General features: G+C 54.3%; 57 protein-coding genes and 1 tRNA gene (1 of these 58 running past the window's edge). 34 read left to right on the top strand and 24 right to left on the bottom strand.

All coding sequences use genetic code 11. The annotated features are described in order from the left end of the window. A protein-coding gene (locus tag GOV80_RS19205; protein ID WP_170787155.1) for an AEC family transporter crosses the window boundary here: on the bottom strand, window positions 1-294 show its start. The gene continues 594 nt to the left of window position 1, outside the view; 294 of the gene's 888 nt are visible here — the first part of the coding sequence; the start codon lies at window positions 292-294; its stop codon lies beyond the left edge, outside the window. A 200-nt stretch (window positions 295-494) separates the two neighbouring features. Here GOV80_RS19205 and GOV80_RS19200 point away from each other — a divergent pair, with 200 nt between their 5' ends. Further along, complete coding sequence (locus GOV80_RS19200; RefSeq protein ID WP_170775140.1) at window positions 495-1,304, top strand: division plane positioning ATPase MipZ; 810 nt, start codon at window positions 495-497, stop codon at window positions 1,302-1,304. A gap of 100 nt (window positions 1,305-1,404) precedes the next feature. On the opposite strand, the gene GOV80_RS19195 is transcribed toward GOV80_RS19200, so the two are convergent. From GOV80_RS19195 to GOV80_RS19185, 3 genes are all read right to left on the bottom strand, one after another. Then, window positions 1,405-1,848 (bottom strand): GNAT family N-acetyltransferase, encoded by a 444-nt coding sequence (locus GOV80_RS19195; protein WP_237215930.1) that lies wholly within the window; start codon window positions 1,846-1,848, stop codon window positions 1,405-1,407. Window positions 1,849-2,172: 324 nt separating this feature from the next. Further along, window positions 2,173-3,408, bottom strand: a complete 1,236-nt coding sequence (locus GOV80_RS19190) for an adenylate/guanylate cyclase domain-containing protein (protein ID WP_170787151.1) — start codon at window positions 3,406-3,408, stop codon at window positions 2,173-2,175. A 62-nt stretch (window positions 3,409-3,470) separates the two neighbouring features. Then, a complete protein-coding gene (locus GOV80_RS19185; protein ID WP_170787149.1) occupies window positions 3,471-3,923 on the bottom strand; it encodes a MarR family winged helix-turn-helix transcriptional regulator in 453 nt (150 codons plus the stop codon). Between the two features lie 59 nt (window positions 3,924-3,982). On the opposite strand from GOV80_RS19185, the gene hmgA reads away from it, so the two are divergent. From hmgA to GOV80_RS19150, 7 genes are all read left to right on the top strand, one after another. Then, complete coding sequence (gene hmgA / locus GOV80_RS19180; protein WP_170787147.1) at window positions 3,983-5,338, top strand: homogentisate 1,2-dioxygenase; 1,356 nt, start codon at window positions 3,983-3,985, stop codon at window positions 5,336-5,338. A gap of 65 nt (window positions 5,339-5,403) precedes the next feature. Further along, the gene (gene fahA / locus GOV80_RS19175; RefSeq protein ID WP_170787145.1) at window positions 5,404-6,660 is read left to right on the top strand and encodes a fumarylacetoacetase; all 1,257 of its coding nucleotides are present in this window, start codon (window positions 5,404-5,406) and stop codon (window positions 6,658-6,660) included. 87 nt (window positions 6,661-6,747) lie between these two features. Then, window positions 6,748-7,698 carry an MBL fold metallo-hydrolase gene (locus GOV80_RS19170; RefSeq protein WP_170787143.1) on the top strand — a complete coding sequence of 317 codons (951 nt, stop codon included), beginning with the start codon at window positions 6,748-6,750 and terminating at the stop codon, window positions 7,696-7,698. Window positions 7,699-7,827: 129 nt separating this feature from the next. Further along, window positions 7,828-9,438, top strand: a complete 1,611-nt coding sequence (locus GOV80_RS19165) for an FAD-dependent oxidoreductase (RefSeq protein ID WP_170787141.1) — start codon at window positions 7,828-7,830, stop codon at window positions 9,436-9,438. A gap of 5 nt (window positions 9,439-9,443) precedes the next feature. Further along, a complete protein-coding gene (locus tag GOV80_RS19160; protein WP_170775163.1) occupies window positions 9,444-9,641 on the top strand; it encodes a DUF2783 domain-containing protein in 198 nt (65 codons plus the stop codon). Window positions 9,642-9,659: 18 nt separating this feature from the next. Further along, window positions 9,660-10,295 (top strand): maleylacetoacetate isomerase, encoded by a 636-nt coding sequence (maiA, locus tag GOV80_RS19155; protein ID WP_170787139.1) that lies wholly within the window; start codon window positions 9,660-9,662, stop codon window positions 10,293-10,295. An 85-nt stretch (window positions 10,296-10,380) separates the two neighbouring features. Beyond that, the gene (locus GOV80_RS19150; protein WP_170787137.1) at window positions 10,381-10,722 is read left to right on the top strand and encodes a DOPA 4,5-dioxygenase family protein; all 342 of its coding nucleotides are present in this window, start codon (window positions 10,381-10,383) and stop codon (window positions 10,720-10,722) included. Here the strand turns inward: GOV80_RS19150 and GOV80_RS19145 are convergent. Continuing rightward, window positions 10,719-12,347 (bottom strand): acyl-CoA synthetase, encoded by a 1,629-nt coding sequence (locus tag GOV80_RS19145; RefSeq protein ID WP_170787135.1) that lies wholly within the window; start codon window positions 12,345-12,347, stop codon window positions 10,719-10,721. The genes GOV80_RS19150 and GOV80_RS19145 overlap by 4 nt on opposite strands. 215 nt (window positions 12,348-12,562) lie before the next feature. Between GOV80_RS19145 and GOV80_RS19140 the strand changes: the two genes are divergently transcribed. From GOV80_RS19140 to GOV80_RS19130, 3 genes are all read left to right on the top strand, one after another. Further along, on the top strand, window positions 12,563-13,954 hold the full coding sequence (locus GOV80_RS19140; protein WP_170787133.1) for an aminotransferase family protein: 1,392 nt from the start codon (window positions 12,563-12,565) through the stop codon (window positions 13,952-13,954). A 118-nt stretch (window positions 13,955-14,072) separates the two neighbouring features. Further along, the gene (locus GOV80_RS19135; protein WP_170787131.1) at window positions 14,073-14,519 is read left to right on the top strand and encodes a hypothetical protein; all 447 of its coding nucleotides are present in this window, start codon (window positions 14,073-14,075) and stop codon (window positions 14,517-14,519) included. A 106-nt stretch (window positions 14,520-14,625) separates the two neighbouring features. Beyond that, entirely contained in the window at window positions 14,626-14,952 is a 327-nt protein-coding gene (locus tag GOV80_RS19130; RefSeq protein WP_170787129.1) for a hypothetical protein, read from the top strand. 120 nt (window positions 14,953-15,072) lie between these two features. On the opposite strand, the gene rplT is transcribed toward GOV80_RS19130, so the two are convergent. The 5 genes from rplT to pyk form a co-directional block, all read right to left on the bottom strand. Further along, complete coding sequence (gene rplT, locus GOV80_RS19125; protein ID WP_008756009.1) at window positions 15,073-15,438, bottom strand: 50S ribosomal protein L20; 366 nt, start codon at window positions 15,436-15,438, stop codon at window positions 15,073-15,075. A gap of 14 nt (window positions 15,439-15,452) precedes the next feature. After that, on the bottom strand, window positions 15,453-15,653 hold the full coding sequence (gene rpmI, locus GOV80_RS19120) for a 50S ribosomal protein L35 (protein WP_010443552.1): 201 nt from the start codon (window positions 15,651-15,653) through the stop codon (window positions 15,453-15,455). Window positions 15,654-15,836: 183 nt separating this feature from the next. Further along, on the bottom strand, window positions 15,837-17,387 hold the full coding sequence (locus GOV80_RS19115) for an alanine/glycine:cation symporter family protein (RefSeq protein WP_170787128.1): 1,551 nt from the start codon (window positions 17,385-17,387) through the stop codon (window positions 15,837-15,839). Window positions 17,388-17,401: 14 nt separating this feature from the next. After that, window positions 17,402-17,839: a universal stress protein gene (locus GOV80_RS19110; RefSeq protein WP_170775177.1), complete on the bottom strand. Its 438-nt coding sequence runs from the start codon at window positions 17,837-17,839 to the stop codon at window positions 17,402-17,404. 210 nt (window positions 17,840-18,049) lie between these two features. After that, complete coding sequence (gene pyk, locus GOV80_RS19105; RefSeq protein WP_170787126.1) at window positions 18,050-19,495, bottom strand: pyruvate kinase; 1,446 nt, start codon at window positions 19,493-19,495, stop codon at window positions 18,050-18,052. A 133-nt stretch (window positions 19,496-19,628) separates the two neighbouring features. On the opposite strand from pyk, the gene GOV80_RS19100 reads away from it, so the two are divergent. The 3 genes from GOV80_RS19100 to GOV80_RS19090 all read left to right on the top strand — a co-directional run bounded on the left by GOV80_RS19100 (window position 19,629) and on the right by GOV80_RS19090 (window position 21,053). Continuing rightward, a complete protein-coding gene (locus GOV80_RS19100) occupies window positions 19,629-20,366 on the top strand; it encodes an N-formylglutamate amidohydrolase (protein ID WP_170787124.1) in 738 nt (245 codons plus the stop codon). A 59-nt stretch (window positions 20,367-20,425) separates the two neighbouring features. Beyond that, the gene (locus tag GOV80_RS19095; RefSeq protein WP_170787122.1) at window positions 20,426-20,665 is read left to right on the top strand and encodes a DUF6868 family protein; all 240 of its coding nucleotides are present in this window, start codon (window positions 20,426-20,428) and stop codon (window positions 20,663-20,665) included. Window positions 20,666-20,738: 73 nt separating this feature from the next. Further along, complete coding sequence (locus GOV80_RS19090; RefSeq protein ID WP_170754950.1) at window positions 20,739-21,053, top strand: DUF1244 domain-containing protein; 315 nt, start codon at window positions 20,739-20,741, stop codon at window positions 21,051-21,053. Window positions 21,054-21,096: 43 nt separating this feature from the next. Here the strand turns inward: GOV80_RS19090 and GOV80_RS19085 are convergent, their stop codons facing one another. From GOV80_RS19085 to dgcN, 3 genes are all read right to left on the bottom strand, one after another. Beyond that, window positions 21,097-21,957: a D-amino-acid transaminase gene (locus GOV80_RS19085; RefSeq protein ID WP_170787120.1), complete on the bottom strand. Its 861-nt coding sequence runs from the start codon at window positions 21,955-21,957 to the stop codon at window positions 21,097-21,099. A gap of 10 nt (window positions 21,958-21,967) precedes the next feature. Further along, window positions 21,968-22,933, bottom strand: a complete 966-nt coding sequence (gene dgcA, locus GOV80_RS19080) for an N-acetyl-D-Glu racemase DgcA (protein ID WP_170787118.1) — start codon at window positions 22,931-22,933, stop codon at window positions 21,968-21,970. A gap of 62 nt (window positions 22,934-22,995) precedes the next feature. Beyond that, a complete protein-coding gene (dgcN, locus tag GOV80_RS19075; protein ID WP_170787116.1) occupies window positions 22,996-23,997 on the bottom strand; it encodes an N-acetyltransferase DgcN in 1,002 nt (333 codons plus the stop codon). Window positions 23,998-24,292: 295 nt separating this feature from the next. Between dgcN and GOV80_RS19070 the strand changes: the two genes are divergently transcribed. Continuing rightward, window positions 24,293-25,255, top strand: coding sequence for an L-malyl-CoA/beta-methylmalyl-CoA lyase (locus GOV80_RS19070; protein WP_170787114.1), 963 nt, complete (start codon window positions 24,293-24,295; stop codon window positions 25,253-25,255). Between the two features lie 29 nt (window positions 25,256-25,284). On the opposite strand, the gene GOV80_RS19065 is transcribed toward GOV80_RS19070, so the two are convergent. Next, a complete protein-coding gene (locus GOV80_RS19065; RefSeq protein ID WP_170775195.1) occupies window positions 25,285-25,863 on the bottom strand; it encodes a PA14 domain-containing protein in 579 nt (192 codons plus the stop codon). Window positions 25,864-25,996: 133 nt separating this feature from the next. Continuing rightward, window positions 25,997-26,449, bottom strand: a complete 453-nt coding sequence (locus GOV80_RS19060; protein ID WP_170775197.1) for an Lrp/AsnC family transcriptional regulator — start codon at window positions 26,447-26,449, stop codon at window positions 25,997-25,999. Window positions 26,450-26,521: 72 nt separating this feature from the next. Here GOV80_RS19060 and GOV80_RS19055 point away from each other — a divergent pair, with 72 nt between their 5' ends. Both GOV80_RS19055 and GOV80_RS19050 read left to right on the top strand, forming a co-directional pair. Further along, window positions 26,522-27,118, top strand: coding sequence for a LysE family translocator (locus GOV80_RS19055; RefSeq protein WP_170787112.1), 597 nt, complete (start codon window positions 26,522-26,524; stop codon window positions 27,116-27,118). Between the two features lie 89 nt (window positions 27,119-27,207). Continuing rightward, window positions 27,208-28,170: an acetyl-CoA carboxylase carboxyltransferase subunit alpha gene (locus tag GOV80_RS19050; protein WP_170787110.1), complete on the top strand. Its 963-nt coding sequence runs from the start codon at window positions 27,208-27,210 to the stop codon at window positions 28,168-28,170. Between the two features lie 2 nt (window positions 28,171-28,172). Here GOV80_RS19050 and GOV80_RS19045 read toward each other — a convergent pair whose 3' ends face one another. The 3 genes from GOV80_RS19045 to GOV80_RS19035 form a co-directional block, all read right to left on the bottom strand. Next, window positions 28,173-29,300, bottom strand: a complete 1,128-nt coding sequence (locus GOV80_RS19045) for a lytic murein transglycosylase (protein ID WP_170787108.1) — start codon at window positions 29,298-29,300, stop codon at window positions 28,173-28,175. Window positions 29,301-29,411: 111 nt separating this feature from the next. After that, the gene (locus GOV80_RS19040; protein ID WP_170775205.1) at window positions 29,412-30,059 is read right to left on the bottom strand and encodes a GntR family transcriptional regulator; all 648 of its coding nucleotides are present in this window, start codon (window positions 30,057-30,059) and stop codon (window positions 29,412-29,414) included. A 30-nt stretch (window positions 30,060-30,089) separates the two neighbouring features. Continuing rightward, entirely contained in the window at window positions 30,090-30,785 is a 696-nt protein-coding gene (locus tag GOV80_RS19035; protein ID WP_170775207.1) for a M48 family metallopeptidase, read from the bottom strand. A gap of 100 nt (window positions 30,786-30,885) precedes the next feature. Between GOV80_RS19035 and GOV80_RS19030 the strand changes: the two genes are divergently transcribed. The 14 genes from GOV80_RS19030 to GOV80_RS18965 all read left to right on the top strand — a co-directional run bounded on the left by GOV80_RS19030 (window position 30,886) and on the right by GOV80_RS18965 (window position 43,670). Next, window positions 30,886-31,212 (top strand): TIGR02300 family protein, encoded by a 327-nt coding sequence (locus GOV80_RS19030; protein WP_170775209.1) that lies wholly within the window; start codon window positions 30,886-30,888, stop codon window positions 31,210-31,212. 141 nt (window positions 31,213-31,353) lie between these two features. Then, a tRNA-Ala gene (locus GOV80_RS19025) sits at window positions 31,354-31,429 on the top strand. Between the two features lie 282 nt (window positions 31,430-31,711). After that, window positions 31,712-32,194 carry a hypothetical protein gene (locus GOV80_RS19020; RefSeq protein WP_170787106.1) on the top strand — a complete coding sequence of 161 codons (483 nt, stop codon included), beginning with the start codon at window positions 31,712-31,714 and terminating at the stop codon, window positions 32,192-32,194. After that, window positions 32,130-33,335: a site-specific integrase gene (locus tag GOV80_RS19015; RefSeq protein WP_170787104.1), complete on the top strand. Its 1,206-nt coding sequence runs from the start codon at window positions 32,130-32,132 to the stop codon at window positions 33,333-33,335. Before GOV80_RS19020 ends, GOV80_RS19015 begins: the two co-directional genes overlap by 65 nt. Before the next feature lie 77 nt (window positions 33,336-33,412). Continuing rightward, window positions 33,413-34,204, top strand: coding sequence for a HipA family kinase (locus tag GOV80_RS19010; protein ID WP_170787102.1), 792 nt, complete (start codon window positions 33,413-33,415; stop codon window positions 34,202-34,204). Next, window positions 34,201-35,055: a DUF3037 domain-containing protein gene (locus GOV80_RS19005; RefSeq protein ID WP_170787100.1), complete on the top strand. Its 855-nt coding sequence runs from the start codon at window positions 34,201-34,203 to the stop codon at window positions 35,053-35,055. The genes GOV80_RS19010 and GOV80_RS19005 overlap by 4 nt, the downstream gene beginning before the upstream one ends. Window positions 35,056-35,381: 326 nt before the next feature. Next, window positions 35,382-35,939, top strand: coding sequence for a recombinase family protein (locus GOV80_RS19000; RefSeq protein WP_170787098.1), 558 nt, complete (start codon window positions 35,382-35,384; stop codon window positions 35,937-35,939). A 234-nt stretch (window positions 35,940-36,173) separates the two neighbouring features. Then, window positions 36,174-36,950 (top strand): nuclease-related domain-containing protein, encoded by a 777-nt coding sequence (locus GOV80_RS18995; RefSeq protein ID WP_170787095.1) that lies wholly within the window; start codon window positions 36,174-36,176, stop codon window positions 36,948-36,950. Between the two features lie 2,175 nt (window positions 36,951-39,125). Next, window positions 39,126-39,557 (top strand): c-type cytochrome, encoded by a 432-nt coding sequence (locus GOV80_RS18990; protein WP_170787093.1) that lies wholly within the window; start codon window positions 39,126-39,128, stop codon window positions 39,555-39,557. 10 nt (window positions 39,558-39,567) lie between these two features. Beyond that, a complete protein-coding gene (locus GOV80_RS18985) occupies window positions 39,568-39,909 on the top strand; it encodes a copper resistance CopC family protein (protein ID WP_170787091.1) in 342 nt (113 codons plus the stop codon). Between the two features lie 2 nt (window positions 39,910-39,911). Further along, complete coding sequence (locus GOV80_RS18980) at window positions 39,912-40,778, top strand: copper resistance D family protein (protein WP_170787089.1); 867 nt, start codon at window positions 39,912-39,914, stop codon at window positions 40,776-40,778. Between the two features lie 11 nt (window positions 40,779-40,789). Further along, a complete protein-coding gene (locus GOV80_RS18975; RefSeq protein ID WP_170787086.1) occupies window positions 40,790-41,224 on the top strand; it encodes a c-type cytochrome in 435 nt (144 codons plus the stop codon). 626 nt (window positions 41,225-41,850) lie between these two features. Continuing rightward, complete coding sequence (locus GOV80_RS18970; protein ID WP_336510178.1) at window positions 41,851-42,339, top strand: very short patch repair endonuclease; 489 nt, start codon at window positions 41,851-41,853, stop codon at window positions 42,337-42,339. A 218-nt stretch (window positions 42,340-42,557) separates the two neighbouring features. Next, entirely contained in the window at window positions 42,558-43,670 is a 1,113-nt protein-coding gene (locus GOV80_RS18965) for a DNA cytosine methyltransferase (RefSeq protein ID WP_170787082.1), read from the top strand. On the opposite strand, the gene GOV80_RS18960 is transcribed toward GOV80_RS18965, so the two are convergent. Next, a complete protein-coding gene (locus GOV80_RS18960; RefSeq protein ID WP_214648076.1) occupies window positions 43,649-44,308 on the bottom strand; it encodes a hypothetical protein in 660 nt (219 codons plus the stop codon). The two genes, GOV80_RS18965 and GOV80_RS18960, sit on opposite strands and share 22 nt — an antisense overlap. Window positions 44,309-44,662: 354 nt before the next feature. Here GOV80_RS18960 and GOV80_RS18955 point away from each other — a divergent pair, with 354 nt between their 5' ends. Both GOV80_RS18955 and GOV80_RS18950 read left to right on the top strand, forming a co-directional pair. Continuing rightward, complete coding sequence (locus GOV80_RS18955; protein WP_170787080.1) at window positions 44,663-47,218, top strand: tetratricopeptide repeat protein; 2,556 nt, start codon at window positions 44,663-44,665, stop codon at window positions 47,216-47,218. A gap of 142 nt (window positions 47,219-47,360) precedes the next feature. Further along, on the top strand, window positions 47,361-48,008 hold the full coding sequence (locus tag GOV80_RS18950; protein ID WP_170787078.1) for a recombinase family protein: 648 nt from the start codon (window positions 47,361-47,363) through the stop codon (window positions 48,006-48,008). Window positions 48,009-48,070: 62 nt separating this feature from the next. Here the strand turns inward: GOV80_RS18950 and GOV80_RS18945 are convergent, their stop codons facing one another. After that, window positions 48,071-48,850 (bottom strand): trypsin-like peptidase domain-containing protein, encoded by a 780-nt coding sequence (locus tag GOV80_RS18945; protein WP_170787076.1) that lies wholly within the window; start codon window positions 48,848-48,850, stop codon window positions 48,071-48,073. Between the two features lie 206 nt (window positions 48,851-49,056). Continuing rightward, a complete protein-coding gene (locus GOV80_RS18940; RefSeq protein ID WP_170787075.1) occupies window positions 49,057-51,873 on the bottom strand; it encodes a DNA polymerase in 2,817 nt (938 codons plus the stop codon). A 222-nt stretch (window positions 51,874-52,095) separates the two neighbouring features. Here GOV80_RS18940 and GOV80_RS18935 point away from each other — a divergent pair, with 222 nt between their 5' ends. Next, a complete protein-coding gene (locus tag GOV80_RS18935; protein WP_214648075.1) occupies window positions 52,096-52,986 on the top strand; it encodes an FRG domain-containing protein in 891 nt (296 codons plus the stop codon). 1,333 nt (window positions 52,987-54,319) lie between these two features. Here the strand turns inward: GOV80_RS18935 and GOV80_RS18930 are convergent. From GOV80_RS18930 to GOV80_RS18920, 3 genes are all read right to left on the bottom strand, one after another. Next, complete coding sequence (locus GOV80_RS18930) at window positions 54,320-54,688, bottom strand: hypothetical protein (RefSeq protein ID WP_170787071.1); 369 nt, start codon at window positions 54,686-54,688, stop codon at window positions 54,320-54,322. Window positions 54,689-54,782: 94 nt separating this feature from the next. Next, window positions 54,783-55,316, bottom strand: a complete 534-nt coding sequence (locus tag GOV80_RS18925) for a hypothetical protein (RefSeq protein WP_170787069.1) — start codon at window positions 55,314-55,316, stop codon at window positions 54,783-54,785. A 127-nt stretch (window positions 55,317-55,443) separates the two neighbouring features. Next, window positions 55,444-56,625, bottom strand: coding sequence for a tyrosine-type recombinase/integrase (locus GOV80_RS18920; RefSeq protein WP_170787067.1), 1,182 nt, complete (start codon window positions 56,623-56,625; stop codon window positions 55,444-55,446). Window positions 56,626-56,777 lie beyond the last annotated feature (152 nt).

The raw sequence follows: 56,777 nt of genomic DNA, 5'->3' as shown, positions 1-56,777 counted from the left end.
CGTCAAGAACGCCCGAACCGGTAAGCGCATCGCCTTCAGCGCGACAAAGCCCAAAACGCCAAACGCCGCAATCGCCAACGCTGCGGCGGCCATGACGTCCAGAAAGGTGCCAACCGCGATCTGGGTCGTCGAAAGATGCGAGATGATCAGGGTCGGATACCCAACGCGCGAAACCACCCCTCCGATGACCTTGTTATCAAAGGGCGCTTTTGTCAGCGCCAACACATACCCGATCCCGGCGCAGATCAGAACTGGCAGGACCACGTTCAGAACATTCAGGAAAAGTTGCTCCAATTCACGCCCTTCCAGCGTAGCTCTTCAAGCAAGAGTGAAACAGAGGACCGCTTTTGGCAACCGCCCCCTCGGCCCAGGGTCTGAGTTTTCGCAACAGCGCCCTAGAATGGCGTTTCGGGTCCTTCCCTTCCTTCGCTCCACAACATATAGTGGCACGCAACAAACTGTGGTCAAACACGGCGGGACTTGGGAATACAGGCATGGCACATATTATCGTAGTGGGGAACGAGAAGGGCGGCGCAGGCAAATCGACCGTCTCGATGCATGTGGCCACTGCATTGGCCCGACTGGGACACAAGGTCAGCACGCTGGATCTGGACCTGCGACAGCGCAGTCTGGGACGGTATTTCGAAAACCGGGCCAATTTCCTGAAAAACTCGGACCTGACCCTGCCGACCCCGCGCCACCACGACCTGCCCGAGATTGACGCAAGTAAGCTGAAGCCCGGCGAGAATATCTATGACCATCGCCTCTCGGCCGCGGTGGCCGAATTGGAAAGCGATAGTGACTTCATCCTGATCGACTGCCCCGGCTCGCATACCCGCCTCAGCCAAGTGGCACATTCGCTGGCCGATACCCTTGTCACGCCGCTGAACGACAGTTTCATCGACTTTGACCTGCTGGCACGGATCGATTCCAAGGGTGAGAAAATTCTGGGCCCTTCCGTCTATTCCGAGATGGTCTGGAATGCCCGCCAGTTGCGCGCGCAGGCCGGGTTGAAACCGATCGACTGGGTCGTCGTGCGCAACCGTGTCGGTACACAGCGCATGGTAAACAAGGAAAAGATGCAACGCGCGATCGAGATGCTGTCGCAGCGCATCGGGTTCCGCGTCGCTTCGGGATTTTCCGAGCGTGTGATCTTCCGCGAGCTATTCCCCCGTGGCCTGACCCTGCTGGACCTAAAGGATATCGGGGTCAAACAACTCAACATCTCGAACATCGCTGCGCGACAGGAATTGCGCGACATGATGAAAGAGTTGAACCTGCCGGGTGTTGAGATCGACTTTTAGGTCGCCGTCGCAAGTCCGCTATGCGGGACGAAGCTGATTTTTCCGTCAAGGCAACTGAGAGAAACTGGCCCGTCCGAAGACAGGCCAGCAGCCTGATAAGTCAGTTTAAGGACTTCCAGAAGACGATTTTGTCATCTCCTGTCGCCCAAAAATCCCTGATACGGGCTTCCTCGGTGTAGCCATTCTTTCGGTAGAATTCGCGAGTCTGCTTGAACTCTTCCGTGCCTGACGTGTCAACTATTAGGATACGCTGCCCACGCTCTTTAAGCTCGGTCTCCAGATGCCTTGAGATTGCACTACCTAAACCGCCTCCTTGCTGCGTGGGCAAAACTGCAATGGCGAGCATATTCCATGCCCCTTCTGCAAGCTCTTCTGGAACTGCGTAGCAAAAACCAACTGGGTTTCCGTCCACTTCGCATGCTAGCCAAATTTCAGAGCTTTCTTCATCGGATAGAAAACTGTTCACCATGTCAGGCAGCATCTCACTTGGGAAAAGTTCGGTGCCGTTAAGTACTTCCTGTAAAGCGGCGACATCGTCGCGCATTGTTGGTCGTATTTTCATTGGTCCTTCGTCTTTCGTTGTATCGCCAAACGAGCAAAAACTATCGATATGGCGGACGCAGAACCCGTGCCATTGTCATTCAGAGTTATGGTTGTTTCGACTGTTCACGAGCCATACGTCATTGGAAGCCTGAGAAATTATAAACAGGCTTTATTTGGCTTAGTCGTCCTTCCGTTCAGGACTCAGCGGTTTCCCGCAATCGCAAACATAAAATCTCCATCGCCCTGCGAGCATGCCGAGCGTGCAACTGGGGTATCACTGCGACGACTTACGTACAAGGACAGGTGTATTGCCGCACCCCAATACCTAACCCCCCGCCCGATAGACCGTAAACAGCTCTTTCGGCTCTGGCACACCGCGCAGCATGTAGCGCCCGACCGAGATCAGGTCTTGCCCACAAGGCTGTGCCGCCTGCGCAACATCGTCCGAGATCAGGATGCGCTGGCCCAATGAACGGTGCATCCCAGCAATCCGCGCGGTCTGGTTTACCGCTGGGCCGATGACGGTGAAATCCAGACGGCTTTCGGACCCGATATTGCCATAGAGGATTTCCCCCGAATGCAGCGCCAGCGTGAAATTCGCCACGGGTAGACCGTCGGCTTTTCGCGCAGCGTTCAGCTCTTCAATACGCGATTGCAGCATCGGAACCGCCTTTAGTGCAGCCCGCGCGTCCTCATCAATATCGCCGACATCGAACATGGCCATCAGCCCGTCGCCCATGAATTTCAGGATATTCCCGTCATTGTCATGGACCACCCCAACCGCCACCGCCAGATAGTCGTTCAGCATGTCGATGATCTCGTTGCCGGGCAGCTCTTCGGACAGGCTGGTAAATCCCTCAAGGTCGAAGTTCCAGATCACCGCGTCGATCTGCTGCAACGACCCGCGCCGGATCTCGCCCGACAGCACGCGACGGCCCGCATCGCGGCCCAGATAGACGCGCATCAGGTCCTTGGATATCCGCGCGTTCGAGGCTGATTTCAACGCCAACCCCAGATGCGGCAAGGCCGTATTGATCAGGTCCAGATCGCTGTCCTGAAACCCGTCAGGCGCGTTGCTGGTCCAGGACAGCAAGACCCCATCTACCGCCTTTTTCGCATCGAGTGGGATGTTGTTGGTCGGCATGTCAAAGGGCACACTGGTGGCATAATAGTCGGTCGCACCGACCTCGCGCAGGTCGTTGATCAGAGGATATCGGCTGGGTTCGTTCTGATCGACGATCCGTTCATGCACGAAATCGAGGTCTTCGTTGAGGATCGCGTATAATGGGCTGTTCTGCCAATCCTCACTGACATCTTCCGAGTATTTGAATTTCTGATAATCGCCGCCCTGCCCCTGATACCAGCTATAGCCGGTGCCGCCATAGACCGGGTGCAGGGCCGATTGGGCCGCATGAAACCGCATCAGCGGCACGCCGAGCTCAACCAGCCGAGTGCAATACCCGTCCAGCAATTCTTCTTTGTCCGCGCCTTCAAGGCCGCGGGCAACAATCCAGTTGATCAAATCTGTTGATTTCGCCGCGTTCTTTTCCGGGGCTGTCATTCTTTGTTTCCTATGTCCGCTCTGAACGTCATCTGGGGTCAATGGATGACAATTACCAGAGTTCACCTCATCTCGGCCAGTTTCTGCAGCATCTTGCGCAGCAGGGCGGCTTCATCCTCATCAAACATTGCGGCCAGTTTGGCATCATATTGCCGGGCGATACCGCAGAGCTCTCGGTAGGCAGCCTTGCCCGCTGGGGTCAGTTTCAGATGCTCGACCCGGCGGTCGCGTTCGCTGGGCGTGCGTGTCAGGAACCGGCGGAGTTCAAGCTTGCTGACCGCCCGACTGATCTTGGTCTTGTGGATACGCGCTCTTTCCCCGATCTCTTTCGCGGTTATCTCACCATAATTTCCCAGATGAAACAGCACACGCCATTCCGTGCGCAACATCCCGTAGCGGTCCTTGTAGGCACGCTGAAATTCCAATGAGCTTTCCTCGGCTGCGCGGTTCAGCAGATAGGGCAGGAAATCCTGCAAATCAAACGCATCATTTTTTGCGGTGTCTGTCTTTGTCATGCTTGTTAGTTACAAAATCAACTATTATCCCACAAGCAGCAAAACAGGAGGAGTACGGGATGAACCGTCCGGCTGATCCGCATCAGATGACCCAGGCCAGCAGCTCTGTTGGCACACACGAAGGCTATATGCCTGGCTGGGCAAACGACTTTGAAACAGAAGCTTTGCCCGGCGCGCTGCCGCAAGGGATGAACAGCCCGCAACGCTGCAATTATGGCCTCTATGGCGAACAGCTGAGCGGTACTGCGTTCACCGCCAATCCGCCGGAACGGACGTGGTGCTATCGCATCCGCCCCTCAGTCAAGCATTCGCATCGATATGAGAAAATCGACCTGCCCTATTGGAAATCGGCCCCCTGCGTTGACCCGGATGTCATCAGCTTGGGTCAATACCGCTGGGACGCGGTTGCCCATTCCGGTGACGGCCTGACCTGGCTGACTGGCATGCGCACCATGACCACGGCGGGGGATGTCAATACGCAGGTGGGCATGGCCAGCCATATCTATCTGGTGACGGACTCCATGGTGGATGACTATTTCTTCTCGGCCGATTCCGAGCTGTTGGTGGTCCCTCAGGAAGGCCGTCTACGCTTTGCCACCGAGCTTGGGATCATTGACGTTGAACCCAAAGAGATCGCCATCATCCCACGCGGTCTGGTCTACCGGGTCGAGGTTCTGGAAGGCCCTGCGCGCGGCTTCGTCTGTGAGAACTACGGGCAGAAATTCGAACTGCCGGGCCGAGGTCCGATCGGCGCGAACTGCATGGCCAACCCGCGCGACTTCAAGGCGCCCGTGGCGGCGTTCGAAGACCGCGAGGTCCCCTCGACTGTCACCGTAAAGTGGTGCGGCCAGTTTCATACCACCAAGATCGGGCAAAGCCCGCTGGATGTGGTCGCCTGGCATGGCAACTACGCGCCTTACAAATATGACCTGCGCACCTATTGCCCGGTCGGCGCGATCCTGTTCGACCACCCCGATCCGTCGATCTTTACTGTCTTAACAGCGCCTTCGGGCCAGCCCGGCACGGCCAATATCGACTTCGTCCTGTTCCGCGAACGCTGGATGGTGGCAGAAGACACGTTCCGCCCGCCCTGGTACCACAAAAACATCATGTCCGAGCTGATGGGCAATATCTACGGCCAGTATGACGCCAAGCCACAGGGATTTGTTCCCGGAGGGATGAGCCTGCACAATATGATGCTGCCCCACGGGCCGGACCGCGAAGCGTTTGACAAAGCGTCAAATTCCAACCTCGGCCCGGACAAGTTGGACAACACCATGTCCTTCATGTTTGAAACCCGTTTTCCGCAGCACCTAACGGCATTCGCCGCCAATGAGGCCCCCTTGCAGGATGATTACATTGACTGCTGGACCTCGCTTGAGAAAAAGTTCGACGGAACACCCGGCAAAAAATAAACACCTCGCGGGTCCAAGATTTTTCGACGAAAAATCTCGACCTGCACAAAAGGTCTGGAGAAAGAATGTCCTTGATGAATTCCTGGGTGGCTTCAGCTAACGCCGCCAACCATCCGTTCCCATTGAACAACTTGCCTTACGGTGTGTTTTCCACCGAAGACGGTGAACCGCGCTGCGGAGTGGCGATTGGAGACATGATCCTCGACATCACCACGGCCGAGGCCAAAGGCCTGATCGTCCTGACGGATGAGCCCTTGTTTGACCTGCCCTTTTGGAACCCACTGATGGAGCAAGGCCCGGCCGTCTGGGCTGCCCTGCGCGCGCGCCTGAACAGTCTTTTGGCCGACAGATCGGAAGAACAAGGGCAAGTCGAACCCCTGCTCGTGGCTCAAAGTGATGCCGAGATGCACCTGCCTTTCGCAGTCAGCGAATACACCGACTTCTACGCAGGCCGCCACCACGCACAGAATGTTGGCACCATGTTCCGCGGGCCCGAAAATGCGCTACCACCCAATTGGCTGCACATTCCCATTGGCTACAACGGCCGCGCCTCGTCCGTTGTTGTGTCCGGTACAGATATCCGTCGCCCGTGGGGCCAGTTGAAATCTCCCGATCACGACCGCCCGGCCTTCCTGCCCAGCCGCCGCTTTGACATTGAGCTTGAGATGGGCGCCATCGTGGGCACGCCATCGGAAGGCCCTATCTCGGTGCAGGAGGCGGACGACAACATCTTTGGTTATGTTCTGCTAAACGATTGGTCCGCCCGCGACATACAGGCCTGGGAATATCAGCCACTGGGTCCGTTCCAGGCCAAGGCCACAGCCACCTCGATCAGCCCCTGGATCGTGACCAAAGCGGCGCTGGAGCCGTTCCGCTGTGACACCCCAGCCCGCGATCATGAGCTGCTGGATCACCTCAAGGATTGCGGACCCATGCTCTATGACATCGACCTGTCCGTGACAATGGCCCCCGCTGGCAAGCCTGCCACCACGATCGCGCGTACGAATTACAACCAGATGTACTATTCCGCAGCCCAACAACTGGCCCATCACACGACCTCGGGCTGCCCGATGAATACCGGCGACCTGCTTGGATCGGGCACGATATCTGGCCCCACAAAACCCGAGCGCGGCTCACTTCTGGAACTCAGCTGGGGCGGTAAGGAACCCCTGACCCTCGACACTGGCGAGACCCGAAGCTTTATCGAGGACGGCGACACTCTGACCCTAACCGGATCCGCCATAGGCGACGGCTACACAATCGGCTTCGGAGATTGCACCGGCACCCTTCTGTCCGCATTGGACGACCCCTATAAAAGGTGAACCCAGCCCTTCTTCTCGTCAAAAATACGGCCGCCGGAGGCGGTGCAACACCGCAATCCGCACACGGCTCGGAAAAAGGAACCCAACATGGCCAAGGCTTTCGCGTCCCAAGGGGACATGTCCGAAAAAAAGATCAGCTTCACGGAAATCGGCGAAGGGCTCTATGCCTTCACCGCCGAGGGCGATCCCAATTCCGGCGTCATCATCGGCGATGACAGCGTCATGATCATCGAGGCCCAGGCCACCCCCCGTCTGGCGCAGAAGGTCATCGACTGCGTCCGCTCGGTCACCGACAAACCGATCACCCATGTGGCGTTGACCCACTACCACGCCGTGCGCGTGCTTGGGGCCAGCGCCTTCGGAGCGCAGCAAATCCTGATGTCGGATATGGCCCGCGCTATGGTCGTGGAACGCGGACAAGAGGATTGGGACAGCGAATTCCAACGCTTTCCCCGCCTTTTTGAGGGGCATGAAAGCATCCCCGGCCTGACGTGGCCCACCACCACCTTCAGCGATACGATGACGGTCTATCTGGGCAACCGCCGGGTCGACCTGATGCATCTGGGCCGCGCCCATACGGCGGGTGATATCGTCATCCATGTGGCTGATCAGAATGTCATGTTCACAGGCGACATCGTCGAATACCACTCGGCCTGCTACTGCGGCGACGGGCACTTCGGCGACTGGGGCGATACGCTGGATGCGATCAAATGGTTCGACGTGGACGCCATCGCGCCGGGACGCGGTGACGCTCTGATCGGCAAGAACATGGTCAATGCCGCCATCGAAAACACCCGCGATTTCGTCGGAAGCACCTACCTTCCTGCTGCAAAGGTCGCGGCGCGTGGAGGATCGCTTAAAGAAGCGTGGGACGCCGTACGTGCCGAGTGTGATCCGAAATTTGCCGATTACGCGATTTATGAACACTGCCTGCCCTTCAACGTCGCCCGCGCCTATGACGAAGCCCGAGGTATTGACACGCCGCGCATATGGACCGCCCAACGGGATCTGGAGATGTGGGAGGCCCTGCAAGCCTAGGGACATAGCGTCGCATTTGATCCAGATCGTTTTGCGGCCGGAGTTTCGATGGAACCATTCGGGAAGACCCTCTGGCCCAGTCCCGCCAGAGACACGGAGTTTCGCGCCAAGGCACCGGGGAGAGAGCCTATGAACAAGATCTTCGAAACACCCCTTTATGCGTATGATCGCAGCCCGGATCAGGACACTGCAACGCCTGTGCGCCACAAGGTGATCGTTGTGGGCGCCGGTCCCGTTGGCCTGAGCGCCGCCATCGATCTGGCGCAGCAAGGGGTCGAGGTCGTGGTGCTGGATGACAATGACAAGGTCAGTTTCGGCAGCCGCGCGATCTGCTTTTCACAACGTACATTGGATATTGCCGACCGGCTGGGCTGTGGCAAACCGATGGCAGAATCCGGGGTTCAATGGGAAGCAGGCAAGGTCTTTTTCGACGACCGCAAAGTTTATGAGTTCGACTTGCTGCCCGAAAAAGGCTTTGCCAACCCCGCCTTCGTGAACCTGCAACAATATCATCTTGAGAATATTCTGGTCGACCGCGTTCGCGCCTTGCAGGCCGAAGGTGCCCCGATCGAAATCCGGGGCCGCAACAAGGTCGAAGCCATCGGCACCCATGACGACCATGTTAAACTTGAGGTCGAAACGCCAGAAGGCCCCTATAACGTCGAAGCCGACTGGCTGATTGCGTGCGATGGCGCGCATTCTCCCACCCGCCGGATGCTGGGGCTGGATTTTGACGGGCGGGTATTCGAAGACAATTTCCTGATCGCGGATGTGGTGATGGAGGCCGACTTCCCCACCGAGCGCTGGTTCTGGTTCGACCCCCCCTTCAACCGGGGTCAGTCTGCACTGCTGCACAAACAGCCCGACAATGTCTGGCGCATCGATCTGCAACTGGGGTGGGACATCGACAAAGAGCGCGAGAAACGCCCCGAAAACGTCATCCCGCGCCTCAAGGCAATGCTGGGTGAGGATGTGGTGTTTGAGCTTGAATGGGTCTCGATCTACACGTTCCAATGCCGTCGGATGGAACGGTTCCGCTATGGCCGTGTGCTCTTTGCAGGGGACAGCGCCCATCAGGTCAGCCCGTTTGGCGCGCGCGGGGCGAATTCGGGAATTCAGGACACCGACAATCTGTGCTGGAAGTTGAAGCTAGTCATCGACGGACAGGCACCCGAGCTGCTATTGGACAGCTATAGCCGCGAGCGCGTGCAGGCGGCGGATGAGAATATCCAGAACTCCACCCGCTCGACCGATTTTATCACGCCAAAATCCGAGATGTCGCGCCTGATGCGCGATGCAGTTCTAGACCTGAGCGAGCACTACGAATTCGCACGCCCGCTGGTCAATTCCGGGCGGCTGAGCACGCCGTGTACCTACGAGGGATCGTCGCTCAGTTCGGCTGATGCGCTTAGCGGGCCGGACCTGACCTGCCCCGGCGCGGCCTGCCCTGATGCGCCATTGGGCGACGAATTCCTGTTGTCAAAACTGGCGGGCAAATTCACTTTGCTGACCATCGACGCTGACGCTCCCGACCGGATCGAGGAAGACGGAGTCGAGGCCACACGACTCGCACTTTCGATCAAGGATGACCTGACGCTTGAGCTGAAGCGCCGCTATCTGGGCGATGCGACCAGCGCCGTCTATCTGATCCGCCCAGACCAACATGTGGCGGCGCGGCGGGACAATTTCGAAGAAAACGCGTTCCGGCAGGCGATGCGCCGGGCCACAGGAAAGGAGTAAGCAGGATGGCTGATCTGATCCTCACCCCCAATTTCGACAGCGCGGACGACTTCTATGCGCAGTTGCTAGCCTCGCATGAAGGGCTGGGAAAGGACGAAAGCGACGCGTTGAATGCGCGGCTGATCTTGGTTCTGGCCAACCACATCGGTGATGCCGAGGTGTTGTCACAAGCTTTGAAAACGGCCACGCTGCCTGGGGATTGATCTAGTAGGGAGATCCGGATGAGTGTGATCCTATATGATTATTGGCGGTCCTCGGCCAGTTATCGGGTGCGTATCGCGCTGAACCTCGCCGGGATTTCGTATCAGGCAGTTTCGGTCGACCTGGTGGCGGGCGATCACAGGTCCGACGTGCATCTGGCCCGCAATCCGCAAGGTCTGGTACCTGTTCTTGAGATAGACGGGCTGCGTCTGACCCAGTCGTTGGCGATCATCGACTATCTGGACCAGACCCGCGGTATGGGCTTGCTGCCTGCCGAGCCAGCGGCCCGCGCGCAGGCGTTGGCATTGGCGCAATCCATCGCCGTAGATCTGCATCCGGTCTGCAACCTGTCGGTCGCGCGCCACGCAACGACATTAAGTGGCAGCGCCGAAGGCATGCCGGGCGATTGGATGCGCCATTTCATCCGTCCCGGCCTACTGGCGTTCGAAGCATTGCTGAACGGTTTCGAACAAGCCCCCTATTGTACCGGCACTCAGCCCGGTTTGGCCGATCTGTGTCTAATTCCGCAGATGTATAATGCACGTCGCTGGCAGGTCGATCTGACCGGGCTACCCCGTATCCTGAGTGTCGACGCTGCCTGCGCAGACCTGCCCGCTTTTGCGCAGGCTCACCCGGACCGGCACGCGCCTGACTGACCGCACAGGGTCTGTGTACCCATGCGGATAGGGAAAGACGCGACGCTGGCTTATTAAGATCGTCTCAGCAAGGATGGAGACCCCTATGCCCGAAATCATCGGCTATCACGCTCATGTCTATTTCGATGCTCATTCTCAAACAGTCGCGCAACAGCTTTGCGAAAAGGCGGGCCGCTTGTTCCCTGTTGAGGTCGGCCGAATGCACGCCAAGAACGTTGGCCCACATCCGCGCTGGAGCTGTCAGCTGGCATTTGCGCCCGACGCGTTTGATCAGGTTATTCCATGGCTGATGCTGAACCGACAAGGGCTCACCATATTTACGCATCCCGAAACTGGCCAGCATCTTGAGGATCACCGGGATCGTGCCATCTGGATGGGCGAAATGCTGGCGTTGGACCTGACGATCTTTGATCGAACGGGCACTTAGCCCAGAGCCTTGGCCTGATCGCGCAGCTTGAACTTTTGCACCTTTCCCGTCGAAGTCTTGGGCAGCGGCCCGAACACCACCGTTTTGGGTGCCTTGAAATGGGCCATGTGATCGCGACAGAAGGCGATAATCTCGGCCGCGTTTGCCTGCGCGTCGTGTTTGAGTTCGACAAAGGCACAAGGTGTTTCACCCCATTTCTCGTCGGGGCGGGCAACCACGGCAGCCTCCATCACAGCGGGGTGTTTGTAGAGGATATCCTCGACCTCGACCGATGAGATATTCTCGCCTCCCGAAATAATGATGTCCTTGGACCGGTCCTTGAGCGCGATATAGCCGTCGGGGTGCATCACCCCCAGGTCACCCGAGGCAAACCAGCCGCCGTTAAACGCCTTGTCGGTGGCATCGGGGTTCTTGAGATAGCCCTTCATCACCACATTGCCCTGCATGAAGATCTCACCCATGGTCTCTCCGTCGGAAGGGACCGGCTCTAGCGTTTCAGGGTCGGCCACCATCAGACCGGACAGTGCCGTGTAGCGCACCCCCTGCCGGACCTTCAGCGCAGCGCGCTCATCGGCCGGTTTTTCGTTCCACTCATCTTTCCAGGCGCAGACGACCGATGGACCGTAGGTTTCGGTCAGGCCGTAGACATGTGTAACCTCGATCCCCATCCCTTCCATATTCGCAATCACGGCGGCAGGGGGCGGGGCGCCTGCGGTCATCACCTTGATCTTCTGGTCGAAATCCTTGAGTGCCTCGGGTGCGTTGGCCAGCATGTTCAGCACGATGGGAGCGCCGCAGAAATGGGTGACTTTTTCGTCGCGGAAGGCGGCATAGATCGGTTCGGCCCGCACCGCGCGCAAACAGACCGAGACGCCTGCATTGGCCGCCATCGCCCAAGGGAAACACCAGCCGTTGCAGTGGAACATCGGCAACGTCCACAGATAGGTCGAATGCTTGGGTATGTCCCAATCCAGCAGGTCCGACTGTGCGTTCAGGGCCGCACCCCTGTGGTGATAGACAACCCCCTTGGGGTTGCCCGTGGTACCAGAGGTATAGTTCAGCGTGATCGCGTCCCATTCGTCACCCGGCAGAGACCACGCGTATTCGGGATCCCCCTCGGCCAGCAGAGCGTCATAGGTCAGCGCACCCAGCTTCTCGCCCCCCTCATAGCTGTCATCTTCGATATCAATGATCAGCAGATCGTGATCGACCTGCGTCAGCGCCTCTTTCACGACGCCCGAAAACTCGGGATCGACCAGCAGTACTTTGGATTCCGCGTGGTTCAGGATGAAGGCAATGATCGGGGCATCCAGCCTTGTGTTGATGGCGTTCAGAACGGCGCCGGTCATGGGGACACCGAAATGCGCCTCGTACATCTCTGGGATGTTAGCCGCGATGATTGATACGGTGTCGCCCTTGCCAATCCCCCGCGCAACCAAAGCACCGGCCATTCGGCGACAGCGCGCGTAGGTTTCCGCCCAGCTATAACGTCGCGCGCCGTAAACGACGGACGGGTAGTCTGGGTAGATCTGAGCCGTGCGGTCGATGAAGCTCAGCGGTGACAGGGGCGTGTAGTTCGCCCTGCCCTTGTCCAAATGACGCTCATAGATATTTGCCGCGGTCATCAGCGCATCCTCCCTCAGTATCTGTCGCGCGACTTGATCACAAAGACGCGCGCCTGACAAACCCGTATGAATACGACATAGACTGGCAATACGCGATAGTGCAATCTGGCCCTATCTACCGGTGGTCTTTCGCGGTGATCTGAGCCATCGAATAGTCAAGGGCCGGGGCTCCTGCTCCGCCGCTTACGCACCCACACTTTGCGAAAGGACATGTCATGGACGGCACGTTCAACGAAAACGATCTTTCCCGCGTGGTCGAGGCCGACCGCGCCCATATCTGGCACCACCTGATCCAGCATAAACCGTTTGAAACCAACGACCCGCGCATCATTGTCGAGGGCAAGGGAATGCGCGTTTGGGACCAGAACGGCAAGGAACATCTGGATGCCGTATCCGGCGGGGTCTGGACGGTCAACGTGGGCTATGGCCGCGAATCGATCTGCAAGGCGGTCTACGACCAGCTAATGAAGCTGTGCTATTTCGCCAACTCGGCCGGGTCGATTCCGGGCTCGATCTTTGCGGAAAAGCTGATCAGCAAGATGCCGGGAATGAGCCGTGTCTACTATATGAACTCAGGTTCTGAGGCGAATGAGAAAGCCTTCAAAATGGTCCGTCAGATCGCCCACAAGAAATACGGCGGCAAGAAGACCAAGATCCTGTACCGCGACCGCGACTACCACGGCTCGACCCTGGCGGCGATGTCGGCGGGCGGTCAGGACGAGCGCAACGCGCAATACGGCCCCTTTGCCCCCGATTTCGTGCGCGTGCCCCATTGCATGGAATACCGCAAGCACGAGCTAGACGGCGCACCTGAAGAGAATTTCGGCGAATGGGCGGCTGATCAGATCGAAGAGGTCATCCTGCGCGAAGGCCCCGATACTGTTGGTGCCCTGTGCCTTGAGCCTGTGACCGCCGGTGGTGGCGTCATTGAGGCCCCCGAAGGCTATTGGCAGCGCGTGCAGGAGATTTGCGATAAATACGACATCCTTCTGCATATCGACGAGGTTGTCTGTGGCATTGGTCGTACCGGCACATGGTTTGGCTATCAGCAATATGGCGTGAAGCCTGACTTTGTGACCATGGCCAAGGGTGTCGCCTCGGGCTATGCGGCGATTGCCTGCATGGTCACGACCGAGGAAATCTTTGACATGTTCAAGGACAATGCCGACGACCCGATGAACTATTTCCGCGATATCTCGACCTTTGGCGGCTGCACCGCTGGTCCGGCGGCAGCGATCGAAAACATGCGGATCATCGAGGATGAGAACCTTCTGCAGAACTGCACCGACATGGGCGCGCGTATGATGGGCAACCTGCAGGGGCTGATGGAAAAGCATAAGGTCATCGGCGACGTGCGCGGCAAGGGCCTGTTCCTTGGTGCTGAGCTGGTCTCGGACCGCGCAAGCCGCGAGCCGGTGAACGAAAAGATGGCGCAGGCCGTGGTCGCCGACTGTATGGCGCAGGGCGTGATCATCGGCGTCACCAACCGCTCGGTTCCGGGCCGGAACAACACGCTGTGTTTCTCGCCTGCGCTGATCGCGACGCCGGACGATATCGACCAGATCACCGATGCGGTGGACGGCGCGCTGGGGCGTGTCTTCGGCTAAAACCTGTGAAAGATGAAAACCGGCGCACCCTCGCGCCGGTTTTTTTGTGCCCGAACAAAACCTTGCCAAAGCCCGCAACTCGGATAGCCTGTTTCTATTCCAGACAGGAGACCACCCGATGTTCCGCGCATTTTTCACCACTTTCCTTCTTGCCTTCACCGCGCCAGCCTTTGCCGAACAAGGCAGCGGTTTCCCTCAGATCGTGGGCACATGGCACGGCACCTACTTGGTGGGTTTCGCCAAATCGAACCCGAACCACGCCAAGGGCCTGCAGAAAACCGAGATGGAGCTGGAGATCACCAAGCTCGACGGCAACCTGATCACCGCCACCAACCGCTGGCGGCGGATCGGAGACACCGACTGGATCGTCGAAGAGGCGATGGGCACGTTTTCCCTGGACGACCCCACCCGCTTTGTTCTGGCCGAGGCAGGGATATCGGGCGATGACGTGTCCGCGGGGATATTCAACGGTGTCTATCTGGATGACGTCATCATGGTGACCTACGCAGGTCCGGGGACCGGCGTGGCCTTTGCGGCGCAGTTGGTGAAGAAAGAAGATAAGTAGTTGTATGGACGAAATTTCTGCGAGTTTGTTGCAGACGACAGTTCAGAACTGCCGATCAGTACTACCTACTAATTCCAAGCCACGTTCAAATCACACGAAAACACCTATGACTCAAAGTGACTACAGGGTACTACCCGCTCAAACAAATGAAACATCAAAGGAATATGCGGGCCGACTGCAAGACATGGGCTTTGAAGAAATGTTCATTCGCAAAGCTCTACGTTACCACTTCGACATTGATACGGAGCAACTTCCTTCCTTTTTTGAAGACTTTGAAACCGCGCGTCTGAGGCACATCTCTTTGATCCAGAGACTTAAGCCGCAGAGGACCAAACGCTCAATGATTATGAAAATCGCCAAAAACTTAGGATGTTCTGATGAAAGCGCGGAGCTCTGGTTTGAGCGGTTTCAGGAGCAAAGCGAAGACCGATAGCTTAGTGGGAAACGATGGTTCATCGGCTGGATAAGAACAAAAGATTATCTAACAAACCCAGACGAAAAAGGCCGCCCCAAAACGGGACGGCCTTTCATTCACTGTCTCTGTAGCAGAGGATCAGGCAGCCAGAGCGGCCTGGGCTTTGGCGACGATCGCGCCGAACGCTTCCGGTTCGTGCACGGCCAGGTCGGCCAGAACTTTGCGGTCCACTTCGATACCGGCCAGGTTCAGGCCGTTGATGAAGCGGGAATAGGTCAGAGCCTCGTCGTGCGAACGGACAGCAGCGTTGATGCGCTGGATCCACAGCGCGCGGAAGTTGCGCTTGCGGTTCTTACGGTCGCGGGTTGCGTACTGGTTGGCCTTGTCGACGGCCTGACGGGCAACCTTGAAGGTGCTCTTGCGGCGGCCATAGTAACCTTTGGCGGCCTTGATGACCTTCTTGTGACGGGCGTGAGTTACGGTTCCACCTTTAACGCGGGACATGTTGGTATCTCCTCTTAGCGGTCGTAGGGCATGTAGCCCTTGACGATCTTGGCGTCGGGGGCGGACAGGGTGGTGTTGCCACGGGCGTCGCGGATGAATTTCTTGGTCCGCTTGATCATTCCGTGCCGTTTGCCGGCCTGGCCAGCAAGGACCTTACCGGTCGCAGTCACCTTAAAGCGCTTCTTGGCGCTCGACTTGGTCTTCATCTTAGGCATTTCCGTCTCCTATTCTCGGGTTCGGTTTCAGACGCGACTCGGCATGCCATCTCGGCCGGTCACGCGATCAGAAGCGCCGTTTACGCAAGTTCGATCATACTGGCAAGGGGGTTTGGACCAGAATCTGCTTATTTTGCGGCTGGTCAGGCACCGGGGCGACGCGGGCCGCCCCGGTGAAAGGTTTTAGTGACCGAACTTGCGGATTTCGCCGCTTTTCAACCGAGCCGCATAGCTCGCCAGCTCCTGACGTACAATCTTCATCAGGAAATACAGCGCGAAGACGTTCACAACCGCCATGGCAAAGATCGCCGCATCCGAGAAGTCGATGACCGGGCCAAGGTTGGCCGCCGCACCGATCACTACGAACACACAGAAGATGATCTTGAAGACCAGCTCTTTGGTGTGACCCTCACCAAACAGGTAGGTCCAGGCCTTGAGGCCGTAATAGGACCAGCTGATCATGGTCGAGAAGGCAAACAGTACCACGGCAATAGCCAGAATGAACGGGAACCAGCCAAACGCACTGCCGAAAGCTGCCGAGGTCAGGCTGACGCCGGTATTGCCATCGACCGTGGCAATCGCGTTGCCCGCTTCGTTCAGCATGTAGTTGCCAGTTGCCGGATCGACGATCAACTGCTGAGTGATAATGATCACCAGCGCAGTCATGGTACAGATCACGACCGTATCAATGAACGGTTCGAGCAGTGAGACAAAGCCCTCTGTGATCGGTTCCTTGGTCCGCACCGCCGAGTGCGCAATCGCCGCAGAACCCACGCCTGCTTCGTTCGAGAACGCCGCACGCCGGAAGCCCTGGATCAGCGCGCCGACCATGCCGCCAGCCACGCCGAGACCGGTGAAGGCACCTGCGAAGATCTGACCAAAAGCCCAGCCGATCTGATCCGCGTGCATGATGATGATGACCAACGCGGCCAATACATACATGACACCCATGAAGGGCACGACCTTCTCGGTTACGCTGGCGATGGATTTCAGGCCGCCTACGATCACGGCAAAGACGATACCCGCAAAGACCAGACCTGTGATCCAACCCGGATAGTCTCCGACAATGCCCGCGATCTGCTGGTGCGCCTGATTGGCCTGGAACATATTGCCCCCACCCAGCGCGCCAAGAATACAGAAGATCGAGAACAGAACTGCCAGAATCTTACCGCCCGGCAAGCCCAGTTCACTGAACCCCTTGGACATGTAATACATCGGACCGCCCGAAACGGTACCGTCCTCGTATTCGTTGCGGTACTTCACACCCAGCGTACATTCGGTGAATTTCGAGGCCATTCCCAGCAGACCTGCGACGATCATCCAGAACGTAGCACCCGGCCCGCCGATACCGATGGCCACCGCCACGCCGGCGATGTTTCCAAGGCCGACTGTACCCGACAGCGCCGTTGCAAGCGCCTGAAAGTGGCTGACCTCGCCTGCATCATTGGGGTCGGAGTAGTCACCTTTGACAAGGCTGATCGCGTGGCTGAAGAAGCGCAATTGCACGAAGGCAAAATAAACTGTGAACACCGTGGCGGCGATCACCAACCAACCTACGATCCACGGGAAACCGGTTCCCGGAAACGGTGCGAAGATGAAGCTGACGAAGGGGCCGGTGAAATCGGCGAACGCCTGATTGATCTTTTCGTCGAGACCCGGAGCCTCTTGCGCCAGGGCAGGACCGGCGGCAAAGGCCCCAGCGGCGAAAGCGCCAAATTGTTTGAGCATTCTCATTCTTGTCTCTCCCCTCAGTTCACGACCGTGACCGGCACATCGGCATGCATGACCAGATTTTGGGTCGAGCTGCCAAACAGGCGTTTCTTGAACCCATCGGCGGAGGCGCGTCCTACGATGATCTGTGTGCCGCCGTTTTCGACGGTGATCTTGTTGAGCGTTTCTGCAACGTCGCCGTGACGCACGATACCATGTGCCTCGAACCCGGCGGCTTTGAGCGCATCGACCGCAGGCGCGATGATACGCGTCGTGGCCAGTTCAACCTCTTCCTCGCGGCGCTTGTGACGTAGGGCGTTTTCTTCCGGTGTCTGAAATGTAAACGGGGACCATTCGATGACATAAACCACCAGCAATTCACACGTCCCGATCCGCTCAGCCAAATCTTTGGCAAATGCGATCGCGCGTTCTCCGGTTTCTGTCCCGTCCAGTCCGATGACAATCTTGGTTGTCATGGTGTTCCTCCAATTTTGTTGATTATACCGAGGCCCGTGCCCCCGGCCGGGCAGTCGGGGTCTGGAACTTTTTAAATTGACCGCCCACGCGAACCAGTATCCGAGAAAAACACCAAAAAATAGAGGGGAAACTGAAAGTTTCCCCTCCTATTTTTCTATATATATGTTTTTTATATTCTTTTTTTGCCCAAAATTAAGGCAAATCACCTATCACCCGGGATCCGTGTTATAGATCAAACGCTCATCACACGGTGCAATCCGCAGAATATTAGTCGTGCCCGGAACGTTGAATGGCACCCCTGCGGTGACCACGATCTGGTCGGTTTCAGCTGCGAACCCACCCGACCGAGCGGCGCGGGCCGCGTTCACAACCGCGCCTTTGAACCGCTCCAATTCTGGTGTCATGACGCAGTGGCAGCCCCAGCTGAGGCACAAGCGGCGGGCAGTGCCCTTCGCGGGGGTCATGGCGATGATTGGCACTCCAGGACGCTCGCGCGCTGTCAACAAGGCCGTGGTCCCGCTTTGAGTAAAACAGCAGATCGCTTTGATATCCGTCTTTTCCGCAATCTCGCGGGCCGCCGCCACGATACCGTCTGCAATAGTCGTGCCTTTCGCGGTCCGCGATGACGCGATGATCTGGGTATAGGTCGGGTCGGCCTCAACCTCGATGGCGACCTTGTTCATGGTCTGGACCGCTTCGACCGGGTAAGAGCCCGCCGCCGATTCCGCACTGAGCATGATGGCGTCAGTGCCCTCATATATCGCCGTCGCCACGTCCGAGACCTCGGCCCGCGTGGGCATCGGGCTTTCGATCATGCTTTCCAGCATCTGCGTGGCCACGATCACTGGTTTGGCCGCGCCCCGGCACTTGCGCACCAAACGTTTCTGGATCGGCGGCACGGCAGAAACCGGCAGTTCGACCCCCAGATCGCCGCGCGCGACCATGATCCCGTCAGACGCATCGAGGATGTCGTCAAACGCCTCAACCGCCGCTGGCTTTTCGATCTTCGACAGGATCGAAGCGCGCCCATCCGCCAGCCCGCGGGCTTCGAACACATCCTTGGCACGCTGCACAAAGCTCAGCGCCAACCAGTCGACACCCAATTGGCAGACAAATTCCAGATCGTCACGGTCCTTCGCCGAAAGGGCCGCCAGCGGCAGCACCACATCGGGCACGTTCACCCCTTTACGGTTCGAGATCGTGCCCCCGACCTCAACCGTGCAATTGGCGAAATCCTGACCGCAATCCTGTACGATCAGGCGGATTTTACCGTCATTGACCAGCAGACGCGCGCCCGGTTCCAGCGCCGCGAAAATCTCGGGGTGCGGCAGGCAAACGCGGTTGATATCCCCAGCCTCGGGGTCAAGGTCCAGCCGGAAGGCCGCGCCCTCTTCCAATTCCTCAGAGTCGTTGGCGAAGACGCCGACACGCAGTTTCGGTCCTTGCAAATCGGCCAGAATGGCGATCGGGCTGTCCAGATCCTTTTCAACCTGACGGATGATCCTGTGCCGCTCGCGGATTTCATCATGGCTACCGTGGCTCATGTTTAGGCGGAACACATCCGCCCCGGCCTCGTGCAGAGCTCGGATCATGTCATAGTCATTCGACGCCGGACCCAGCGTCGCCACGATTTTCACATTTCTCAGGCGTCGCATTGGTGGTGCTCTCCTCACGTTTTCTTTAGGTGTCGCGTAAATGTTACCGCAAACATCACTTCAAGCTGCTTATTGCGCAATTCCCTTTTCAAAGCAACTGCCCTACACCTGCGACAAACAAGATGACAGGCTTATGACGTATTCTCCGTTTTTTATCCACGGCGCTGATCGCCCGTCGCGCTGGCTAATCACATGTGACCATGCCACCAACACCGTCCCGCCCGACATCAACGGCGGCGACCTTGGCCTGCCGCGCGAAGATATGGAGCGCCATATCGCCTATGACGTGGGTGCCTATGAGGTTTCGAAACATCTTGGGGAAATCCTGAACGCGCCCGTGGTGGCTGCCAATTTCTCGCGCCTGGTGATCGACCCGAACCGGGGCGAGGATGACCCGACCCTGCTGATGAAGCTTTATGACGGGTCGATCATCCCAGGCAATCGTTACGCCGACGCGGCCGAGCGGGAGCGGCGGCTAAACATGTGTTACCGCCCGTATCACAACGCTTTGGCCGAGCTGGCCGCCTTGCCTCATGCGGTGATCATCTCAATGCACTCCTTCACCCGTCAGTTGCGAGGGCGCGAGCCGCGTCCGTGGCATGTTGGCGTGCTGCACACCCCGGACGAGCGTTTTTCGCGCCCGCTGGTCGACCGGCTTGAGGCCGAAGGGGACCTGTGCGTCGGCGTCAACGAGCCCTATACTGGTGTTCTGCCCGGCGATGCGATTGATAAACATTGCACCGCCTTTGGCCGCCCCAATGCCCTGATCGAGCTGCGCAATGATCTGATCGCCGATCACGCGGGACAAAGGGCTTGGGCGGAACGTTTGGCCGTTGTGTTACAGGACGCGCTGGATACTAGCGACCTTTGATCACACGTCATTGTGAGGATACCACCTGATCCCCATATATTCGTCGAAAGGGGATCGCCATGACCCAGGAATTCGCAACCTCTGTTTTTGGTTGGATGGCCGCGCTGAACATCGCGGTGCTGTTGTTTACAGCATTAATGGTCCTGTTGCTGCAGGAGCAGATTGCGGGCATTCACAGCAAGTTATTCCAGATGGAGCGGTCGGAAGTGAAACGAGCGTATTTCCGGTATCTGGCCAACTACAAGGTCCTTACATTGATCTTTTGCATCGTGCCTTGGCTGGCCTTGAAACTGGCCTGACATCCTGTTTGTTGAAACATCGCCTCCGGGCCGCTAGGTCAAGGACAACGATACTGTCATCCGGAGTCAGCACATGGACAAGCAAACCGAAATCGAACTTCAGGCCGCAGCCTTCCGCCGGTTGCAAAAACACCTGATGGAAGACCGCACCGACGTGCAGAACATCGACATGATGAATCTGGCCGGGTTCTGCCGCAACTGCCTGTCGCGCTGGTATCAGGAAGCGGCTAATGAAAAAGGCATCGAGATGGGCAAGGACGAAGCCCGTCAAATTTTCTACGGCATGACCATGGATGAGTGGAAAGCCAATTATCAGACCGAAGCCAGCCCCGAAAAACAGGCCGCCTTCGAGGTCGCCTTTGACGAAAACGTCACCAAAAAAGGTTGAACGCTGAAATCAAAAAGGCCCGCCGGTTTGGCGGGCCTTTTGCTTAGATCGCCGCCTTGCGGCTTTCATCCAGATAAATCTCACGCAGACGCTTGGCAATCGGCCCTGGCGTGCCATCGCCCAGAGAAACCCCATCAATCTCAACCACAGGCATCACAAAGGCACTGGCCGAGGTGGTGAAGGCTTCATCCGCCTCTTTCGCCTCATCGATCGTAAACAGGCGTTCTTCGACTTCCATCTGCGCCTCGGCTGCCATACGCAGCACAGCCTTGCGGGTGATCCCGTGCAAGATGTCGTTGGACAGCGGACGGGTCACGATCTTGCCGTTTTTGACGAAATAGGCGTTGTTGCTAGTGCCTTCAGTGACATAGCCATCCTCAATCATCCACGCATCATCGCATCCGGCGGCCTTGGCCATCATCTTGCCCATCGACGGGTAAAGCAACTGCACTGTCTTGATATCACGGCGGCCCCAGCGAATGTCATCAATCGAGATGATCTTAGCGCCCTTCTGCGCCGCCGGGCTGTCGGCCAGGCCAGGCTTATTCTGCGTAAACAAAACCAGCGTCGGCTTGGTGTCAGCCGCAGGGAATACAAAATCCCGGTCCCCGTCGCTGCCACGCGAGACCTGCAGATAGATCAGACCTTCTTCGATTCCGTTCAGCTCAACCAGTTTGCGGTGAATTGCCAGAAGTTCATCCTTGCTGCAGGGCTCGGCCATCTGCAGCTCGTCCAGCGAGCGTTTCAGACGCACCGCGTGGCCTTCAAAGTCGATCAGCTTGCCGTCCAGCACGCTGGTCACCTCATAAACGGCGTCGGCCATCAGAAAACCACGGTCAAAGATCGAAACCTTGGCCTCGGTCTCGGGCAGGTACTCTCCGTTCACGTAAACGGTGCGGGTCATGTCACTCTCCTCAGCCCCAGAGCGCCGCTTTTGGCGGATGCACTCCGGCGTCATCAAAAATCAGCGGGTTGGTGCGGTCTTCGGCCAGAAGAAGCGGGCCGTCAAGGTCTGTGACCATCGCACCCTGCGCCAATAAGGTCGCAGGTGCCATCGCAAGCGAGCTGCCGACCATGCAACCGACCATGACCCTATAGCCCTCGGCCAGCGCCTGCTGCCGCAGCGCCAGAGCCTCGGTCAGACCGCCGGTTTTGTCGAGCTTGATGTTGACGACATCGTACTTGCCTTTAAGACCGGGTAGGCTGCTGCGATCATGACAGGACTCGTCGGCGCACACGGGCACCGGACGCTCCATTCCGATCAGCGCGTCATCTTCACCGGCAGGCAAGGGTTGCTCGACTAGAGCCACACCCAAACGCACCAGATGCGGGGCAAGGTCGGCATAAACAGCGGCCGACCAACCCTCATTCGCGTCGACGATGATCCGCGCGTTCGGCGCGCCCGCGCGAACGGCTTCAAGCCGGGGCATGTCATCCGGCGTGCCCAGCTTGATCTTAAGAAGCGGGCGATGCGCATTGGCGGCCGCTTGCGCCTGCATCGCCTCGGGCGTGTCCAGCGACAGGGTATAGGCGGTGATCTCGGGGCCGGGCACCGGCAGACCGGCCAAGTCCCAAGCGCGTTTGCCTGCACGCTTGCACTCCATATCCCACAGCGCGCAGTCCACGGCATTTCGCGCCGCCCCAGCGGGCAGCAGGTCCATAAGCGATTGCCGGGTGATGTCTGCAGGCAGACCCGCGATCTCAGCTTCAACCGACTCCAGCGTTTCATCGTAGCGCGCGTAGGGTACGCATTCTCCCCAGCCCTGATGCACCCCGTCCGAGATCCGAACGGTCAGCACCTTGGCCTCGGTCCGCGACCCGCGCGAGATGGTGAACACCTGCGCCAAACGAAACACATCCCGCGAAATGTCTATCCGCATCACACACCTTTCCCCAGCAGAGCGACCAAGATTTTTCGACGAAAACTCTTTGCCAGATCGTGTTACAGCGCCGCCAGCGCGTCAACCAGCTTACCCGCGCCAAAGCGGTACGGGTCAGTGGCGGGCAAGCCTAACTCGGCCTCAACCTCGGCGATATAGGCACGCGCGTCGTCTTCGCTCAGGTTCTGGGTGTTAATCGACACACCGACAACCTGACAGGCCGGGTTGGCTATCCGAGCCAGCGGCAGCGCCGCGTCACGCAGATCCGGCAGCGACGGCAGGGAATACTCGGGCAAGCCACGCATATGCGTCCGCGTAGGCTCGTGGCACAGGATCAGCGCATCGGGCTGACCGCCGTGGATCAGCGCCATAGTCACACCGGAATAGGACACATGATACAGTGACCCCTGCCCTTCGATGTGATCCCAGTGATCGGCGTCATTCTCGGGCGTCAGGTATTCGACCGCACCGGCCATGAAATCGGCCACGACCGCGTCCAGCGGAACCCCCTGACCAGTGATCAGAATCCCCGTCTGCCCCGTGGCGCGGAAAGTGGATTTCATACCCCGCTTGCGCATCTCGGCATCCATCGACATGGCTGTATACATCTTACCCGCCGAACAATCGGTCCCGACGGCCAGACACCGCTTGCCGCTGCGCTTTTTACCATTGGCAATCGGATAGCCAACAGTCGGCACACGTACGTCGTGCAACGTGCAGCCATGGGTTTGCGCCGCGGCCACCAGATCGCCCTCATCGCGCAACAGGTTATGTAGGCCCGAAGCCAGATCAAAGCCCATCTCAAGCGCCTCGATCAACACTTTCTTCCACGCTGCACTGATCACGCCGCCCCGGTTGGCAACGCCAATGACCAGCGTTTTCGCGCCGGCGGCTTTGGCCTCGGCCAGAGTCAGGTCGGTCATACCCAGATCGGCCTTGCAACCCTCCATCCGGTACTGGCCCACGGCGTTCTCGGGACGCCAGTCCCGGATGCCGATGGCGACTTTTGCGGCCAACTGGTCGGGCGCATCGCCCAAAAACAACAGATACGGTGTCTCGATCATTGCGGTGCACTCCTTTGATTCCGACGCAGGCTAGTGGAGCCGGCAGGCGAGAGTTTCGCGAATCCTTCTGTCAACGTCAGTTGGGTTGGGAGAATTTTGCGCAGTTTGTCGAAAATGCGCAAAGACTTTTCAAGTTTCCAAAGTGATTAAACTTTAACCGCCCACGACGCAGCGTATTTTGGAGAATGCTGCGAATGCATTGCCGCGCCTGCACAAAGACGCTTGCGCAGCGTTGCGCAATTTAATACCAGATAAGCCAACAAAATCGCAATTTCCTTTCCCGCACGAGGTCCAGATGAGCTTTCGCCTTCAACCCGCCGCCCCTGCCCGCCCGAACCGTTGTCAGCTGTTTGGTCCCGGTTCGAACACCAAGCTGTTCCCGAAAATGGCCGCCTCGGCCGCCGACGTGATCAACTTGGACCTTGAGGATTCCGTTGCACCCACTGACAAGGATGTGGCCCGAGCCAATGTGATCGAGGCGCTGAACACAATCGACTGGGGCGGCAAATACATGTCCGTCCGCATCAACAGCCTCGACACGCCCTACTGGTATCGCGACGTGGTTGATCTGCTGGAACAGGTCGGCGACCGTCTGGACCAAATCATGATACCCAAGGTGGGTTGTGCGGAGGACGTCTATGCCGTTGACGCGCTGGTCACGGCGATCGAGCGCGCCAAGGGCCGCACCAAGCCCATCAGCTTTGAGGTCATCATCGAATCCGCCGCTGGTATCGCCCATGTCGAAGCCATCGCGGCCTCATCCCCGCGCCTGCAGGCCATGAGCCTTGGGGCAGCAGACTTCGCGGCCTCGATGGGGATGCAGACCACCGGCATCGGCGGCACGCAGGAAAACTATTACATGCTGCGCGAGGGCGAAAAGCACTGGTCCGATCCGTGGCATTGGGCACAGGCGGCCATCGTCGCCGCCTGCCGCACCCATGGCGTGCTGCCCGTTGACGGCCCGTTCGGCGATTTCTCGGATGATGAGGGCTATATCGCGCAGGCCAAACGTTCTGCCACGCTGGGTATGGTGGGCAAATGGGCGATCCACCCCAAGCAGATCTCGCTGGCCAATCAGGTCTTCACCCCTTCGGACGAGGCGGTTACAGAGGCACGCGAGATACTGGCGGCAATGGAACAGGCCAAGGCCAATGGCGAAGGCGCAACCGTTTACAAAGGACGTCTGGTCGATATCGCCTCGATCAAGCAGGCCGAGGTGATCGTGGCACAGGCCGAGCTGATCGCTGCAAATGGCTGACGAAAAAGGCGCCCCGCGGGGCGCCTTTCTTACCTGCCGAACACGTTGTTTGGCGTCCAGGTGAACCGCTCGCCCTGCTTGCCCCATTTCATCATCAGGCAAGAGGTTCCGTATTTCTGGAAATACTTGATGTTGAGCGGATACCAACCGGCCTTGGGCACCTCAACCTCTGTGCGTTGATTGGCTTCACAGCCCTGTCGACCATTCACATAGCCGATCTGCTGACCGCCGACCCAAGCGTCAATGCCGTCATTGGACCATGTTTCCAATTCATAGATTCCAGGCGAATCGAACTTGATATAACCGGTGACTTCAGCCGCCACATTGAACGCCTGATTGTAAGTCAGAACCGGGTCCCCTTCATTCGTGTCGCGATAGTCGAGCCCAATTAAAGGCGGGCCAGGCTCGGCCTTTTTCAACAAAAACTCAACTTTTGACAGGTTTTGGATTTTGCGCGGCGGGTTCCCCTCCCACGCATATTTCACATTCAAACCCGCTTTTGGGCTTGGCTGAGGATTGGCAGGTTGCAATTTCAGCGGCGCGGACACAGCCATCCCGGCGATCATCGCCAGGGTCACGGCCAGCGCTCCGGTCTGAGCGAATTTCATGGTCTTCTCCCTGAGTGTGGTCCCATTGGGGTTAATCCCCATTTTGGTCAGGACATTGGATAAACACTAGTTGGATAAACACTAGGATGTGAGAATTAACCTCGCAAGACAGTTAAAATTCACATTTGCGCTGTTAGGCACGCAAATCCTTGGGCGAATCCATCACCACATAGGACGTGATCGAGGTCACATGCGGCAATGTACCCAGCACTTCGGTGTGGAACGTTTTGTACGAGGCAAGGTCCGCGCACTCCACCCGCAGCAGGTATTCAATCGTTCCGGTAATGTTGTGACATTCCACCACTTCAGGGGCACGCTGCAAAGCGCGTTCGAACCCTTCTTGTGCAGCTTTGGTATGCTCGCCCAGACCAACTCCGATATAGGCGACGAACCCAACACCCAATGCCGCTGGGTTCAGAACCGCCCGATAGCCTTGGATGACACCCACGCGCTCCAACTCCTGCACCCGCCTCAGACAGGCCGAGGGAGACAGGCCCACCCGGTCGGCAAGCTCCAGATTGCTGATACGCCCGTCGCGTGACAGCTCGCGCAATAAATGTTGGTTTATTTGGTCAATCTTCGCCATTCATTGCGAAACTTAGAAAAACTTGCGCGATTTCGCAATTTCATTTGCTGTGGATCGGACAAATATCCTGCAATGACCTATGATCTGCTTTTCGCATTGATGATGTTTGCTTTCGTCTCGTCCATCACGCCAGGGCCGAATAACCTGATGCTGATGGCCTCGGGTGCGAATTTCGGGTTTCGCCGCACCGTCCCGCATATGCTGGGCATCGGGATCGGGTTCACCGTTATGGTTCTATTGGTGGGAGCCGGCCTGGCGCAGGTCTTTATGCGGGTACCCCTGTTGCACAGCGCACTGAAAATTCTGTCCGTCGCCTATCTGCTTTGGCTTGCATGGAAAATCGCCCACGCCGCGCCAGCGACCAGGGGCGAAACCGAAGGAACGCCAATGACATTTGGGCAAGCCGCCGCTTTCCAGTGGGTCAACCCCAAAGCGTGGACAATGGCCTTGACGGCGACGACGGTCTACACGCCCAACCACACGATGGGCGCGATCATCACTGTTGCTTTGGTGTTTGGTGCGGTGAACCTGCCCTCGGTCAGCACATGGACAGTACTGGGACAGCAGATGGCCCGGCTGCTGACAAACGCACGAAGGCTGGTGGTGTTCAACTGGACAATGGCCGCGCTTTTGGTCCTGTCGCTCTACCCGATCCTGTGGCCGGGCTAGACAGCCTTTTGGTGCGGAAAACTGCTGTTGAGTTGCATCCCTCGCGACGTCAGGTCATATAGCAATGAATTTCCGCGTTGAGAGGCGTCATGACCCAATATCTGGATTTCGAAAAACCCCTGGCCGAGATCGAAGGCAAGGCCGAGGAATTGCGCGCCTTGGCCCGCGCCAACGAAGAGATGGACGTGGCCGAAGAAGCCGCCGCGCTGGACGCCAAGGCTGTCAAACTGCTGGATGAGCTGTACAGCGATCTGACCCCCTGGCGGAAATGCCAGGTGGCGCGTCACCCCGAACGCCCCCATTGTCAGGACTATGTCAAAGAATTGTTTACGGAATTCACCCCTCTGGCGGGCGACCGGAACTTTGCCGACGACCTGGCCGTGATCGGCGGGCTGGCCCGCTTCAACGACCAGCCTGTCATGGTGATCGGTCACGAAAAGGGGTCCGACACCAAATCGCGGATCGAACGGAATTTCGGTATGGCGCGCCCCGAGGGCTATCGCAAAGCCGTGCGCCTGATGGAGATGGCGGGGCGTTTTGGCCTGCCGGTGATCACCCTGATCGACACCGCTGGCGCCTACCCCGGCAAAGGGGCCGAGGAACGGGGCCAGTCCGAGGCTATCGCGCGGTCGACCGAGATGTGCTTGAAGATCGGCGTACCGCTGGTCTCGGTCATCATCGGCGAAGGTGGATCGGGCGGTGCGGTTGCCTTTGCGACGGCCAACAAGGTGGCGATGCTGGAACACTCGGTCTATTCGGTGATCTCGCCCGAGGGCTGCGCCTCGATCCTTTGGAAGGACGCTGAAAAGATGCGCGAAGCGGCCGAGGCACTGCGCCTGACGGCGCAGGATCTGTATAAGCTGGGCGTATGCGACCGGATCATCTCGGAACCTAAAGGCGGTGCCCACCGCGATCGTCCGGCCACCGTGGAATCGGTGCGCGCAGCCATCACGGACATGCTGAAAGAGCTGGACGGCAAGGATGCCGCCGCGCTGCTTCAGCACCGCCGCCAGAAATTCCTGGATATCGGCGAGAAAGGGCTAGCCGCGTAGGCTTAGCCCCCCAACCGACGCAGCAACGCGACCGAGGGCGTGCCCGTCACCGAAAGGCCGTTGGCGCGTTGATAGGCGCTGATGGCGGTTTTGGTGTTATTTCCAACCACTCCATCCGCGCCCTGCGTGTCATAGCCCGCCGCGGTCAGGCGACGCTGCAACTCTTTCCGATCCTCCAAAGTCAGACCTGTCTTGTCCGGGCCGAATGAGGCCTGAAAGGGTGCGCCGCCGGCAATCCGGTCGGACAGGTGCCCAACACCGATCGCGTAGCTATCCGAGTTGTTATAGCGCTTGATCACCTGAAAATTGCGGAACACAGCAATGCGCGGCCCCGGCACCTGCGGTTGCAGCACCGCGACTGGCGTGCCGGACACAGTCCCAACCTCTCCCCCCCAAGGCTGGCCACGCACCCAACCCGAACGGGCAAGGTAGGCTGCGGTCGAAGCCAATGAGTCTGCCGGGTCATCAGACCAGATATCACGCCGTCCATCGCCGGTATGATCCACCGCGAAGGCCAGATACGAGGTCGGAATAAACTGCGTGTGCCCCATCGCCCCGGCCCAACTGCCGGTCATGCTGGCAGGGGTCGTGTCGCCCTCCTGTATGATCTGAAGCGCCGCGATCAATTGCTTTTCAAAAAAGGCGCCCCGCCGCCCGTCATAAGCCAGCGTTGACGTCGCCGAGATCACGGGAATATCGCCTCGCCGCGCGCCATAGCGGCTCTCCAGCCCCCAAACCGCGACCACAACCTCTTTGTCGACACCATATTGCGATTCAATCTGCGACAAGGTTCCGGCGTGACGCACCATCATTTGCTTGCCGGTCTCGATCCGTTCGTCCGAGGCGGCGATGGCCAGATAATCCTCAAGCGAGCGCTTAAATTCGACCTGATTGCGATCACGCTCGATCACGCCCGGCAAATAGCCCGCCCCCTGAAAGGCCCGATCGAGTGTGCTTTGCGAGATGCCCTGCGCCGCAGCGCGGTTTTTGAAGCTTGCGACCCAAGCGTCCCAACCTGCATTCGGAACAGCGCGCATCCGCGATGCGGGGGCGGTTGTTTGCGCCCCTTCCGTGCAAGCTGTCAAAAGGGACGCCCCGAGGCCGATGGAAAATACCCGACGATTGATCATGGCTGAAATCTGCTCTTGTTTTGATTGGAACCAGACTACAGCAGCGGCCGGACCCAAGCCAGCAAAGTGTCATCCATTCGCCCAGCAACAGGCCCTTCGGCGGCAAGCCGCCTAGCTGACCAGCATCCGCAGCCCCTGGGTCACGTCCGACCGCACAGCTAGACGCAATCCCGGCTCGTCCCCTGCTTTCAGCGCGGCGATAATCAGCTTGTGGTAATGCGGCGGCTCGGTCCGGCGCAAACGCCCATAAAGCGCGCGCATAGTCGGCCCCAACTGCAACCAGACCGTCTCGGCAATCGCCAGCATCGCCGGCGCTTGCGCCCGCAGATAAAGCGTGCGATGAAACTCCAGATTGGTGCGAATATAGCCCACCGCGTCCCTTTTCGTGACCATTTCGGCCACGGTCATGTTGATGCTCTGCAACCGGTCGATCAGGGCAATATGGGCACGCGGCAAGGCGCGGCTAGCCAATTCGACCTCTAGCAGTGCGCGCAGGGCGGCAAGTTCTTCGATCCGGTCATTGGTCAACTCAGGCGTCGAAACGCGCCCGGACGAGGACAGGAACAGCGCCCCTTCGGCTGCCAACCGCCGCACCGCCTCGCGGGCGGGCGTCATGGATACACCAAACTCTTTGCCGATCCCACGCAAGGTCAGCGCGTGGCCCGGTGCAATCTCGCCATGCATGATCCGCGCGCGCAGCGCCCGATAGATCCGGTCATGTGTCGCGGTCTGCGAGTCGGAGGAACGAGGGCTCTGCATGTGCCCATGTGATCACATCCAGCCCCGCCGTCAACTCGGCGGGCTATCAAATCTATAGTGATGAAGCTGCGCCCCGTTGTCGCGCAGCCAGCGCCTTTGATCCCGGTAGTCGCCGAAAATCCTTTCCACCTGCGCCCAGAACGCTGGAGAATGGTTCATCTCGACCAAATGTGCCACCTCGTGCGCGGCGACATAATGCAGGATCTCGGACGGGGCGAGGATCAGACGCCAGGAAAACATCAACCCGCCCGCCGAACTGCATGAGCCCCACCGCGACCGCGTGTCCCGGATGGTCAGGCTAGAATAGTCCCGCCCCAGCATTGCCGCATAATCATCACAGGCCTCAGTCAGCCGGTCGCGTGCCAATTCCTTGAGGAACCGAGCCAGCCTGCGCCCCTCCGACCCTTTGGGCACCGCGATCTCACCGCCCACCAAGGCAACGCGACGCCCCTGTGCCTCAACGATTCGCCGGTCAACCCCTTCCACCGGTATGCTCTGACCGATCTGAACCTGTTCGGGGTCAGGACGGTCTTGCAGGTGCTGCCTGATCCAATCCTCCTTGGCGCGCGCAAAACTCAGCGCTTCGGCCTCGGGCACCCCTTGCGGGTAGGTCAGCGTAACCCGCCCGTCCAGTTGGGAAATCCGCAGGCTGATCCGCCGCGCACGCGCCGATTTTCGCAACGTCAACGGGACCCGAGGCGTTCCCGGTAAGGCGTGATCCCCCATGGGTCGGTTTCTCCTGCTCAAAGGCTTTGACAGTGCCCGCTGCATGTGGCACGTGACCTGAATCGTTATTACGACTCACCTGATATCAAGGGGATTTCACATGCCCAAGGAAGAATGGGGCGTAAAGCGCGTTTGCCCGACAACCGGCAAGCGGTTTTACGACCTGAACAAGGACCCGATCGTCAGCCCCTATACCGGCGAGATCGTGGAACTGGACACCGGCAAAAGCCGGATGATTGCTGCTGACGCGGAAGATGCGGCATCGGCCAAAGCGCGCGAGAAAGCGTCGGACGAAGACCTGGTTCTGGACGATGACGACAATGTCGATGTCGATCTGGACGATGACCTGCTGGATGATGATGACGACAGCAATGATGATGTTTCGCTGGACGACATCACCGACATGTCGTCGGAAGACGAAAACTGATCCCGTTCAGAGGCGACCCTGCGTCGCCTCGAACCATCCCGGATATTGGGGCGAAAGTTTTTTCCAGAATTCCTTTTTTGGACTTGCACTCATCGCCGCCGTCTCATAAACGTCCGCCCACTGCTTAAGCAGTACCTTGATGGGGCCTTAGCTCAGTTGGGAGAGCGCTTGCATGGCATGCAAGAGGTCAGGGGTTCGACTCCCCTAGGCTCCACCAAAACCTAACAATACAACTAGATAGCAAGCATTAGAGCGGTGTGACACACAGGTGTAACACAAAATGAAGCTGCATGCGTACCTTTCGCTGTCCAGACACGGCATCTACTACTTCCGTTGGCCCCTGCCCGACACAAGACCAAATCCCTGCACTAGACCAAGTACCACACGTCGGACCCTTCGCGTGTCGTTGGGCACAAGATGCCCTAAAGAGGCTGGTACTCTGGCACGGCGTCTTGCAGTGTGCGGCGACACAATAGCAAAGCACATAGAAGCATCGGGCATGAACCACGGCGAACTGCGCACCAAAGTGCGTGAGCACTTCAAGGCAATACTGGAAAAGGCAAAGACACGTAGGGATGAGATCGGCCCGTATACCGAGCTAGAGAAGGAACGCATCGTTGACACCATCCGCCTTCATGAGACGGACAACGAAGAATACTGGGAATTGCTTGGCAGAGACCATGCTCGTTCAGAACTTGATAAGTTTTGTAACGGCACAGGGGTCAAACAGCCCAAGTCGCGTGAAGACGCTTTTCTTATCCTAGGTGAAATCAAGAAAGCTCAATTGGCGTTAGCCAAGACCCTGCTGGAACACAATAAGACCTTCGAGAAGTACGATTTTGATGAGCCGCCCAGCGCTCCTGTGAGCCCCGCTGAAAGCGTTCAACCTAGTTCCGGCGACCTCAATCAAAGTTTCAATGAAACCTCCAGAGGCGGCTTCTGGCCCGCTACTGTCTCTCCTGTTTGCCGGGAGAAAAGCTGAGGCGGAACAGACAGGTCAATGGTCAGCCAAGCTGCTGAACGACTATCAGGCTTGGACAGACCTCTTCATAGAATTACAAGGCGACCGGCCAATTCTCGACTACAAAAAAGCTGACGCGCGCGACTTTAAGAACGTGCTGCTTGAGCTACCCTGCAACAGGAACAAACTGCCGCAAACGATTGGCCTATCTCCTAGAGACGCCATACAAGCCGCCAAAGACCACGGGTTGCCAAGACTATCTGCAAGTACAGTCAACAAAGCCTTGGGAAGGCTGCAAGGGATATGGAAGTGGGCGGACAAACAGTTGGACGAAGAGGTAGCAGACATCTTTGGGCCGATGAAGGTAGATGACAACCATAAAGCCAGAAACCAACATGACCCGTTTAGCAAAGAGCAACTGCACACCATCTTCAACAGCCCCCTGTACACCGGATGCAAATCGAGACGGTTCCGCACGGTGCCGGGAGATACAGACCTCAGCGATACCAGTTGGTATTGGCTTCCTTTACTGGGCCTATGGACAGGCGCAAGACTGAACGAACTGTGCCAGTTGCGCGTTGACGATATCGACCAAGAAGAAGGTGTGCCCTTCATCCGGGTCCACGAAGGCAATGAGGATCAGCGCGTCAAGTTCGGAAAAAGCAGACTTGTGCCCATACACCCCGAGTTAGTCCGGCTTGGCTTCCTCCGCTTCGTAGAGGCTCAGCGAAAAGGAGGCCACGAGCGGGTATTCCCTGAACTAAAGCTAGGAGCGACTGGCTACTACTCAGATCAGGCCAGCAAAGACTTTAGCCGCTACATTGACAGGATCGGCGCGAAGACGAGCAAGACATCTTTCCATTCGTTCCGACATAACTTCAAAGATGCCTGCCGTCACGCAGGGATAAACCCTGACATCAACGACATCCTACTGGGTCACGCATTACCCGGCATGGCTGGGCGTTACGGTGATGGGCATGTACCACTACCAGTCCTCCATGAAGCGGTACGAAAATTGACTTTTTTTGACCTTGCGCTTGATCACATAGCAGTCACCCATAGGCTTATACACCAAGCCAATTCAGCCAACAGCGAGAAGTATTCTGGCAAACAAAACTGCCATTTAGCTTTTCAAGCAAAAAGGGAATTGATTAAACCATGAATAACCGTAACGGGAGTTGACGTGCTAGTTGTGGCCGTTAAAGGTAGCGGAAATATTTGGGAATAGCTCATTTGATCATGATTGATTACGTTACTGCAGTTGAGTATTTGCGCGCGGCAACATCAGGCAGGACAAGCCCAGCGATTGTGTTGTGTGAAAATCAAAACGAATACGACTTAGAAGTGTTCTGCAAAATGTCTGACCGTTGTGAGCTGGGGGTGAAGCATCTAGCCCGCGAAGTCATTGCAGCGTACTTGGCAGCGGATTTAGGCCTACCGGTTCCCAAGCCGTATTTAGTCGAACTGACGCGTGAGTTTATTCAATCCGTTCCTGATGTCGAGATGCGCGACAGAATGGCCAAGAGTTGTCATATCTGCTTTGGGTCGACCAATGTTCCCACTCAGTTTTCCGTTTGGCCAAGAGGTGGTGAAGTCACTAAAGAGATGTTGAGCACCGCAGCCTCCGTATTTGTGTTTGATGCAATCACTCAAAATAGCGATCGCCGTGACACCAACCCAAATTGCCTGACCAAGGGTGATGAATTGAGAATTATTGATCACGAACTGTGCTTTTCGCATGGTCTTGTCCTTTTTTGGACACCTCCTTGGATGACCGGCGGATTGGAAGACCTAAGGCAGTCCGGAAATCACATTTTTTACAAACATCTTGCAGGTAGAGAGATTGACTTCACTCCTATCACGAATGCTTGGAGGGCCTTGTCAGATACTCGCATTGACAGCTATGAAGAAGCAATCCCAGAAGAATGGGAGGCCGCAAGTGATGAAGTTAAGAGCTCGTTACAACTCATTAAAGATGCTCGAGACCATATTGACGACTGCTTAGTCGAAGTTCAGAGGGTGTTGGCATGAACAAAAGACAGCCTTACAGCTACGTTGTTCTCCGCTACGTCCACGACGTGGTATCAGGGGAATTTGTTAATGTTGGCGTTGTGTTGCTTGCGCCAAATGACGCACAACTACATTTCAAGACCAGGAAGACGATAGGCCGAATAAAGCACCTCTTCCCAGATTTGGATCGTCCAGCATTTCTAAGCACAATGCGTTCTATCGACCGTGGCCTGCGCTCCCTCAAAAAGCACGTTCAAACTGCGGGTTTGTTTTCCAAAGAAGAAACTGCGGAGATATATGCAAAGAAAGTTCTTCCCTTTGACGATAGCTCCCTTCAATGGTCGGAGTGTGGCTCGGGTATCAGCTTCGACATGGAAAGCACTTTCGATCGCCTATTTGAAAGACATGTTATTCGATATGACACAAAGCAGAAAGCGCGGCGCACAGATGAAGACGTTTGGCGACCAGTTAGAGACAGCTTGAAGGAACGTGGCGTTAACTTGCAGCTCGAGACCAAGGTTGTGACTGGATCAACTGACACGATTGAATTTGGCAAGGCATGGAAGAATGGAAAGTGGCATGCATACGAAGCACTTTCTATGGATTTGGCTGACGCTGAGGGCATCAAGGATAAAGCCCGCCGTTGGAGAGGGCACTTGGATGCTGTGGCGGATGGAGCAACGGAGGATTTTCACCTTCACTTCCTCCTAGGCAAGCCAGAAAACAAAGCGCTCTTACCTGCTTATGAAAATGCAAAAGGTATTTTGCAAGGCTCCTCTTTTAGCCCCGAGGTATTCGAAGATGCTCAAATTGATGAGTTGGTCAATGAGATTGAAGACGAATACAGGGCCCACATAGCTGGCTCAGCGTAACCCTGGCTGGATGCACAATATGAGCCTATAAACTTGGGTCTATTAGGTGGTGAAAAAATAATACCATCAACGGCGGTTGGCTGATCTCAAATTTCTGACAAATTTTTGCGTAAGGGCATCTAAGTAGCGCCACGCGTGCATTCCCCCATACCCCCTGCGGTTTGATGGGAATACACAGAATGCGCGCGAACTCTTTGATTGCCTCACTAGGCCCTGCCCCAGCGACACAACTGGCACACAGGCAAAGTGTGTCTCACAGGTATTGACTTTGCATTTTGAGACAATATGTATCTCAATATCTAAGACTTTGAGAGACGGATAAGATTATGCTTGTTGGCTATGCTAGGACTTCCACTTTGGATCAGACGGCTGGACTTGATGCTCAACTACGGGAACTGGAACGAGCTGGGTGCGAGAAGGTATTTACCGAACAGGTATCCTCAGTGGATGTCAGAGCGCGTGAGAAGCTCACAGAGGCGCTGAATTTCATCCGTGAGGGCGATCACCTAGTAGTCACCAAACTGGACCGTCTTGCACGCTCTATGGCCCACCTAATGGAAATCCGCAGTCAACTTGAGGGCGTTGGGGCGCATCTAACAGTTTTGGGATTGAACCTCGACACCTCAACTGCTCAAGGCAAGCTGATGTTAAATCTATTGGGAAGCGTTGCCGAGTTTGAGCGGGAGATTATGCTGGAACGTCAGCGGGAAGGAATTGCTAAGGCAAAGGCTGCAGGTAAGTACAAGGGTCGCAAACCTACGGCAAAGGCAAAGTCGGGTGATGTGATTGCTCTTGCGAGTGAAGGGATCGGCGCTACGGAAATCTCTCGTAGGCTGGGTATAGGTCGGGCGTCCGTGTATCGGATACTTAGTGCTCGACAATAGCTTTTCTTCGAGATGTATAAAGGCTCTTGTTTGGTGCGCATTGCTCAAAACAATCTATCTTCTTTGCACTTTGCGTGCACCAGATTTGTCATAATCTAACAACCTTTTGGCGCCTGCTAACAAGCGGTCGCACTTCAAAAAACCCAAGTAACAAGAGGTCCATTCAAATTCTGAGCCTGGTGCGCAGCAGTGCAGCGTTAGATCAACTTCAACAAAGGAATGGTTTGAATTGTTATGCTAAAATTCCTGTTGAAATCCGCTTTTTGGGCACTTGAAGCAAGTTACAATACACCTGAAAGAAAAGGCGCCAGAGGTGAACGTCGGGTGCATTCAGCACTCACATCAGTATTGAATGAAGAAGACTATCAAGTCTTGTCCGATTTAACGCTTCCCGTAGCCGGTGGCACTACTCAGATCGACCATCTCCTGATCTCTCGCTATGGCATCTTTGTTATTGAGACAAAGAACATGTCCGGTTGGATTTTTGGCAGTCCCGACCAACGTAGTTGGACCCAAGTGCTAAAAGGCGGCAAGCGCCGCAGTTTTCAAAATCCGCTTCGGCAGAACTATGCCCACGTGAAGGCCGTCCAAGTCATCTTGGGTATTGAGGAAAGTCTTTTACACAACTTTGTGGTGTTTACAGGCTCGGCCCGACCAAAAACGGCGATGCCAGAAAGCGTCGCTTGGGGACTGCAAGACCTCGGAAGGCTAATTGCAGTCGAGAAGAAGATTGCACTCTCGGACGTACAAGTGACCGCGTACGTAGCGAAACTACGCAACATAGCCTTGGAAAACAGCAGGGAGACCAAGAAAGAACACCTGCAAAACCTGGAGAGGATGGCTGCTTCCAAAGTAAAAAGCTCGACAGACAGGCCTAGTGGGCGAATAGGCCGAACATCTTGCCCGAGATGCGGCGCTAATATGGTCAAACGCACTAACAGGAAATCGGGTAGTGCTTTCTTTGGGTGCGTGGAATTTCCCAAGTGCCGGGGAACACGAAAGGCTACTTAGAAGTTTGGAGAAAATGCTGTCCGTTTTTCGGTTCAGCTTAAGCCCTCCCTCAATTGAGCAAGTAACCGGCCAGACAGATTACAAAAAGCGTGATCTGTCTGCCCCGCTGGATTATCACCAGATGCGTATCAATACCTCTTAGTTATAGTACATACATTATATATATTATTGATATTATGCTGATTGATCTTCTAGACTAAACAAACAAACCACTACCTAGTGATTGATCCAATAGAAATATTATAATAAACAAATACTTAATATCATACTATGGCCGGTAGTATGTCCAAAAAATTGTCTATCGCAATATCGCATACATCAATTAACTGATGCACAGTGCAAAGTACTTCGATGGCCGGTCCTTTGTCAGCACTAGTGACTAAAACTATAGTGAATTCAGTTTGAACATTCAGACAATCTATCCATTTTCAAAGTCATTCGGTTTGCTTGCCTACAGGCGCCACTAGCCATGGCTAAGAACTACAGTATCAACTTTGCCTAGTCTCAAACTACAACCAACAGAGAACAGTCTGTTTTGAACACTGGGCCTCTTATGCAGATGGCGCATCACCCAAAGCATACAATAGAAGAATTGCTAACAACGGTGACCCTACGATGGAGATGAGCACCCAGATCAGACCAGACCGGTTTCGGTTCTGCGCCATATTCATAGGCACGATGATCCAGAGCCAAATCACAAAAGCCAGTGCAAGGGCGCTTGCCACAATAGCAACAATTGTCTCCACTATTACTGCTCCTCCTTATCTGGTGAACTCCATTGCCCACACTCAGGTGCAGACAACTCCACTGGATCTGCAGAGACCACTAGCTTAGGGTCCACCCGACACATTCGCATTTGACCAGTTTCCGTATTGGTTTGAACCAACAAGATACCGGACAACATGAGGGTTTGGTATTTACCCTCGTCTGCATTTGCTAGTGACGTGGTAGCAAGCATAAAACCCAAGGCAGTCGCAGTCCGTTTCATGCGCGTTGCTCCATATCAATATACCTATCAATGAGCACCGTGCCGCATGTAAACAAGACAGTAAAGAAGTCCTGCGTTCAGGTCATAGTCAACTAGATGCCGAGGATTATGCACTTCTAAGTGTGACACTTGATTGAGACACACTATAAAACTAAACACTACAATAGTGTTTATTATCAATTCACTAGGTCACAGCGGACCAGCACTTGAAACCATCGTCTATAAGAACCAGAAGCCTGTCGCGAGCTAACAAGTAAAATGGACCAATCAGATTAGGCTAGCCTAAAATGCTCACTAGCGACACGCTCACTCAAATGCCTCACAATGAACCTCGCTAACAACATCATGGTGAGGTCCATAGCAACCTTCAGCGCCCCGGCGATGCCAACCACCATGGTGATGCCCGCCCGTGCATGCGGCGACAGCTATTAGTACGGTTAAAAACGTCACCGTTCTTCGAGAGACTATTATGCGATGGCTCTCATACATATGCGAACCACACTACCAACAACTCGGCAAAAAATGCTTTGACGCAGGTCAAGGCTCAACTGCAATATTGCCCACGTCAACGCAATTAAAGGGTCGGTATGACGGTCCTTCTCCTATTGTTGGCTTCGAAGAATGGACAGCTTCAAAAACATCCCAAACCAAAATTCGGTCGTGATCCTAAAATCCAGAGGTGCTGGCGTTGCCATACTCATTCACCTGCAGTAGCGTCCTGAACCATGCTCATCCGTCGATACTCACTTGTGCTACTAATCGGCCTTCTGGTTACTCTGACTGGTTTTGGCAATGTTGCACATGCGCTATCGAATGGCTGCGTTGGCCTTCACTGTGAAGACCACATGCAATCGGCTGAACACGCTGTCGCGGCGAGCGACGTCAGCGAAATCTCGACCTCAAGCAGCCACCATGACACGGAGAGTTCAGGAACCGGAGAGTGCAATTCCCTTATTTGCCAAGCAGTTGTATTGCTCCCCCAGTACGGTGAAGCCGCGCAGGGTCAACGTGATATTGACCCAGAGTTCCACGTTGGAGCCCAAGCCAAGCTGAATGAACCAGATAGCCCGTACAGGCCCCCTGACGTTTGAAGCAGCGTAAATCCTTGCGGACGTAAGCGACAAGCACGTGCGGCTGTTCGCAATGTCTCGCAGCGTTACCAGCTTACAGAATGTCAGGACCAATCTATGAAAAAAAGATACTTAACAATAGGCCTATGCACCGTCGCTGCTGTCGCCGCTTTCACAACTCTTCGGCCCGGTTCAATCGAAGAGGCCGCACCACAGGAACCACTTGAAGGCGATGCTATGGTCGCAATTCAGATGCCGCCCATCGAGGGTAACGCTGAAATCGGCCAGCGTGTCTTTGAGGTCTCCTGCGCCTCTTGCCATGGTGTCAATGCGGTCGGTGTGGAAGGCGCAGGACCGCCTCTGATCCACAAGATCTACGAACCCAGCCACCACGCGGATGAAGCCTTTCAGAGGGCAGTTTCACAAGGTGTGAGAAGCCACCATTGGCAGTTTGGCGACATGCCGCCCGTGGAAGGTCTGACGCGAGGTGACGTTGCCATGGTGATCGCGTACATTCGTGAAATTCAACGTGCCAACGGGATAAATTGAGGACAGGACCATGAAAAAGTTCATAACACTCGCACTCATGGCTGCCCTTCCCAGCGGCGTACTCGCGCATTCCAAGATCGAAGAAACAACTCCTGCCGACGGAGCCACAATAACCACTGTGCCCGCTGAAATTGGCCTCAACTTCTCTAAGGATATCCGGTTGACACGGATACAGATGGCCCATGAAGAACACTTGGCCGTAAGCCTGGATTTGGGCGACCAGACAAATTTTGGTCAGGAGTTCACGATCCCACTGCCGAGCAATGGAACGGGCACCTATGTCATCGAATGGCGTGGTTTAGGTGAAGACGGCCATGCGATGCAGGGTGAGTTTTCCTTTACCGTGGAATGAGCATGCCAGACATTTGGGGTATTGCCTCGATCCTCGCAAAGCTAGGGCTCTACATCGGCTTTGCGGGGTCCACCGGGCTTGTGATTGTTAGTTACCTCTATTCCGGCTTTGTCGCACCGATAAGCCTCGGGATAAAACGCCAAGCTAGAGCCTTAGCGTGGCTTGCTCTCGCCGCAACGGTTGTTGGTTTCCTGCTTCGTGGAGCCGCCTTAACAGGCGGAGTTGACGGCATGGTCGATCCAGAAATGCTTGGTCTGCTTTGGCAGACATCCGTGGGAGACGCCTTTGTCTACCGCCTTATCGGCGCAGTGTTGATCCTTGTGGGGCTGTCTATTCCTCACTTTGGTCTATGGATCGCATTGTTGGGTGGCACGGTGGCTTTGTGGTCCTTTGCACAGATCGGGCACGTACCCGAACAAGAGAGTATTGGCATCCAGCTCTTGCTGCTATTGCACCTGCTATGTGTAGCCTTCTGGGTGGGCATATTTAGCCCGCTGCGGAGTTTGGCTCTCATGCCTGAACATCTGACAGATGCTGCTGGACTGGGGCACAGGTTTGGACAAGCTGCTGCATTGATTGTTCCGACTTTGATCGTGGCAGGTCTCTGGATGGCTTGGTTGCTTGTTGGCAATCTCCAAGGGCTCTTGTTCACTGGCTACGGGCAGGCACTGTTGTTCAAAGTGTTGCTGGTGGGGCTTTTGTTGATACTCGCCGCAGCGAACAAGCTCCGATTTGTTCCGTCCATGCAAAGCGGAGATGCTAAAGCAGCGCGACACCTCGCCCGATCTATCGAGGTGGAGGCAATAGTCGTATTAGTGGTTTTGGCGACAACAGCCACACTCACGAGCGTACTAACGCTTCCGAGTTAAGGTAGGCAGAGATGAACAAACACCTTTTCGCACTTGCTATATGCTGCATTGGTACCAGCATCGCTGCAGACCATGAGTTGTTAGATAGAGACCTCGCGAATGGGCAGGAACTCTATGCAGGGCACTGTGCCTCATGCCATGGAGGTAATCTGGAAGGCCAACCCAACTGGCAGACACCCGACGACGACGGAGTGTTGCCTGCTCCACCACATGACGTGACAGGGCACACATGGCACCATGATAACCAGCTACTGTTCGAGTACACCAAGCTAGGTGGGGCGGGCGCATTGGCAGCACGTGGCATTAAAGACTTCAACAGTGGCATGCCCGGTTTTGAGGGCATCCTGACTGACGAAGGTATATGGGACGTGCTGGCCTACATACGCTCCACTTGGCCTGACAATGTTCAACAGATGCCGGCCAGCCGCAACCTGCCGCACCAGTAGAAGGCAGTAGTCCGGTGTAGGTTTGGGCATGCACAGTTCGACGTAGCAGGTTGCGCACTTCAAAGTGTGACACTAGGGTGAGACACACTACAAACCAACACACCACAATAGTGTTTACTATCAGTGCATTAGGCGTTCGGCGGCGTTTCCCCTAGGCTCCACCAAAACTTCAAATCTATTGTTAGATAGCATTCGCTCGGGTATTTCGACGAAATCTGTTTCGCGATTCTACGGTTGCAGGACTAAAGAGTATTTTTCTGGATCTTTGGGCTAAGAATGCGGGAAATTCCACTTCGGACAAGCTCCTAAACGAACCGAAAAGAGTTGCTCTCTTTTGAGGGAAAATGGTGCCGGGGGCGGAATCGAACCACCGACACGAGGATTTTCAATCAAGTTACCTGACTTGATTTCAATAGGTTACAATAAATTGCATCACTTGGTGTATAACTTTTTTGAATTGGACGATGTAGCTTGAGTCTAAGGTTTTGAATTTTATAAGATATTCTCAACAAAGAATACGGCACCGTCCCCCTAGGTGTCTGACCTCAAACCTTCTTCTTGTCTCATCCATTGTATCTCGTGTTCATTTGTCATTGCCTATATCCTGCAGCTTATTCACGAGCACGATGCACATAGGGCGACACGGCTGGCGCACAAAAAGGAACCTCATGGTAGACATAGTCACACCTCAAGTTCGTTCCAGAATTATGTCACGCATTCGAAGCCAGAACACAAAGCCAGAAGTCGTATTGCGGAAAGCCCTGCACAATAGAGGGTTTCGCTACCGTCTAAATTCCCCAAAGCTGCCCGGCTCTCCGGACATCGTGTTTCCAAAGTGGCGAACCGTTCTGTTTGTCCACGGCTGTTACTGGCATCGACATGCCGGGTGTCGGAAAGCCACGAATCCATCCAGCAACATCGAATTCTGGAAAGAGAAATTTCAACGAAACGTGGAACGTGACGCACGTAACATTAGAGATCTTCTTGCTGCAGGATGGCGAGTAGGAATTGTTTGGGAATGCGCAATTGGTCGAGAACCGCCATATAACTTGTTAAAAAGGCTGGCAGAATTCATTGTTTGCAAACAACCAAACTGGATGGAGTTTGAATCTTGATCAACGCATCAACGACCCACTCCACGGCACTGATACTTGCTGTACAAGGGGTTACCCGCAAAGACGAATTCAGTGATTTGTAACATTGTCAGAATGCAGCGAGCACTCAGCTGCAATTGCTCTGACGGTCACCGCTGGTGACGGCCACCCGTGCTTGCCTCAGGTACGTCAAAATCCTACTATCGGAAAAAACAGGTTTAAACCGAGAGCAGCATCGCATGTATGACAACAAGCACATTCCTTGGGATATTTCAGAAGATCGCAGGCGCGAATACGCCCTTTCATCGAAAGAATCTCAAGCTGCTCGAAAACGTGCCGATGCTCTCGCTCAGAAGAGTCCAGAGAGCGCTCTGTCGGTTCGCTATGACCCAAATTTGGCCATGCCCCAAAAGAGAAAGAATGGCCTAAAAGTACTCTCCCTCTTCAGTGGTGGAGGTGGCCTTGATCTTGGATTTGATCGGGCAGGTTTCGGACACTATGCCTCTTATGAAGTTTTGCCATTCGCCGGGGCGACGCTCAAAGCAAACCGGAAAAAATGGAAGGTTCTTTCGGGATCGGATGGTGACGTCCGTCGTGCCAATTGGAAACACCTCAATGGCAAAATTGACGTAGTTCACGGTGGCCCGCCGTGTCAGCCTTTCTCTATCGCTGGTCGACGTGAAGGAAAGGCTGACGACAGAGATATGTTCCCAGAATTCATTCGGGCCATAGAAGAAATTCGCCCTAGGGCGTTTCTTGCAGAGAACGTTCTTGGCTTCATGTCTAAAAAGTTTGAATCTTATCGCGAAGAGGTTCTGCAAAAGTTAGGAGAACACTATAACGTGGTAGTATTTTCGCTCTCGTCAGCGGACTTCGGCGTACCACAAGTCAGGAAGAGAGTGTTCATTGTTGGCAGCCGCAAATCTGAGGGGCGAAAATTCGATCAATCCAAAATCGCAAAACCAAAAAAGAGATGGTCGGCGAGAGAAGCGCTTGGCTTGAGAAAAATCGGTACTGACGGCCCCGCTCCTACATTAAGATGTACCTTGACCGGACCTCGGCAAACTACGTCAATCGCCAATAGCACGGCATCAGTCATCAAGTGGACAGAACTCGGAATTTGGCCGCATGGAGTATCGCCAGATCGATCTATCGCCGACGCATTTCCAACAAAGAACCAAACCTACAGGCTTTGCGTGGAAGAATGTCAAATTCTACAAGGCTTTCCTTTGGATTGGGAATTCAAAGGGGCAACCTATCAGCGGCTAGGCCTTATTGGGAACTCGGTTTGCCCACCCGTTGCATACGCAGTTGCAAACTCCATACATGATCAACTGCTCAAAGACTGTTGAACCAAATCACGTAACGTTTCAGCGTGGTCCTCTGTGATTTTTGGAAACTTCTCTAGGACATTCTTCGGTATGTGCGGGTTGTTCAGCGTACTTCCCCGCTCAACCACATAAACGCACCTCATCTTTAGTATTTCCAACATTCGCTCCTTGGAATAACCACTCGGACGGTCAAGGAGTTCAATGTATTCGGCTTTGCTCAACTGCTTCTTGTGAAGAGCTTGAGCGTCTTCTAGGCTGTAGCAGTTCTTATCGCCGACCAATGCTGTAAGATCATCCAACGTGAGATTGGCGGCAGCAGATTGTGCTAGCTGAAAGTCGACTTCTATGTACTTCCGTTTTTCCTCAATCCAAGGCGCCATCATTTGCGGGGAAGCATATCTTGTGTAGCGCAGAGCATTGCCTTGCTTGGTATAGAACCCAAACAGCCAGTGTTTGTCCTTCCACTTCCTGATGTGGTTCATACCGAAGTCTCGAACAGTCGTCACAGAGTCTTTTGTGGTGCTTTTTAATTCGAACTTCAGCTCTCTCCCGCCGATCCTCAAAATTCCATCGGTATCTGACCTTGATCGCTCAGAGGATTGTTCCAGCTCGAAGAGCTCAATTTGCTCCAGCTCTCGCCTATCATCTTGTACTGCCATAATTTCTGTAACTTTTTTCGCAACGAGTATTTCTCCAAAGCGGTAACAAACGACGCTTCATCAAGCCAGAAAAAAATGGGTGGCTCCGTGCTACCGATCAGAAAGGCTGGCCATAGAGACGAGTATAAACTCCAACTGCCACTGACATGGCAGACGCGGTCATACTGGGTCGTGGAAACAACGCCAAAAAAATCTTCATGCGACCTCGACACCACTTGAAAACAATGCACTTATCCGAAAGTGTCCGAACACCAAAACTACCATGACTTGTGTCGTACAGCATCAGAGGGATTACCTTCGGATCGCTGGCAAGACCAAGATCAATGCCCCAACGTAAAGGTCTTTAGGAATAAAATGGCTAGCCTTCAAAAAATTGCACTCTATATTTTTTTTGACTCAGTTGAATCCGATTTGATTCAAAATATTCGAAAATTCACCCCTGAAAACAGAGAAAAGCTTCTCACACCACAGGAGCGAGAGAAGGCTATAGACAATCTGTCTAGAAGAGAAAGCTCACACAATTTGGAAGATGAGCTTGAGCTTCTCAAGGGTTTAGACCTTGGGGAGAAATACAGCATCCTAATGCGCCTAAAAGACATGATGGTCAACGACGCACGCCAACATTTTTCAAACATCAAAAAACACTTCGATCAATGTGTTTCAGTTAGAAATACCGTCATGCATGGCCGCCCTTTGACCATCGACGAATACTCAAAAGCCTTTGCGCTAACCAGTGAGCTGATCAAATATCCCGTCTATTGGCCCAAGCTTACAGAAGTACACAAGCGATATTCAAAAGATCCAAATTCAATTACAGAGGCCGCCATACAATATTTGGACGACTTTGGCTTTAGTGATACATTTCATAACCTTCCGCTTCCTGATTATGAAGATACCGGGTTCTTCCCAAGGAAGAAATTGGAGGCAGAACTGAAAAAGAAGATTTTAGGACGGCATCCAGTAGTTACAGTTCTAGGTGATGGAGGGGATGGTAAAACGGCTGTCACGTTGCAAACACTTTATGGCCTTTTGTCAAGCAACGATCACGACTTTGATGCCATTATTTGGGTCTCAGCAAAGTCCTCTCGACTAACTGCTTCTGAAATAGAACGTATTGAAACGGAAATAACAAACTCCATGGCAGTTTTTGGAGAAATAGCTGGACTATTTGAAGAAAACTCAGGGGACCCAATGGAAAGGGTTCTTGCACTTATGGGGGAGAACAAGATCCTCCTCGTCATTGATAACCTAGAAACAATCATTGACAAAAAGATCAAAAAGTTTGCAGAAGATATCCCCGGTGAAAGTAAATTAGTATTAACATCTCGTATTCCCCTTGGGTCAGATTTGGCTGTGCACGTTGATCCCTTCGGTGACAGCGAGGCCATTTCATTTCTGAGAGTTCTAACTTCCACATACAATATTAAGCCACTGAAGAAGGCGGGCGATGAAGAGTTGAAACATTTTGCAACTAGGTTGCACAACAAGCCGCTTCTCTTGAAATGGTTTGCATTGGGAGTTTTGTCTGGGTTAAACCCCTCAACAATTGTTAGAAACCCCCAGAAAGCGCTTAAGTTCTGCCTAGAAAATGTATTTGATGCGCTGTCGGCGCAAACAAAAAGGCACTTATCCGCATTGGTTTCACTTCCAAGAGCAGCGTCAATTGCCGTTCTGGAGCACGTAACGGAAGACGATGTTTTGTTACTCGAGGCAAGTCTAGCGGAGCTAATGCGCTTTGCAATTGTCGAGCAAGTATCTGAAACGAAATACGAAACAGCATTTCAAATTAAACCTTTAGCGAAGGCTTACTTGGTTCGCGTGTTAAAGGCCTCCTCAAGGGATTCAGAGGAAATCTTGAAGCGTTACAGGCAAATTGAAGGCATATATCAAAACGAACGGGGAGCCAAAGCACACAATAGGTATAATCCGAACCACTATACAGTAAGATCAAAATCCGAGGCCCTTGCAGTAAAAAAGCTAAAAACTGCTGTTCACCTAGGTAGACAAGACGATTTTTTGAAATCATTTTCTATTATTGATGACTTGAAAGTAACTCACCCAGACTATTTCGAAGTCAATAGAGTTGAGGCTTACATGGCCTCACTGAGTGGTGATAATGCTCGTGCACAGGATGCGTATATATCCGCTATCGAAATCGGTGAAAAACAACCACAAGTTCACCTACTATATGGCGGCTTCCTATTGAGAAAATTTGGAGATTATGAAGCCGCGCTTGAGCAGTTTCAGAACGCAATTGAATTGGATGGAGAAAGCTCGACATCGTATATAGAAGCAACCAGAGCGTCATTATACTTGTTCGACTTTGAGGGAGCTCAAAAATATTTGGACAAAGCTAGGGTCCATGCCCCTGCTGATCAAAAAACCCAATGCATCCTTTGCGATATGCAGGTTCAAATTCATTGGCGCAGAATGGAACATAGCTTAAGGCAAGGTGAGCTGAATGCGGCCTGTGGTTCTATCGACTCACTAGCAACATTTCTTCAAGGAATTGGATTTGATAGCATTGATTCAGTTTTGATCGAAAGATTAAAAAAATATCTTGGAACAATTCCTTCAATAGGAAGTAAGCTTAATGATGATTCAAACATAAAGCTAGAAAAACTAACGTCACAACTTAAGGACTTGTTGGCTTTGTCAGGCATATCTGAGCGCAAGGTAGGTGAAGGGGTAGATAATTATGGTCTGACAAAAGTTGGTGAACTTAAGAAAGCCGGTCTTCAATCAAGCTATGGATTCCTTGTTGATTTAGAAGGTGCCGAAACCTTTGTATATAGAGGCTCAACTGAGACGGAAGTCTGGAATGCAATGCTGCGTGGCGTGAAAGTAAGGTACGAAATTGAAACGGACAGCGATGGAAGAACGCGAGCGGGAAATGTCGCTTTGGCATAGTAATTCATTGATGGGAATCACGGTCATTCGCGTCACTCAAGGCAGCTAAGATCTTTAGTACTTTGGGGTGTTGTCCACCCATCCGAAAAATCTGACCCCTTCTACGACAAACCAACGTTTGTCGGTGACGGAGGGATGAAGCATGGTCGAGTATGTCGTCTATTATCGGGTTTCGACCGAACGGCAGGGGCGTTCCGGCCTCGGGCTGGAAGCGCAACGGGCGATGGTCGAGCAATTCCTCACCCCCGCCGATCAGGTGATTGCCGAGTTCACCGAAATCCAGTCCGGCAAACGGGACGACCGAGCCGAACTGTGGAACGCCATCAACCTTGTGAAGAAGACCCGCTCCAAACTACTGATCCCAAAGCTGGACCGGTTTTCACGAAAAGTGTCGTTCATCTCTGGGATCATCGACCAAGGGATTGAACTGGTCGTCTGCGAACACCCGAATGTCTCAACGTTCTTCCTGCACCTGCTGGCCTGCTTTGCAGAGGAGGAGCGCCGACAGATATCAGAACGTACCAGAGCCGCACTCAGAGCGGCAAAGAACCGGGGAACCGTCCTTGGCCGGAATGCACATGCATTGGCAGAGCAACGGCGGTCCGAGAAGCGGATATTCTTCGAAACGATCCGCATCGAATTTGAACGTGCGTTGGTCGAGGCTGGAACATATTCGGGAGCAGCACGACTGCTGAACGAATGGGATGTGAAGACGAACAAAGGAGGCTGTTGGCACCCACAGACGGTCAAGAATTACACCTGCTTTCGCAACAGTCTTGAATCAAAGTAATCTGTGATATGGGGCCCCGAGTGCAAAAAGCTCAAAGACTTAAAAGTCTGTTATTGGTTCTTTCATACTTCACGTCCAGCGGCACCTTTTGAGCCCATTGATTCAATTGGAGCACCCACAACCTTTCTAGCGATCACTGACATTGTGTACTTTCCCAATGGGAGTTGGCTCTTTCCATTGTTATCAGAAAGCTCTTCTTCAAAGTACGTGGCCTCAGGAAATAGCACCCCGTTGTAGATACCTGCGAGCCTCCACTCATTATCGACCCTTGTTACAATAGGGCCGCCAGACATACCTTTGGCTCCCGGACCATCAAGTAAGATATATCCGCGAGGGGCAAACAAGCATGCAGGAGATCGCCTCAGAAAAATTGGGTCAGGGCTGTTTTTATAGGGAGAATAAGCGTAAGGGTAGCCGACAATAAAGGCATCCTCAGGTACATCGAGGCGGTTCCTTATATCGTCCTGAGGTTTGAATGCGCCCGGCAACAAGTGTCTGTGGCTGCTAACATCGAACCTTACACAATCAAAAGTTGGAGGGGGCAAATCTACTGCGTCCAAACCTTCTTGAGAAGGCCCTTGGAGCCAAGTTGGTTTGCCACCTTTATCGTAGAGATCAAAATCGAACGTCTGAAGACCACCTATCGCCGTAATTTCTGGCGTTCTTTTTTCTATGCCTTGGGTATGAACCCTAATCACGTGTCTTTTCGGTGGTGCGTTCGAAGGCAGGTTATGCGGATCAGCCCCAGACACAACATGCCAACAAGTGTAGATGGAAGGAAAGTCCATCTCATCAACTACAATTCCAGACGCCCAACTCAAAGTATTATTGTTGGCATCCAAGGCCTCCAGCCGAACTACAGCATACGAAACGTAAGTAGAGTTCGAACGTACCGAAGTTGTAGGTAACAATTAGTCTTCCTTTTTTGACCGCTGCAATATTTTTTGTTGAAGCCAGAGCAAGTTGCCCCTGTTTTCATCAACCGCAACCAATGTTGAAATCGCGTACACTGGGTATTCATCACTTCGGTAGGGCTGACCTTCTTTGGCTATCTGCGATCCGAAACTACGGCAACACTTCCAATACCGTCTCGACCTTTTATCTGCAACTGACGCTGCAACGTCATATCCGCTTCTTGCACTGTCAGATCGAAGGCCGCTTTCGGTGTCAGAAACTGCTCGATGTCCAATTCGGGGAACAGTTTCAGCCTGATGCTTCTCAATACAGCAACGGATTGTGCCGTCCGGGGCACCTGATGCGGCACAAACGCCTTTTTCTTTCGGGCATTGTCCACATCTGATTTGTTGCAGGGGATGCCAAAACCATCATTTAGGATTTCCGCCAGTTGCTGCGCCCTGAGCTTGTAGGTTGGGAATATCTTCGTGTTCCCCATTGCATGTGGCTTAAGCTCATGCGTGCCCGCTTTCCGCAGCTTGTGCGCTATGATCAGGTCCCGGCGCAGACGTTTCAGCACACCATCTTCTTTGGCAATGTAAGCCCCAGCGGGACCCTGCGCTGCCAGCTTGCCTTCAAAGTACTCAGCCCATGTCCGGTAGTCGCTCACGCTCTTCAGGCAATGCCCGGACTGCTTGTTGTAGTCTGCCCAGATCGCCCGAGTGGTGTTGAACTGATTCACGGTGTCCCACGGCTGCGTTGAGAATGCCAAGTGATTGCGGCATTGCCCGTGTTCGGTTGCGACAGTCACATCACCAGCCGCCTCTGGTTTGCGCTTCCAGTCAAATTCCATCGACAGCCGTTTGGTCATCTCTTTGTCGACGAAGTCCATGCCCTTTTCGTACATTTCCCGGATGCCAGCACCCATTGTGACTGTCAGCGTGTCGGTTGGTTTACGATCAAAGAACAGATCAACGATTTTGCCATTCTGCTCCGCCTTCGACAGTTTGGCGTTCAGCTTGATACCTCCCTTGGCCAACACAACTCGTTCGTCTTCCTTGGGCACCATGCCAGTGCCATCCCAGTCAGCGGTTTCGGAGGGCCGCAATGTCGCTTGGCCTCTGGTCCGCCATCCTACGGGCTGACGGATGACATGCTTGACCTCATAGATGCTCCACTGCGCAGCCAACCCAATACGGGAAGTCAGGTATCTCCGGCCCAGCGTTCCTTTGGCAGCTTCCTTCATTTGCTCGTCAGTGGCCGTGGTCAAAAAGCCATCCGTCGTGACGCTGAAGATTTGCACATCTTCAGGCAACGCATTCATGATCTCACTCAGCACACCCCGACAGAAAGCCGTAATGAAGGCAGCATAGACCGGGTTGGTGATTGGGCTGGGCTCCAGACGCTTGGTTTCGGCATCCCGCAAATCGTATATCCGGCGCTCCCGCAAACCCTGTGCAGTCTTGCCGTATGTTGAATTGACTAGCTCCTTCCAGAACAGATTGTGCAGGGTCTTCTTCGGATGCTTGGCACGCTCCTCAATGCAGTGACGGGCAAACTTCAAAAAAGGTTTCTCAGCAGGGCCGTATTCCCTGCCGCCATCTTTTCTGCGGCTGAAAACACGGTCAGAGTCGATCCGCCGCCCTTCCACTAGTTCGATCTTAGCCCCTAGTTTCTTGGCCAGCAGGATTTCACTGATATGGGTGGTGCTGTTGCCCTTGCGGGGAAACAACAAGCCGTTCTCTGTGCGCACTGGCAAGACCGGATAACGAACGTCTTCCGGGAATTCAAAATTTACATTGGCAAAGGCCAGGTCTTCGACAGTCAATTCCCCGCCTAGCAGTTCGTCGGTGCTGGAGATGTGCGTGATCGTATCCCAATCAGGTTCACCGATCAGCGCCATGGCTGATGGATACGCACTGGTCAGATCATAGTCATACCAGACCCCTTCGGGTGCTGGACCAAACCAGAACTGCTCATTGCGGCCCCCATGATAACACTCGGTAAAGAAGTCTTCGCTCCAGAAAAGCTTCTGAACAGTCTTGGCTTCAGTCTTTGTCACATAGCGACCGCTTTTGTTGCTCCAGTACTTCTCCGTCACTTTCTCCTTGCCAACGATTTCCAGTGGATCGAGCCCTTGGGACAGCCAATGCTTCTGAATCAGGTCAACTCCAATCGAAGTCAGCGTGACGGGCAGCTTGAACTTACCCGTTTTTTCAAAATAGAGCCGGATCATGAGAACGGTGTATTGTGCCCACACCTCGGCATCCCGAATGGCATAATCCCGGAACAGCGGCCAATTGGTGTCCAGCAGTTCCCCCATATTTTCTTTGTAATATTGTTCCTGCTTGAGATCGTCGGACAGCTTCATCTTCTCAAAGCCAAGGATTTCGCCCAGCTTGGCAAGGCTTTTGGCTCCTGCTGGCGCAAGGGCAATCGTGTCCCGGATTTTGACATGCAGCCTGATTGGCTTGAGATTTTCACCCCGCTTCAGCTTGACCACTATTTTGTCGCTGACATTCATGAACAGGCTGCGGACATTCTCCAAGTTCATGGCTTTCCGGGACTTCTCGTCTTTGAAGTCGGAGAACCCCGGCACGTCCGCACGGGTGAAGTGGGCCACCAGATACACATCCACCGGCAGTTTCAGATTGGGATGCTGGGTAAAACCATCCCGCAATGCATGTTCCAAGAACTCGGCCAAGGTCAGCCGGTCGTCGTCAGATGGTCCATCGGGCCGCACAATGCCCGACCAATGCTGTTCTGCCTCTGCTTTGTCCGGCGTTATGACACGACAGCTATACTGATAGGACAGCACCTGATTGCGGACCACGGCCAAGCCATCCGCATTCTCAAATCCCTCTCGCTGGTACTCGGTATCAAAGCCGATCACGAGGTAACGCACGTGCTTCGAGTTCTTCTTGTTTTGGGGATAAAACTGATCAGGTCGAATAGTGAGTTTGGCTTGCATGGAACCCCGAGTTCAGATCAAAATGCTGGAACGTGCCACGCTGCGATAGCGGCAAAAATGGTAATTGTTAATCCCCTACACCCACACGGCACATTTACTATTTCGCAAGTGAAGACAACTTACTGTGCACCGCGTATCACGCGCTCTCGGAGTGGATTAGCGAACAAATAAGGCGCCCCTCAGCGCTGGACATTTGGTCACCAACACTTCATTTTTCAAAGAATGTTGCCAAATGATTTTCTACCGCCTCAACATTTCACGCCACCAAGCTGCCTGACATTTCCGGGCGCTCATTATCGCAGCGTTGAAACTATCGCCGACTTCTTCGAACTCATCAATCCATACCTCGGACCTGCTTCACGCTGGTGGTTTCGGGGCGAAAAGAAGGTTTACAGCGCGCCTTCATTGCCTGGGTTTGCGCGAGATTACGTCCAAACTCCCGGTGGGCAGCCGCCGACCAAAGACATAAATGATCTCGAACTGGTAGAACCTCCTGGTCAAGATGCAACTGGCCAACCTGTGTTGCTTACTTGTCTAACACGGCAAGAGCTTGACGTAATTAAATGTTTTCAGAACTCAGCGCCTTCCGACGAATACTACGAGAAGCTAGTCGGAGATGATCCAAACCATGCTGGGTGGTTAATCTTTGCTCAGCACTACGGTATGAAAACGCGCTTAGTGGATGTATCGACGGACCCTCTTGTCGCGCTCTACTTCGCGTCTGATCCATCAAGTGATACTGACGGGCGTGTTTGGATGTACCCCGATCCACCGAGTATCCACGGCATTCACCCGCCGAATACTATGCATGATGCCTTTGAGCCAGCAATCGCGGACAAGAAAGGCCTCGCATTTGCCCAAAACGGTCGCTTGCACGAATATCATAAGAGTCATGCGGGCAACTTATTAATCTCTTCAACATTCCTGTTTAACTTCGAGGCTCCGAACAGACGTGTAATCGCACAAAGAGGAAAATTTCTTTGGTCTGGCAGCCCCCTGCACCCCCTAACGCAGGGGGGTATCGGCGTGAACATTCCAGCAAATAGCAAAATCGGTATTCGCAACGCGCTTTCGGCCATGAGTATTAATGAGGACGAACTGTTTCCGCTCTAACAACAAAGCTGGATCATTTCGAACTGCAGCAATCGACGGCTGAGGCCTCATTTGCATGGGACCCCGAGTTCAGATCATGATGCTGGAACGTGCCACGATGCCATAGCGACAAAAATGGTGATTGTTAATCCCCCACAGCCATACGGCTCTTTTACTATTTTTTTCGCTGCGGATCACATGACCGTGGGAGAATTTGCCCCGACCCCTGCATAACGTGGGACATTCTCCCGAAATTGCGTTGACCCCGATTTAATCACAGATTCACGACCAAGTTCCGATCTGTTCCCCCTAAATAGACCATACGCAGACACACACCGCACACATCACCACATTGAACACAGCTCGTAGCTCTCTTGCATCAGGACCGCGATGCAAACCACATATAGACAGCCCGAAGCGTCATGCGATCAGAAGGTACTTTCCGCCGGATGGTGACGAACCGAATTCAGTAGGCCAGCAGACATGACGTCATCGAATAGTAGGGTCAGGAAACAGCGAAAGCGGGGGAAGGATGAAAGCCCCCATGATAGAGCCAGAGCAAAATAATTGTCATCACGAGACGGGGAAGTGCCGTCGCCGAGCTAGCCCCGCTGCCGTCCACGCAAAGCTAGCATATCGGTCCGCTGTTTAAGCAGCACGTAGGCTGAGACCGGATAACCGCCAGCCGTGCTTTGGAAAAGCAATCGTGTGTGGATGGTATGACAGAACCAACAGGTTCTTTCGGACTTCTCCTCAACGGATAGGAGAAGTATGTTCAAAATCCAAATTGACCCCCAAAAGGGAAAACATTCGCTCAGCGAATGTCTTGCGAAGCAAGAGATTGATCAATCATAGCCAGACGATTGCCAAAAGGTCGTTAGCCAACTTCACTGCGTGAAGTGCTTCGCATGTGCTAGCTTGTTTCAACCGGTTGGTTGGGCTGGCCGGGGAAAGTATTTGGTCCCATGGCGTTCGATCTGGTTTCTGTCAGGACCATGATTGAATGACGATTGCTACCTATCACCATCTACCAGCAAATGAATAGCCATCAATTTCACTTCGTGAAATGCTTCGCATGTACTTGATGATCTTGGTTCGATGATTGGGTTGGGTGGTCGATGCTCTTGATCCCATTGCCATCCATATTGGACCTGACAGACCTCGATAGGATCAACGCTTGCCAACCATCCCAATCGTCCAGCTACCGTTTCGCTATCAACTTCACTTCGTGAAGTGCTTCGCATGGTTTTGGTTTTGTCGCTCGTGGTAGATGCAAATCGGAAAGCAAAAGGTCCCATTGCGTTCCATCCGAACCCAACGGGACCATGTGAGTGTTCCAAGCAACTGGCTGATGTCACTTTCCGAACCGGCTGCGGATTGCTGTTGCAGCGGTCTCAAGGACCGCATCCAGCTTGCCATCGCTCGTGAGGGATTTCAGTTTTTCAAGGTTTTGCACAACGTCCTCTGTATCCGTGCACTTGATCGCTGACAGGCCCGGAGCCAGTTCGAGAGATGCTTTGCCATACCTCGGCGAAATGAACCAATCCCCTTTGCTCGACTGCCAGACCCAAGTGCTTTTCGCAGGGTTGCTGCTCTCACCTGCTGCTATTCCGGCCAACTGCTTGTCGATGGCTGCGATGAATTTCTGACGACGCTGATGGGACGGCTGGGTCGTCTTGGGCTTTTCTGCTGCTTCCAGATTGAATTGCTTCTCAAGTGCCATTGGGGGATCTCCTTTGCTACCCCAACGGCGTCTTATGGCTCACAATGGCAGACAACGGGCTTCGAGTTTGCACACCATAAAACTGACAACTCAATTACTCTAAGTCAGCCAACCCATCCCACGACAGCCGTATATTCTTCGAATCTCTTCTCGGAAGGTTTGTACGTTTGATCAAACGCCCTGAAACATTGAAGTCAGCGTCGATTTTGACGACAAGCAATGTGCTGAAGTGCCGATCATCCAGACGAACACTGGTTTGTTCCTTGGTATTGGTCGGGGCTATCGTTTTGATCTCCACAAAATCATCACCCATTCTTCCATCAGAGCCCTTGGCATGATTGTTGTGAAGCTTGATACCGTACATGATGGCGCCGAAAAGTTCACCTATGTCGCCATAAACATTGAGATGTTGTCCGGTGTCATTGAAGTAAGACTGCGCCAATGCAAGCAAGTCATGAAAATATGGAACTAGAGTAAGGTCGGCCTTTGGGTACCTGTGCCGAAGTTCTGCTTCCCGCTCTAATTCAGCTAATCGACTGTACCTGACCTCATCAGGATCAATAATACTGTCCCAACTGATCCACTCTCCATCAATCCAAAATGCGTTGTCTGGCCCCAGTACTTCCATTGATCCTCGTCCAAATATTCTTTTAGTATTAAAATCTTATCGTCCAAAAATAGAGTCTCACTCCCAAAATCCAAGTGCCGCCGACTGGAAACACCGACAGCGACAGAAGCACGACGTTACCTGCCCCTCACTCCCTGTGCTGCAAGTTCTCAATCAACTCTTTGGTCGGAGCCATGTTCTTCAGATAGAACCGCTCCAACTGATCAACCGACGTTCCAGCATTCTTAGCCAAGATAAGGTGCCCGACTTTTCCGTTCGATGACCTCAACCTAGCTTGGAAAGCATAGTGCCGTAGCGAATAGGGAGTCAGCTTCCGATCATCGTCCCACGGACCTGCCTTTTCCAGAATATGATCGAAGACAAAACGAGCCTTGTTTATCGCTGTTTGTCGATTTGGATACTCAGGCATCCACACATAGTCATTTTTGTCAGGGCTCTCATCACCATTGAAAGGAAGCGTTGACAGGTAAAGCGGAACTGCAATGGGCATTGTCACGCTGACACGTTTGCCAGTTTTCCCACTTCTAATATTCAGTTCCAGACAAGAAGGGTCAGTCCGAACCTGAACATCCTTGTGTTTTAGCCCGAATAGTTCACCCCGAGTAGGCCGAAGGAAGCTATGGACAGCGAACCGAAACATCTTAGCGTGGTGACCGGTGATCGTGACACCACGGACCCTGTCGCCACGTTTGGCACATTCGCCAGCCACCTTAAGAAACTGCCTGTATTCATCATCCGTGAAAGCGTGGCGGGGCGTGTCTTTGGTTTTCTGCCTAGGCATAACTGGCAACACGTTCAACAAGCCATCTTCGACGGCTAACGTAAGAACCTTACTGATGATGTAAGTGTGCTTCGACTTCGTGGAGTCTGCCAATCGCTTTGGCCGATTTTCATCGAGGTGAATTAGGTAATCCCGAACCATTCCTGTCGTGATCTTGCTGACATCGTATTTACCGAAATAACAGATGAGACCATCCTTGGATCGGTTCAGCAGTTTGTTGTCACCATGTGACCATTTGGACTTACCCTCCTGAACAGACATCAACTTTTTGGCATAGTACTCAAAGCTGGTAGCTTTCTTCTTGGCATGGTCACTATTGGCCTTGCTGCGGAACGTATCTGCAAATTCCTCAGCCGCCTCACGGGCTTCGACCCGTGATGTTTCTTTCGTGGAACGTAGAACATAACCACCTTTTATCGGGTCTCGAAGGCGAACATACCAATAGGGGCTACGGGCATACATTAGGATGGCCAGCCCTTTTCGCAGGTGTTTTATTTTGAGTATTCGATTTTTGGAATCTTTGGCCATGTCGGAACCGTTGGAGGAGTGCATACCCGTGCATAGCTTTTACGGGCAAAAATCCAAAGGCTCAACGCTCGTAATTTATAAAATATTTCAGATATTTAATGGTGCCCGGGGGCGGTGTTCTATTCCCGTTACAGGCACCCTCGTCAGGTCTC

Origin of the sequence: Ruegeria lacuscaerulensis, assembly GCF_013034685.1 — a bacterium.
Lineage (GTDB): Bacteria > Pseudomonadota > Alphaproteobacteria > Rhodobacterales > Rhodobacteraceae > Ruegeria > Ruegeria lacuscaerulensis_B.
Note: the sequence above shows the minus strand (reverse complement) of the source record. Positions and strands in the feature narration are given on the sequence as shown.

Bases quoted from the DNA above. Each gene is read 5' to 3' on its own strand.
- fahA (WP_170787145.1), top strand. From the start codon at position 5,404: ATGTCCTTGATGAATTCCTGGGTGGCTTCAGCTAACGCCGCCAACCAT.
- GOV80_RS19000 (WP_170787098.1), top strand. From the start codon at position 35,382: ATGCTTGTTGGCTATGCTAGGACTTCCACTTTGGATCAGACGGCTGGA.
- rplT (WP_008756009.1), bottom strand. From the start codon at position 15,438: ATGTCCCGCGTTAAAGGTGGAACCGTAACTCACGCCCGTCACAAGAAG.
- GOV80_RS18940 (WP_170787075.1), bottom strand. From the start codon at position 51,873: ATGCAAGCCAAACTCACTATTCGACCTGATCAGTTTTATCCCCAAAAC.
- dgcN (WP_170787116.1), bottom strand. From the start codon at position 23,997: ATGATCGAGACACCGTATCTGTTGTTTTTGGGCGATGCGCCCGACCAG.
- GOV80_RS19090 (WP_170754950.1), top strand. From the start codon at position 20,739: ATGGACAAGCAAACCGAAATCGAACTTCAGGCCGCAGCCTTCCGCCGG.
- GOV80_RS18985 (WP_170787091.1), top strand. From the start codon at position 39,568: ATGAAAAAGTTCATAACACTCGCACTCATGGCTGCCCTTCCCAGCGGC.
- GOV80_RS18980 (WP_170787089.1), top strand. From the start codon at position 39,912: ATGCCAGACATTTGGGGTATTGCCTCGATCCTCGCAAAGCTAGGGCTC.
- GOV80_RS19095 (WP_170787122.1), top strand. From the start codon at position 20,426: ATGACCCAGGAATTCGCAACCTCTGTTTTTGGTTGGATGGCCGCGCTG.
- GOV80_RS19040 (WP_170775205.1), bottom strand. From the start codon at position 30,059: ATGCAGAGCCCTCGTTCCTCCGACTCGCAGACCGCGACACATGACCGG.
- GOV80_RS19160 (WP_170775163.1), top strand. From the start codon at position 9,444: ATGGCTGATCTGATCCTCACCCCCAATTTCGACAGCGCGGACGACTTC.
- GOV80_RS19070 (WP_170787114.1), top strand. From the start codon at position 24,293: ATGAGCTTTCGCCTTCAACCCGCCGCCCCTGCCCGCCCGAACCGTTGT.
- GOV80_RS18935 (WP_214648075.1), top strand. From the start codon at position 52,096: ATGTTGCCAAATGATTTTCTACCGCCTCAACATTTCACGCCACCAAGC.
- GOV80_RS18925 (WP_170787069.1), bottom strand. From the start codon at position 55,316: ATGGAAGTACTGGGGCCAGACAACGCATTTTGGATTGATGGAGAGTGG.
- GOV80_RS18920 (WP_170787067.1), bottom strand. From the start codon at position 56,625: ATGGCCAAAGATTCCAAAAATCGAATACTCAAAATAAAACACCTGCGA.
- GOV80_RS19185 (WP_170787149.1), bottom strand. From the start codon at position 3,923: ATGACAAAGACAGACACCGCAAAAAATGATGCGTTTGATTTGCAGGAT.
- GOV80_RS18990 (WP_170787093.1), top strand. From the start codon at position 39,126: ATGAAAAAAAGATACTTAACAATAGGCCTATGCACCGTCGCTGCTGTC.
- hmgA (WP_170787147.1), top strand. From the start codon at position 3,983: ATGAACCGTCCGGCTGATCCGCATCAGATGACCCAGGCCAGCAGCTCT.
- GOV80_RS19050 (WP_170787110.1), top strand. From the start codon at position 27,208: ATGACCCAATATCTGGATTTCGAAAAACCCCTGGCCGAGATCGAAGGC.
- GOV80_RS19100 (WP_170787124.1), top strand. From the start codon at position 19,629: ATGACGTATTCTCCGTTTTTTATCCACGGCGCTGATCGCCCGTCGCGC.
- GOV80_RS19030 (WP_170775209.1), top strand. From the start codon at position 30,886: ATGCCCAAGGAAGAATGGGGCGTAAAGCGCGTTTGCCCGACAACCGGC.
- GOV80_RS19065 (WP_170775195.1), bottom strand. From the start codon at position 25,863: ATGAAATTCGCTCAGACCGGAGCGCTGGCCGTGACCCTGGCGATGATC.
- GOV80_RS18930 (WP_170787071.1), bottom strand. From the start codon at position 54,688: ATGGCACTTGAGAAGCAATTCAATCTGGAAGCAGCAGAAAAGCCCAAG.
- GOV80_RS19165 (WP_170787141.1), top strand. From the start codon at position 7,828: ATGAACAAGATCTTCGAAACACCCCTTTATGCGTATGATCGCAGCCCG.
- GOV80_RS19035 (WP_170775207.1), bottom strand. From the start codon at position 30,785: ATGGGGGATCACGCCTTACCGGGAACGCCTCGGGTCCCGTTGACGTTG.
- GOV80_RS19005 (WP_170787100.1), top strand. From the start codon at position 34,201: ATGAACAAAAGACAGCCTTACAGCTACGTTGTTCTCCGCTACGTCCAC.
- GOV80_RS18950 (WP_170787078.1), top strand. From the start codon at position 47,361: ATGGTCGAGTATGTCGTCTATTATCGGGTTTCGACCGAACGGCAGGGG.
- rpmI (WP_010443552.1), bottom strand. From the start codon at position 15,653: ATGCCTAAGATGAAGACCAAGTCGAGCGCCAAGAAGCGCTTTAAGGTG.
- maiA (WP_170787139.1), top strand. From the start codon at position 9,660: ATGAGTGTGATCCTATATGATTATTGGCGGTCCTCGGCCAGTTATCGG.
- GOV80_RS18960 (WP_214648076.1), bottom strand. From the start codon at position 44,308: ATGGCAGTACAAGATGATAGGCGAGAGCTGGAGCAAATTGAGCTCTTC.
- GOV80_RS19045 (WP_170787108.1), bottom strand. From the start codon at position 29,300: ATGATCAATCGTCGGGTATTTTCCATCGGCCTCGGGGCGTCCCTTTTG.
- GOV80_RS19055 (WP_170787112.1), top strand. From the start codon at position 26,522: ATGACCTATGATCTGCTTTTCGCATTGATGATGTTTGCTTTCGTCTCG.
- GOV80_RS18965 (WP_170787082.1), top strand. From the start codon at position 42,558: ATGTATGACAACAAGCACATTCCTTGGGATATTTCAGAAGATCGCAGG.
- GOV80_RS19195 (WP_237215930.1), bottom strand. From the start codon at position 1,848: ATGCGCGACGATGTCGCCGCTTTACAGGAAGTACTTAACGGCACCGAA.
- GOV80_RS18955 (WP_170787080.1), top strand. From the start codon at position 44,663: ATGGCTAGCCTTCAAAAAATTGCACTCTATATTTTTTTTGACTCAGTT.
- GOV80_RS19145 (WP_170787135.1), bottom strand. From the start codon at position 12,347: ATGACCGCGGCAAATATCTATGAGCGTCATTTGGACAAGGGCAGGGCG.
- GOV80_RS19020 (WP_170787106.1), top strand. From the start codon at position 31,712: ATGAACCACGGCGAACTGCGCACCAAAGTGCGTGAGCACTTCAAGGCA.
- pyk (WP_170787126.1), bottom strand. From the start codon at position 19,495: ATGCGACGCCTGAGAAATGTGAAAATCGTGGCGACGCTGGGTCCGGCG.
- GOV80_RS19150 (WP_170787137.1), top strand. From the start codon at position 10,381: ATGCCCGAAATCATCGGCTATCACGCTCATGTCTATTTCGATGCTCAT.
- GOV80_RS19170 (WP_170787143.1), top strand. From the start codon at position 6,748: ATGGCCAAGGCTTTCGCGTCCCAAGGGGACATGTCCGAAAAAAAGATC.
- GOV80_RS19015 (WP_170787104.1), top strand. From the start codon at position 32,130: ATGAAACCTCCAGAGGCGGCTTCTGGCCCGCTACTGTCTCTCCTGTTT.
- GOV80_RS19085 (WP_170787120.1), bottom strand. From the start codon at position 21,957: ATGACCCGCACCGTTTACGTGAACGGAGAGTACCTGCCCGAGACCGAG.
- GOV80_RS19110 (WP_170775177.1), bottom strand. From the start codon at position 17,839: ATGACAACCAAGATTGTCATCGGACTGGACGGGACAGAAACCGGAGAA.
- GOV80_RS18995 (WP_170787095.1), top strand. From the start codon at position 36,174: ATGCTAAAATTCCTGTTGAAATCCGCTTTTTGGGCACTTGAAGCAAGT.
- GOV80_RS19060 (WP_170775197.1), bottom strand. From the start codon at position 26,449: ATGGCGAAGATTGACCAAATAAACCAACATTTATTGCGCGAGCTGTCA.
- GOV80_RS19115 (WP_170787128.1), bottom strand. From the start codon at position 17,387: ATGAGAATGCTCAAACAATTTGGCGCTTTCGCCGCTGGGGCCTTTGCC.
- GOV80_RS19190 (WP_170787151.1), bottom strand. From the start codon at position 3,408: ATGACAGCCCCGGAAAAGAACGCGGCGAAATCAACAGATTTGATCAAC.
- GOV80_RS19135 (WP_170787131.1), top strand. From the start codon at position 14,073: ATGTTCCGCGCATTTTTCACCACTTTCCTTCTTGCCTTCACCGCGCCA.
- GOV80_RS19140 (WP_170787133.1), top strand. From the start codon at position 12,563: ATGGACGGCACGTTCAACGAAAACGATCTTTCCCGCGTGGTCGAGGCC.
- GOV80_RS19010 (WP_170787102.1), top strand. From the start codon at position 33,413: ATGATTGATTACGTTACTGCAGTTGAGTATTTGCGCGCGGCAACATCA.
- GOV80_RS18975 (WP_170787086.1), top strand. From the start codon at position 40,790: ATGAACAAACACCTTTTCGCACTTGCTATATGCTGCATTGGTACCAGC.
- GOV80_RS18970 (WP_336510178.1), top strand. From the start codon at position 41,851: ATGCACATAGGGCGACACGGCTGGCGCACAAAAAGGAACCTCATGGTA.
- dgcA (WP_170787118.1), bottom strand. From the start codon at position 22,933: ATGCGGATAGACATTTCGCGGGATGTGTTTCGTTTGGCGCAGGTGTTC.
- GOV80_RS19130 (WP_170787129.1), top strand. From the start codon at position 14,626: ATGACTCAAAGTGACTACAGGGTACTACCCGCTCAAACAAATGAAACA.
- GOV80_RS19200 (WP_170775140.1), top strand. From the start codon at position 495: ATGGCACATATTATCGTAGTGGGGAACGAGAAGGGCGGCGCAGGCAAA.